Annotated in this window: 46 protein-coding genes (1 of these 46 cut by a window edge); 23 read left to right on the top strand and 23 right to left on the bottom strand. The window is 57.6% G+C overall.

The window, feature by feature from the left end:
- Positions 1–48 precede the first annotated feature (48 nt).
- Positions 49–1,020 carry an MBL fold metallo-hydrolase gene (locus tag ACFPM8_RS04805; RefSeq protein WP_378995502.1) on the top strand — a complete coding sequence of 324 codons (972 nt, stop codon included), beginning with the start codon at positions 49–51 and terminating at the stop codon, positions 1,018–1,020.
- Between the two features lie 252 nt (positions 1,021–1,272).
- Complete coding sequence (locus ACFPM8_RS04800) at positions 1,273–3,324, top strand: ATP-binding protein (RefSeq protein ID WP_378995501.1); 2,052 nt, start codon at positions 1,273–1,275, stop codon at positions 3,322–3,324.
- Between the two features lie 212 nt (positions 3,325–3,536).
- Here the strand turns inward: ACFPM8_RS04800 and gyrB are convergent, their stop codons facing one another.
- The 3 genes from gyrB to dnaA all read right to left on the bottom strand — a co-directional run bounded on the left by gyrB (position 3,537) and on the right by dnaA (position 8,984).
- A complete protein-coding gene (gyrB, locus tag ACFPM8_RS04795) occupies positions 3,537–6,020 on the bottom strand; it encodes a DNA topoisomerase (ATP-hydrolyzing) subunit B (protein WP_378995499.1) in 2,484 nt (827 codons plus the stop codon).
- A gap of 166 nt (positions 6,021–6,186) precedes the next feature.
- On the bottom strand, positions 6,187–7,293 hold the full coding sequence (dnaN, locus tag ACFPM8_RS04790) for a DNA polymerase III subunit beta (RefSeq protein WP_378995497.1): 1,107 nt from the start codon (positions 7,291–7,293) through the stop codon (positions 6,187–6,189).
- A gap of 257 nt (positions 7,294–7,550) precedes the next feature.
- Positions 7,551–8,984, bottom strand: a complete 1,434-nt coding sequence (dnaA, locus tag ACFPM8_RS04785) for a chromosomal replication initiator protein DnaA (protein ID WP_378995495.1) — start codon at positions 8,982–8,984, stop codon at positions 7,551–7,553.
- 388 nt (positions 8,985–9,372) lie between these two features.
- Between dnaA and rpmH the strand changes: the two genes are divergently transcribed.
- The 5 genes from rpmH (at position 9,373) to mnmE (ending at position 13,462) form a co-directional block, all read left to right on the top strand.
- Positions 9,373–9,507 carry a 50S ribosomal protein L34 gene (gene rpmH, locus ACFPM8_RS04780; RefSeq protein ID WP_061535510.1) on the top strand — a complete coding sequence of 45 codons (135 nt, stop codon included), beginning with the start codon at positions 9,373–9,375 and terminating at the stop codon, positions 9,505–9,507.
- A gap of 42 nt (positions 9,508–9,549) precedes the next feature.
- Positions 9,550–9,945 carry a ribonuclease P protein component gene (rnpA, locus tag ACFPM8_RS04775; RefSeq protein ID WP_378995493.1) on the top strand — a complete coding sequence of 132 codons (396 nt, stop codon included), beginning with the start codon at positions 9,550–9,552 and terminating at the stop codon, positions 9,943–9,945.
- A gap of 43 nt (positions 9,946–9,988) precedes the next feature.
- Entirely contained in the window at positions 9,989–10,288 is a 300-nt protein-coding gene (gene yidD / locus ACFPM8_RS04770) for a membrane protein insertion efficiency factor YidD (RefSeq protein WP_378995491.1), read from the top strand.
- A gap of 19 nt (positions 10,289–10,307) precedes the next feature.
- Complete coding sequence (yidC, locus tag ACFPM8_RS04765; RefSeq protein WP_378995489.1) at positions 10,308–11,975, top strand: membrane protein insertase YidC; 1,668 nt, start codon at positions 10,308–10,310, stop codon at positions 11,973–11,975.
- An 89-nt stretch (positions 11,976–12,064) separates the two neighbouring features.
- Positions 12,065–13,462, top strand: a complete 1,398-nt coding sequence (gene mnmE / locus ACFPM8_RS04760; protein WP_378995487.1) for a tRNA uridine-5-carboxymethylaminomethyl(34) synthesis GTPase MnmE — start codon at positions 12,065–12,067, stop codon at positions 13,460–13,462.
- 226 nt (positions 13,463–13,688) lie between these two features.
- Here mnmE and ACFPM8_RS04755 read toward each other — a convergent pair whose 3' ends face one another.
- From ACFPM8_RS04755 to ACFPM8_RS04720, 8 genes are all read right to left on the bottom strand, one after another.
- Positions 13,689–14,030, bottom strand: coding sequence for a hypothetical protein (locus tag ACFPM8_RS04755; RefSeq protein ID WP_378995485.1), 342 nt, complete (start codon positions 14,028–14,030; stop codon positions 13,689–13,691).
- Positions 14,031–14,504: 474 nt separating this feature from the next.
- Positions 14,505–14,930, bottom strand: coding sequence for a type IV pilin protein (locus ACFPM8_RS04750; RefSeq protein WP_378995483.1), 426 nt, complete (start codon positions 14,928–14,930; stop codon positions 14,505–14,507).
- Positions 14,931–15,078: 148 nt separating this feature from the next.
- Positions 15,079–18,453 (bottom strand): pilus assembly protein, encoded by a 3,375-nt coding sequence (locus ACFPM8_RS04745; protein WP_378995481.1) that lies wholly within the window; start codon positions 18,451–18,453, stop codon positions 15,079–15,081.
- 11 nt (positions 18,454–18,464) lie between these two features.
- Positions 18,465–19,049, bottom strand: a complete 585-nt coding sequence (locus tag ACFPM8_RS04740) for a pilus assembly PilX family protein (RefSeq protein ID WP_378995479.1) — start codon at positions 19,047–19,049, stop codon at positions 18,465–18,467.
- Entirely contained in the window at positions 19,046–19,906 is an 861-nt protein-coding gene (locus ACFPM8_RS04735; RefSeq protein ID WP_378995477.1) for a PilW family protein, read from the bottom strand. Before ACFPM8_RS04735 ends, ACFPM8_RS04740 begins: the two co-directional genes overlap by 4 nt.
- Positions 19,903–20,460 (bottom strand): type IV pilus modification protein PilV, encoded by a 558-nt coding sequence (gene pilV, locus ACFPM8_RS04730; protein WP_378995475.1) that lies wholly within the window; start codon positions 20,458–20,460, stop codon positions 19,903–19,905. The genes ACFPM8_RS04735 and pilV overlap by 4 nt, the downstream gene beginning before the upstream one ends.
- Positions 20,460–21,014 carry a GspH/FimT family pseudopilin gene (locus ACFPM8_RS04725; protein ID WP_378995473.1) on the bottom strand — a complete coding sequence of 185 codons (555 nt, stop codon included), beginning with the start codon at positions 21,012–21,014 and terminating at the stop codon, positions 20,460–20,462. The genes pilV and ACFPM8_RS04725 overlap by 1 nt, the downstream gene beginning before the upstream one ends.
- Before the next feature lie 177 nt (positions 21,015–21,191).
- Positions 21,192–21,512: a metal-sensitive transcriptional regulator gene (locus ACFPM8_RS04720; RefSeq protein ID WP_378995471.1), complete on the bottom strand. Its 321-nt coding sequence runs from the start codon at positions 21,510–21,512 to the stop codon at positions 21,192–21,194.
- 380 nt (positions 21,513–21,892) lie between these two features.
- Between ACFPM8_RS04720 and ACFPM8_RS04715 the strand changes: the two genes are divergently transcribed.
- The gene (locus ACFPM8_RS04715; RefSeq protein ID WP_378995469.1) at positions 21,893–22,954 is read left to right on the top strand and encodes a porin; all 1,062 of its coding nucleotides are present in this window, start codon (positions 21,893–21,895) and stop codon (positions 22,952–22,954) included.
- Between the two features lie 456 nt (positions 22,955–23,410).
- Here the strand turns inward: ACFPM8_RS04715 and ACFPM8_RS04710 are convergent, their stop codons facing one another.
- Positions 23,411–23,896 (bottom strand): asparaginase domain-containing protein, encoded by a 486-nt coding sequence (locus ACFPM8_RS04710; protein WP_378995467.1) that lies wholly within the window; start codon positions 23,894–23,896, stop codon positions 23,411–23,413.
- Positions 23,897–24,054: 158 nt separating this feature from the next.
- Here ACFPM8_RS04710 and ACFPM8_RS04705 point away from each other — a divergent pair, with 158 nt between their 5' ends.
- Positions 24,055–24,807: an L-asparaginase gene (locus ACFPM8_RS04705; protein ID WP_378995465.1), complete on the top strand. Its 753-nt coding sequence runs from the start codon at positions 24,055–24,057 to the stop codon at positions 24,805–24,807.
- Here ACFPM8_RS04705 and ACFPM8_RS04700 read toward each other — a convergent pair whose 3' ends face one another.
- Entirely contained in the window at positions 24,808–25,800 is a 993-nt protein-coding gene (locus tag ACFPM8_RS04700; RefSeq protein ID WP_378995462.1) for a D-2-hydroxyacid dehydrogenase family protein, read from the bottom strand. It lies immediately after the preceding gene.
- Between the two features lie 278 nt (positions 25,801–26,078).
- Entirely contained in the window at positions 26,079–26,324 is a 246-nt protein-coding gene (locus ACFPM8_RS04695; RefSeq protein ID WP_378995460.1) for a hypothetical protein, read from the bottom strand.
- On the opposite strand from ACFPM8_RS04695, the gene ACFPM8_RS04690 reads away from it, so the two are divergent.
- Entirely contained in the window at positions 26,323–28,164 is a 1,842-nt protein-coding gene (locus tag ACFPM8_RS04690; RefSeq protein WP_378995458.1) for a phosphoenolpyruvate carboxykinase (GTP), read from the top strand. The two genes, ACFPM8_RS04695 and ACFPM8_RS04690, sit on opposite strands and share 2 nt — an antisense overlap.
- Positions 28,165–28,335: 171 nt before the next feature.
- Here the strand turns inward: ACFPM8_RS04690 and ACFPM8_RS04685 are convergent, their stop codons facing one another.
- On the bottom strand, positions 28,336–28,482 hold the full coding sequence (locus ACFPM8_RS04685) for a hypothetical protein (protein ID WP_378995456.1): 147 nt from the start codon (positions 28,480–28,482) through the stop codon (positions 28,336–28,338).
- 71 nt (positions 28,483–28,553) lie between these two features.
- Positions 28,554–28,871 (bottom strand): hypothetical protein, encoded by a 318-nt coding sequence (locus ACFPM8_RS04680; RefSeq protein WP_378995453.1) that lies wholly within the window; start codon positions 28,869–28,871, stop codon positions 28,554–28,556.
- Positions 28,872–29,276: 405 nt separating this feature from the next.
- On the opposite strand from ACFPM8_RS04680, the gene ACFPM8_RS04675 reads away from it, so the two are divergent.
- Positions 29,277–30,242 carry a LysR family transcriptional regulator gene (locus ACFPM8_RS04675; RefSeq protein WP_378995451.1) on the top strand — a complete coding sequence of 322 codons (966 nt, stop codon included), beginning with the start codon at positions 29,277–29,279 and terminating at the stop codon, positions 30,240–30,242.
- Here the strand turns inward: ACFPM8_RS04675 and gntK are convergent.
- Positions 30,211–31,779: a gluconokinase gene (gene gntK, locus ACFPM8_RS04670; protein ID WP_378995449.1), complete on the bottom strand. Its 1,569-nt coding sequence runs from the start codon at positions 31,777–31,779 to the stop codon at positions 30,211–30,213. The two genes, ACFPM8_RS04675 and gntK, sit on opposite strands and share 32 nt — an antisense overlap.
- 348 nt (positions 31,780–32,127) lie before the next feature.
- Here gntK and gntR point away from each other — a divergent pair, with 348 nt between their 5' ends.
- Entirely contained in the window at positions 32,128–33,168 is a 1,041-nt protein-coding gene (gntR, locus tag ACFPM8_RS04665) for an HTH-type transcriptional regulator GntR (protein WP_378995447.1), read from the top strand.
- Positions 33,169–33,201: 33 nt separating this feature from the next.
- On the opposite strand, the gene ACFPM8_RS04660 is transcribed toward gntR, so the two are convergent.
- The 3 genes from ACFPM8_RS04660 to ACFPM8_RS04650 form a co-directional block, all read right to left on the bottom strand.
- Positions 33,202–33,570, bottom strand: coding sequence for a hypothetical protein (locus ACFPM8_RS04660; RefSeq protein ID WP_378995445.1), 369 nt, complete (start codon positions 33,568–33,570; stop codon positions 33,202–33,204).
- Between the two features lie 45 nt (positions 33,571–33,615).
- On the bottom strand, positions 33,616–34,968 hold the full coding sequence (locus ACFPM8_RS04655; protein ID WP_378995443.1) for an amidohydrolase: 1,353 nt from the start codon (positions 34,966–34,968) through the stop codon (positions 33,616–33,618).
- A 144-nt stretch (positions 34,969–35,112) separates the two neighbouring features.
- The gene (locus ACFPM8_RS04650; protein ID WP_378995441.1) at positions 35,113–35,571 is read right to left on the bottom strand and encodes an Lrp/AsnC ligand binding domain-containing protein; all 459 of its coding nucleotides are present in this window, start codon (positions 35,569–35,571) and stop codon (positions 35,113–35,115) included.
- Between the two features lie 282 nt (positions 35,572–35,853).
- On the opposite strand from ACFPM8_RS04650, the gene putA reads away from it, so the two are divergent.
- Positions 35,854–39,570, top strand: a complete 3,717-nt coding sequence (gene putA, locus ACFPM8_RS04645) for a trifunctional transcriptional regulator/proline dehydrogenase/L-glutamate gamma-semialdehyde dehydrogenase (RefSeq protein WP_378995439.1) — start codon at positions 35,854–35,856, stop codon at positions 39,568–39,570.
- Between the two features lie 78 nt (positions 39,571–39,648).
- On the opposite strand, the gene ACFPM8_RS04640 is transcribed toward putA, so the two are convergent.
- Positions 39,649–41,931, bottom strand: coding sequence for a DUF3300 domain-containing protein (locus tag ACFPM8_RS04640; protein WP_378995437.1), 2,283 nt, complete (start codon positions 41,929–41,931; stop codon positions 39,649–39,651).
- Positions 41,932–42,286: 355 nt separating this feature from the next.
- On the opposite strand from ACFPM8_RS04640, the gene ACFPM8_RS04635 reads away from it, so the two are divergent.
- Positions 42,287–44,329 (top strand): AsmA family protein, encoded by a 2,043-nt coding sequence (locus ACFPM8_RS04635; protein ID WP_378995435.1) that lies wholly within the window; start codon positions 42,287–42,289, stop codon positions 44,327–44,329.
- Positions 44,330–44,339: 10 nt separating this feature from the next.
- Here the strand turns inward: ACFPM8_RS04635 and ACFPM8_RS04630 are convergent, their stop codons facing one another.
- A complete protein-coding gene (locus ACFPM8_RS04630; protein WP_378995433.1) occupies positions 44,340–45,641 on the bottom strand; it encodes an aspartate carbamoyltransferase in 1,302 nt (433 codons plus the stop codon).
- 836 nt (positions 45,642–46,477) lie between these two features.
- Positions 46,478–47,374, bottom strand: a complete 897-nt coding sequence (locus tag ACFPM8_RS04625) for a LysR family transcriptional regulator (RefSeq protein WP_378995430.1) — start codon at positions 47,372–47,374, stop codon at positions 46,478–46,480.
- Positions 47,375–47,504: 130 nt separating this feature from the next.
- Here ACFPM8_RS04625 and ACFPM8_RS04620 point away from each other — a divergent pair, with 130 nt between their 5' ends.
- The 9 genes from ACFPM8_RS04620 to mnmG form a co-directional block, all read left to right on the top strand.
- Positions 47,505–49,028, top strand: a complete 1,524-nt coding sequence (locus ACFPM8_RS04620) for a CoA-acylating methylmalonate-semialdehyde dehydrogenase (protein ID WP_378995428.1) — start codon at positions 47,505–47,507, stop codon at positions 49,026–49,028.
- A 160-nt stretch (positions 49,029–49,188) separates the two neighbouring features.
- Positions 49,189–50,814 (top strand): GMC family oxidoreductase, encoded by a 1,626-nt coding sequence (locus ACFPM8_RS04615; protein WP_378995426.1) that lies wholly within the window; start codon positions 49,189–49,191, stop codon positions 50,812–50,814.
- 178 nt (positions 50,815–50,992) lie between these two features.
- Complete coding sequence (locus tag ACFPM8_RS04610; protein ID WP_378995424.1) at positions 50,993–51,763, top strand: ABC transporter ATP-binding protein; 771 nt, start codon at positions 50,993–50,995, stop codon at positions 51,761–51,763.
- Positions 51,763–52,524 (top strand): ABC transporter ATP-binding protein, encoded by a 762-nt coding sequence (locus ACFPM8_RS04605; protein ID WP_378995422.1) that lies wholly within the window; start codon positions 51,763–51,765, stop codon positions 52,522–52,524. Before ACFPM8_RS04610 ends, ACFPM8_RS04605 begins: the two co-directional genes overlap by 1 nt.
- Positions 52,525–52,670: 146 nt before the next feature.
- Positions 52,671–53,879: an ABC transporter substrate-binding protein gene (locus ACFPM8_RS04600; protein ID WP_378995741.1), complete on the top strand. Its 1,209-nt coding sequence runs from the start codon at positions 52,671–52,673 to the stop codon at positions 53,877–53,879.
- Between the two features lie 145 nt (positions 53,880–54,024).
- Positions 54,025–54,909: a branched-chain amino acid ABC transporter permease gene (locus ACFPM8_RS04595; protein WP_378995420.1), complete on the top strand. Its 885-nt coding sequence runs from the start codon at positions 54,025–54,027 to the stop codon at positions 54,907–54,909.
- A gap of 16 nt (positions 54,910–54,925) precedes the next feature.
- Entirely contained in the window at positions 54,926–55,906 is a 981-nt protein-coding gene (locus tag ACFPM8_RS04590; protein WP_378995417.1) for a branched-chain amino acid ABC transporter permease, read from the top strand.
- Between the two features lie 311 nt (positions 55,907–56,217).
- Positions 56,218–56,991 (top strand): sulfite exporter TauE/SafE family protein, encoded by a 774-nt coding sequence (locus ACFPM8_RS04585; protein WP_378995415.1) that lies wholly within the window; start codon positions 56,218–56,220, stop codon positions 56,989–56,991.
- 193 nt (positions 56,992–57,184) lie between these two features.
- Positions 57,185–57,671: the beginning of a tRNA uridine-5-carboxymethylaminomethyl(34) synthesis enzyme MnmG gene (gene mnmG, locus ACFPM8_RS04580; RefSeq protein WP_378995412.1), read on the top strand. 1,442 nt of this gene lie beyond the right edge of the window; the window shows 487 of its 1,929 coding nt (coding positions 1–487); it begins with the start codon at positions 57,185–57,187; its stop codon lies beyond the right edge, outside the window.

The following is a 57,671-nucleotide window of genomic DNA, read 5'->3' as shown; positions in this document are numbered from 1 at the left end:
CTTGGGCCATCGTAGCACCCATGTAACTCAACAAAAATAAGGAAAATTATGAAGTTCGATACGCTGTTCAAATCCCCCCAAGCTGCCACCGTCGTTGTTGCAGTGGCGACTGCCTTCGCGCTGTCTCCGGCGCATGCTGCTGCGCCTATGGCCAAGTTTCAGGCGCCTGGCTTCTACCGCACCATGCTGGGTGATTTTGAGGTGACCGTGCTGAGCGATGGCACCAACGAACTGCCGGTCGACAAACTGCTTAAGCAGCCGGCCGCGAAGACCAACAAAGCACTGCTCAAGTCGTTTGAAAAAAGTCCGCTGGAGACCTCATTCAACGGCTTCTTGATCAACACCGGCAGCAAATTGGTTTTGATCGACACAGGCGCTGCGGGCTTGTTCGGCCCGACTCTCGGCAAGCTAGCCAGCAACCTGAAAGCGGCCGGCTACCAGCCGGAACAGATCGATGAGGTCTACATCACGCACATGCATGTGGATCACGTGGGCGGACTGATCGCCGGCAAAGAACTGGCGTTTCCCAACGCTGTTGTACGTGCCGGCAAGGCCGATGCGGACTACTGGCTCAGCCAAGCGAATATGGACAAAGCGCCGGCTGACATGAAAGGCTTCTTCCAAGGCGCGATGAGTTCGGTAGAACCATATGTAATCGCCAATAAGTTCCAGCCGATCACGCAGGACGGCGAGCTGACTCCCGGCATCAAATCCTATGCCACCGCAGGACATACGCCAGGACACATTACTTACATGATCGAGAGCAAAGGCGAGAAGCTGGTACTGCTGGGTGACCTGGTGCACGTGGCTGCAGTACAGTTCGACGATCCATCGGTCGGCATCGCGTTCGACAGCGATGGCAAGGCCGCCGAATCCGAGCGAAAAGAAGCGTTTGCCGCGGCCGCGAAGGGTGGCTATCTGATCGGCGCTGCGCATCTGCCGTTCCCGGCTTTGGGCCACGTGAAGTCCAACGGCAAGGGTTATGCTTTTGTGCCTGTTGATTACTCCGTGCCGCGGTAAGCCCAAAGAACAAGAGGCCCGTAGGCCTCTTGTTCGTTTTCACAGGGTGTGAATATTTTTTCCTCTACCAATGTATTCTATCGGCCAAAATGGCCGCTGTAGCTTCCACATCCGTGCTCAGTTTGAATGTCCGGCTAACAGGGTGACATTCCCCGGCTAGAGAACTCCCGCCCATGTCTACGCGGGGGTCTTGTTAGAATCAAGCGTCATACGCGAATATTGACCTCCTATCACTCGGAAAGGGATAAAAACATGAGCATGAACACCTATCTAAGTGGTAGGTTGCGCAACACGTCTCTGCCGCGTAGTCACGGACTGTTGCCGTTGTTCGAGGCTGTCGTCAATTCGATCCAGGGGATAGCAGCGCTCGGCGAGAGAGCCTCCTTCGGCGAAATCACCGTCGAGATTGTGCGGTTACCACAGGCCTCGTTGGACCTGGACAATGGCAAGGCGAAGCGTGGCGTGACACCGATGGAACAAATAACCGGCTTCCGCGTGATCGACAACGGAATTGGTTTCGATGCGAAGAATTTAGAGTCATTCGAAACGCTCGATTCAGACTACAAGGCCAGCGACGGTTGCCGTGGTGTTGGACGCCTTTTGTGGCTAAAGGCGTTCGAAAAGGTCGAGATCACCAGTGATTTCTGTGATGCTAACGGCATCCTCAGGCGCCGCACCTTCACATTCACCGCAACGCAAGGTGTCGATAACCTGGCACTTACAAATTTGAAGCCAGGGCAGGCACGTAAAACGTCTGTGCATCTTGACGGCTTCAAGCAGATTTACCGCGAGCGCTCTGCAAAGAACGGGCGGACGATCGCCAATGCTCTTTTTGAGCACTGCCTTTGGTATTTCGTCCGAGACGGCGGTGCTCCGAAGATAAAGATAAGGGACGAACTCGACTCGATTGACCTCGACGAAGTGTATGAGGAGTGCATGTTCTCGTCTTCGAAGCGTCAAACCATCACCATTAAGGGTCAGGGCTTTGATCTTACTCATCTCAAGCTTAAAGCCACGTCACCGAGGCAGCCTTTTATAGCTTGGTGCGCTGCCGGCCGTGTTGTGGAAGAGGAGAGCATTGCCGGAAAGATCCCTGGGTTGCACGGGCGAGTGAAAGACAGTGCCGGTGACTTTATTTACGCTTGCTATGTGACGGCTTCCTTTCTTGATCACCATGTTCGCCCCGAGCGAATTGGATTCGACATTGAGGAGATCAGCGACGATTTGTTCTCTAACACGGAGATCAGTCTCGCAGACATTCGCAACGCGGTCCTCGATTCGTCGAAGGAGTTTCTCAGCGAATACCTACAAGAGAGTCGGAAAGCGGGGAGAGAGCGCGTCGAAAAATTTGTTTCGCTCCGCGCTCCACGTTATCGGCCAATCCTCGGTCGCATTGCCGAGGATAAGCTTACCGTCGACCCGGACATTTCAGACAAAGATTTGGACTTGCTGCTGCATAAGCAGCTCTCTGAGATAGAAGGGACATTGCTGGCGGAGGGCCATGCAATGATGAGTTTCAGCAATGAGGAGTCGGTCACCGATTATTTTGCCAGGCTGACCGCGTACCTTGAGAAAGCGGATGACATTAAAAAGTCAGATCTTGCAAATTATGTCTTTCACAGGAAAGTCATTCTCGACATTCTCGAGAAGGCCATAGAACGAGGGGCGAACGGGAAGTATTCGAAGGAAGAACTGATTCACGAACTCATCATGCCGATGAGGAAGACGTCAAACGAGATCAGGCTGGACAGTTGCAATCTTTGGCTCATCGACGAGCGGTTAGCGTTCCATGATTTCCTTGCATCCGATAAGCCGTTGTTGTCCATGCCTATCACAGGCTCGACGGAGACGAAGGAGCCCGATCTCTGCCTGTTGAACGTATTCGATGAACCCATACTTGTGTCCGATGGTAATCGGTTGCCGTTGGCCTCGATTGTGATTGTCGAGATCAAGCGCCCTATGCGCAACGATGCTGCGCCGGGCGAGGAAAAGGATCCAGTCGAGCAAGCGTTGGGCTATCTCGATCGCATTCGCACTGGCGGTGCCATGACTGCAAACGGTCGTCCTATTCCTAGATCAGACGAGATACCTGGGTTTTGTTATGCAATTTGCGATCTTACGCCGTCCGTTGAACGACGCTGTAAGATGCTGGGGTTACGAGTAACAAGCGACCGACAGGGCTACTTCGGTTACAACGAGAACTTCAAGGCTTACATCGAGGTTATCTCGTTCGACCGCCTCCTCAACTCTGCGCGAGAGCGCAACCGGGCGTTCTTCGACAAGCTGGGATTGCCGACGAATTGACGGTTGCGACTAAATGAGTTGATCTACCGTCGTCTTCTAGTCTATCGAAGGTGATTGTCATCGTCTTAGGCAATCAACATACTTAAGACCAGATGAGAAAAAAGGGTTCCAATAGGAACCCTTTTTCGCGACTATTGAGAAATTTCGTAGGTTTTGTAGAACGTTGCATTTCTGTCGCAATTTTTCACTATCTGCGACTCACAACACAAAAATCAAACATCAATATTCCCAGCCTGCAGCGCATTCAACTCAATAAATGCCCGCCGCGGTTCAACGTCGTCGCCCATCAAAGTCATGAAGATCTGATCCGCAGCAATCGCGTCTTCGATCTGCACCTTCAACAAGCGGCGCACGGTTGGGTCCATCGTGGTTTCCCATAGCTGTTCGGGGTTCATTTCTCCCAGTCCTTTATAGCGCTGCTTGCTGACGCCGCGTTCGGCTTCGTCGCGCAGCCAGGACATCGCTTGGTGGAAGTCGATGATGGCGGATTCCTTGACCTTTTCGCCTGTGCCGCGGCGTATCAGCGCGCCGGGGCCGATCAGGCCTTTGAAGGTGGCGGCGGCGTTGGTCAGGACCTGGTAGTCGGGGCTGGCGACGAAGTCGGCGTCGATCGCGCTGACTTTGATGTTGCCGTGGTAGCGGCGCTGGATGCGCAGCGAGTGCTTGTCGGATAGCTCGTCGGATTTGACGATGACTTCTACCGACTGCTCGTTGATTGATGCGGCCAGTGCTTTGGCCGATGCTTCGGCGTCGGCCAGGGTGTCGAGCTTGAGCGTGACGCCGGTCATGATCGAGGTCAGCGCGGCGCCGTCGATGGCGCGGGTCAGGCGGGTGATGATGGCGTTGGCGGTGTTGTACTGACGGACCAATTCGGCCAGGGCCGGGCCGCTGATCGGCAGCGCGCCTTCGGTCGGCACCAGCGCGGCGTCGTTCAACGCGACTTGCATCATGTAGGAGACTTCTTCGGCGTCGTCTTTCAGGTAGCGCTCGTCCTTGCCGTGCTTGACTTTGTACAGCGGCGGTTGGGCGATGTAGATGTGGCCGCGCTCGACCAGTTGCGGCATTTGACGATAGAACAGGGTCAGCAGCAGGGTGCGGATGTGGGCGCCGTCGACGTCCGCATCGGTCATGATGATGATGCGGTGATAGCGCAGTTTGTCGGCGTTGAATTCATCGGCGCCGATGCTGGTGCCTAGCGTCGCGATCAGGGTGGTGATCTGTTCCGACGACAGCATTTTTTCGAAACGGGCTTTTTCGACGTTGAGCACTTTACCGCGCAACGGCAGGATCGCCTGGAATTTGCGGTCGCGGCCCTGCTTGGCGGAGCCGCCCGCGGAGTCACCCTCGACGATGTACAGCTCGCACAGCGCCGGGTCTTTTTCCTGGCAGTCGGCCAGTTTGGAGGACAGGCCGAGGCCGTCCATCACGCCTTTGCGACGAGTCAGTTCGCGCGCCTTGCGGGCGGCGTCGCGGGCGCGGGCGGCTTCGACGATTTTGCCGCAGATGATTTTGGCGTCGTTCGGCCGTTCTTGCAGATAATCGTTGAGCGTTTTGGCGACGATTTCTTCGACCGGCAAACGGACTTCGCTGGAGACCAGCTTGTCCTTGGTTTGCGAGCTGAATTTCGGCTCGGGCACCTTGACCGACAAGACGCAGGTCAGGCCTTCGCGCATGTCGTCGCCGCTGGTTTCTACCTTGGCTTTCTTGGCGAAATCGTGTTCTTCGATGTACTTGTTGAGGACCCGCGTCATCGCTGCGCGCAGGCCGGTCAGGTGGGTGCCGCCGTCACGTTGCGGGATGTTGTTGGTGAAGCACAGCACTTGCTCGTTGTAGGCGTCGTTCCATTGCATCGAGACGTCGACCGAGACGCCGTCCTTTTCGCCGGTGGCCTGGAAAATCGTCGGGTGCAGCACGCTCTTGGCTTTGTTGATGTATTCGACGAAGCCGCGGGTGCCGCCTTCGAACGCGAAGCTTTCTTCCTTGCCGGTGCGCTGGTCGGACAGCTTGATGTGCACGCCGTTGTTGAGGAAGGACAGTTCGCGGATGCGCTTGGCCAGGATTTCGTAGTGGAATTCGACGTGGGTGAAGATTTCTTCGTCGGCCCAGAAGTGGACTTCGGTGCCGCGCTTGTCGGTGTCGCCGATGACCTTGATCGGCGATACCAGCACGCCGTCCATCATTTCGGTTTCGCGGTTTTGCGGAACGCCGCGCACGAATTCCATGAAGTGGACTTTGCCGTCGCGGCGGATGGTCAGCTTGAGCAATTTGGACAGGCCGTTGACGCAAGACACGCCGACGCCGTGCAAGCCGCCCGATACCTTGTACGAGTTCTGGTCGAACTTGCCGCCGGCATGCAGCTCGGTCATGACGATTTCGGCGGCGCTGCGTTTTGGCTCGTGCTTGTCGTCGAACTTGATGCCGGTCGGTACGCCGCGGCCGTTGTCGGTGATCGAGATCGAATTGTCGGAATGGATCGTGACATGGATTTCGGTGCAATGACCGGCCAGCGATTCGTCGATCGAGTTGTCCAGCACTTCGAATACCAGGTGATGCAAGCCGGTGCCGTCAGAGGTGTCGCCGATGTACATCCCGGGGCGCTTGCGGACCGCCTCCAAACCTTCGAGAATCTGGATCGAGGACGCTCCGTAAGCATTCGGTTGCGGCTGATTGGTGTTGTCTTGAGGGGCTGATGACATGGCTACCTTCTGAAAAACTTACTTCGGGAATACGAAAACTATTCGGGAACACTGGATACGCGTTAACACCGCAGGAGGTGGATCGACCGTATGACTTGATCAGTTGGGGAGAGAGTAATTCGCCACGCTGCGGTGGCTCTTAAACTCTGTCCCGCAATTAGCTAGATTAGATTCGCATCGGCATCACAACGTATTTGAAGTCGGCATTGTCCGGCACGGTAATCAGCGCCGACGAATTGGCATCGCCGAGAGCGATGTTGACGTTGTCGCCCTTCAGGTTGTTGAGGACGTCGAGCAAATAGGTGACGTTGAAACCGATATCGACGCTGTCGCCGCCGTAGTCGATTTCGAGTTCTTCGATCGCTTCTTCCTGGTCGGCGTTAGTCGAGCTGATCTTCAGGCTGCCTGGTGCGACTACCCAACGCACGCCCTTGAACTTGTCGCTGGTCATGATCGCGGCGCGTTGCAGAGAGCGCAGCAATTGGTCGCGGCTGATGGTGAAATCGTTTTTGTAACCCTTCGGCACCACGCGGGTGTAGTCGGGGAACTTGCCTTCGACCAGCTTGGAGATCAGTTCGATATCGGCGAACGACAGCTTGACCTGGTTGTTGGCGATGTCGAGTTGCACCGGCTCGTCGCTTTCTTCCAGCAGACGTTGCAGTTCGATGATCGTCTTGCGCGGAATGATGACTTCCTGGCGTTCGAATTCCTGCTCGGCAGCGACTTGGCAAAATGCCAGGCGGTGACCGTCTGTTGCGACCGCGATCACGTTTTTACCGTCGAGCACCAGCAGCAAGCCGTTCAGGTAATAGCGGATGTCCTGCTGCGCCATCGAGAAATGGACCATGTTGAACAAATGCTTCAGCGTCTTTTGCGGCAGGGTGACGGTGGCGTTGTAATGGTCGGCCTGGGCCACGGTCGGGAATTCTTCCGCAGCCAGTGTTTGCAGCGCAAAACGCGATTTACCGGATTGCACGGTCATGCGTTTGTTGCTGAGGGTCAGCGAGACTTCGCCGGTGTCGGGCAATGCACGCAAAATATCCAGCAGCTTGCGCGCTGCGACCGTGGTGGCGGCAACTTCATCGCCGCTGCCGACCTTGGCATTGGTGGTGATTTGCACTTCGATGTCGGTCGACAGGAAAGAAACCTTTTCGCCGTCTTTGCGAATGAGGATATTGGCCAGAATCGGCAATGTGTGCCGACGCTCGACAATACCGCTCACAATCTGCAGTGGCCGGAGAAGGGTATCTCGGTGGGTTTTGACCAATTGCATAGCTATATCCTTGTTATTTAAAAATCAAATATTGCTGCATTTCGACTACTTTGAACCAGTCTGTAAATGTAACTGAATTCGGCTACTTACGACTCACAAAGGCAGTAAATCTGCCGCTGTTTTAGGTGTTCTTGCTATTTGCCGGTTTGCTCCCGGTTAAGCAAACTGGCAAAAAAACCACACCCTGATTGTTTTTTTCCCGTTGCCTGAATTGCCGGTTATCCACAGGCTCGCAGGCAGTGTGTACTCACCGGGATTTAACCTTTCAGGGTTTGTTCCAGCACATGCAACTCGTGATTGCATTCCGGGTTCTTGGCGCGATCGGCGGCGATCTTGCGGACTGCGTGCAACACCGTCGTATGGTCGCGGCCGCCGAACAACTCGCCGATTTCCGGCAAACTCTTTTGCGTCAATTCCTTGGCCAGGTACATCGCGATCTGGCGCGGCCGGGCGATATTGGCCGGCCGCTTCTTCGAATACATATCGGCCACTTTGATATTGAAGAAATCGGCCACGGTCTTCTGGATGTTTTCGACCGAAATCTGGCGGTTCTGGACCGACAACAGATCTTTCAGTGCATCCTTGACAACATCAATCGTGATGTCTTTGCCATGAAAACGCGAGTAGGCGAGGATCTTGCGCAATGCGCCTTCGAGCTCGCGGACGTTGGAGCGCAGGTGTTTGGCGACGAAGAATGCGACGTCGTCTGAGAACGTGACGCCTTCCGAGGCCGCTTTTTTCAGCAAAATCGCCACCCGCATTTCCAGTTCCGGCGGTTCGATCGCTACCGTCAGGCCGGAATCGAAACGCGAAATCAGGCGGTCATCCATGCCGGTGATTTCTTTCGGATAGGTATCGCTGGTGATGATGATTTGTTTCTTTGCCGCAATCAGCGCTTCGAATGCGTAAAAGAATTCTTCCTGGGTGCGGCTCTTGCCGCCAAAGAACTGGATATCGTCGATCAGCAACAAATCCAGCGAATGATAGTAGCGCTTGAAATCGTCAAAACCCTTGCGCTGGTAAGCAGTCACTACGTCGCGAACGTACTGTTCTGCGTGGATGTAGCGAATCTTGGAGTTCGGATTGTCGGCCAGCAGCTGATTGCCGATGGCGTGGATCAAGTGGGTTTTACCGAGACCGACACCGCCGTACAGGAACAGCGGGTTATAAGAAACGCCGGGATTATTGGCGACCTGGATCGCCGCTGCGCGCGCCAATTGGTTGGCCTTGCCGGTGACGAAACTGTCGAAACTCAACGCGGTATTGATGCGCGACTGATCGCGCCGGGCATTTGCCGGCGGCGCTTCGGTCTGCGCTTCCGGCATGCGGTCGAGATTGCTGTTGCCATAGTTGCCATTGCCGGCGCCGTTACTGGTTGGCGGATTGTCGCCGGCGCGCTCTTCGTTGCGCGCAACCGGCATGCTGGAGCTGGACGCGACAGGTCCGCCCTTGCGCGGGTCGAGCACGAACAACACCTCGATCGCCTCTTCCCAATACTGGTGCGCGAGCGACGTGATGCGGCCGGCAAACTGCGTTTTGACCCAATCGAGCTTGAAGCGATTTGGCGCGGCAATGCGCAGCCGGCCATCTTCGAAATCGAGTGGCACAAGCGGTTTTATCCACGCGCTAAATTGTTGAGGCGTCAACTCCTGCTCCAGCTGGGCGGAGCAACTCTGCCAGAAATTTTCCATGAATCGTTCTAAGTGAAGGGGTGCGGGATGAGGTTCGTTACGCCCTTGATTGATCTCTTTGATGCCAGGTTTTGCTGGCCGGGCGTGCCACACATAAGTCGCTATTCTACCCTTGCTGACGAAAGTTATCCACAGGCGCGGGCATTTAGTGCGCCAGAAAAGACGAAAACCTTTCAATCAAAAAGCCGCTAAGTAATTGACAAACAAGCGGAAAATGCGTTCTAATCCAAGGTTCGCTGCTCGTTGAATTGCCAATTTGCGCATTGACTGCACCATACAGCTGCCCCGATTTCGTGGCAGCCAGGTCCAGACCAGACGACGAATTGGAAAAATGCAGCGCATTGAGTGTGATGATCCGATTTATATTTGCTGATTAAGCGAGACCAAAATGAAACGTACTTACCAACCTTCCGTCGTGCGTCGTAAGCGCACTCACGGCTTCCGCGCCCGTATGGCAACCCGCGGTGGCCGCGCTGTGCTCAATGCACGTCGCGCCAAAGGTCGCAAACGTCTGGCAGCTTAATTCAAGCTGCGGGACTGAGCGATCAAGCCGAGTGCTGCTTGCGTGACTGACGACCGTTCACAGAACAGCGTCGAGGATTTTTCACGCAAACGGCGCATCGTTAAAACGGATGAATTTTCATCCGTTTTTCGTTTGCGCCCCGTCTTCAGGACAGCCCATTTCGTGTTGTACACCCGTCGCAATGCGTTGCCTCATGCCCGTCTGGGCGTGGTTGCAGCAAAACGGCTGGCGCCACGGGCTGTTACGCGTAATACCGTCAAACGGGTTACGCGCGAGTTGTTTCGTCTGACACCATTGCCGCCAATCGACTGCGTTGTGCGTTTATCGAAATCGGTAAACACCAAGGCAGGCCCGGCTACCACAGCGCGCTTGAAGCGGGAGCTGCGCAACGAGATAACGCAACTGTTCTCGTCGCAACGCCGTGCAGGTGGCTCATAATTCCACCTGCATTTGGAGTCATGGGAAAGGGAAGGAAGCTGTCATGAAAATGTCTCTACTGTTCCTGTTGCGGCTTTATAAACTGGGAATCAGCCCGTTTCTGGGCCAGAATTGCCGTTTTTATCCCAGCTGTTCCGATTACGCGGCCGAAGCAATCCGCACGCATGGCGCCTTGAAGGGCAGCTTGCTGGCTGGCGTTCGGCTGTGCAAATGCCACCCATGGCATGCCGGCGGGCTTGATCCGGTTCCGCCTCATCCTATTTCTTTAACTCCTTCAGCAAACCCCTCTGCAACCAAATCCGCAACATCGGCTTCCCGATCATGCGGTTGCAGCCATTCCTGAATCATTGATAAGTACTCTTATGGATATCAAACGTACCGTCCTGTGGGTTGTCTTTTCGGTGTCGCTATTGTTCCTGTGGGATCAATGGCAACGTCATAACGGCCAGCCGTCGCTGTTCTTCCCGGGCGCAACCCAGACCGCACCGATCGCGACCGGCCCTGCCGCCAGCGCCAGCGCCACCGGCGCCAGCACCGATGTACCGCAAGCCACGCCGGCTGCAGCTGGCAGCGCCGACGCGCATGCCGTGCCGGCCGCCGCTACCGCGATCAAAGGTGAAATCGTCACCGTCACAACAGACGTCCTGAAGGCCGACATCGACACCATCGGCGGCGAACTGAAGCGCCTGGAACTGCTGAAACACAAGGACACGGTCGATCCGACCAAGAACCTGGTGTTGTTCGACTCCAGCGCCAACCGTACTTATCTGGCCGAAACCGGCCTGATCGGCGGCCCGTTCCCGAATCACAAATCGCCGTTCGTCGCCTTGCCAGGCGCCCGTGCGCTCGATAGCGGCAACCAGGTGCAACTGGTGCTGGAATCGGAGCAGGGCGGCGTCAAGCTGACCAAAACCTTTACCTTCAAGCGCGGCGATTACACCATCGACGTCAAGCACACCGTCACCAACGCCAGCGCCGCACCGATTGCGCCATCGCTGTACCTGCAACTGGTACGTGACGGCAACAAGCCGGAAGGCGAGCAACGTTTCGTCAATACCTTCACCGGTGCCTCGGTGTATACCGAAGCCAACAAGTTCCAGAAATTCGCTTTCGACAAGATCGAAAACGGCAAGGCGGAACATGCGCTGAAGGCCGACGACGGCTGGTTCGCAGTGATCCAGCATTACTTCGTCTCGGCGTTCATCCCGCAAGACAAAGCGCCGCGTGAAATTTTCACCAAGAAAATCGCCACCAACCTGTATGCAGTCGGCAACATCCTGCCGCTCGGCACGATTGCACCGGGCGCCAGCGCCACCATGGATGCGCGCCTGTATTCCGGTCCGGAAGAGTCCTCTATCCTGGAAGCCACCGCGCCCGGCCTGGAACTGGTCAAGGACTATGGCTGGCTGACCATCATCGCCAAGCCGATTTTCTGGCTGATGACGCAAATACACAAAGTCCTCGGCAACTGGGGCTGGACCATCATCGCGTTGACGGTGCTGATCAAACTGGCTTTCTTCCCGTTGTCGGCGGCCAGCTATCGCAGCATGGCCAAGATGAAAAAAGTCACGCCGAAGATGACCGAGATTCGCGAGCGCTTCAAAGCCGATCCGCAAAAAATGAATCAGGCCATGATGACGCTGTACAAAACCGAAAAAATCAACCCGCTCGGCGGCTGCCTGCCGATCGTGGTGCAGATCCCGGTCTTCATCTCGCTGTACTGGGTCTTGCTGGCCAGCGTCGAAATCCGCAACGCCCCGTGGCTCGGCTGGATCCACGATCTGGCAGCACCGGATCCGTTCTACATCCTGCCGGTCGTGATGGCGGTGTCGATGTTCATCCAGACCAAGCTCAACCCGACCCCGCCGGACCCGATGCAGGCCAAGGTGATGATGTTCATGCCACTGATTTTCTCGGTCATGTTCTTCTTCTTCCCGTCCGGACTGGTGCTGTACTGGGTCACCAACAACGTGTTGTCGATCGCCCAGCAATATGTGATCACCCGCAAGATGGATGGCGGCAAAAAATAAGTAGCAACTTGTCGTAAAAAAAGCCCGTGAATCAAAATTCACGGGCTTTTTTGTTTTCGTCGCTCAACAACAATCGTAAAATCACCCCCATGTCCTTCGATTCCTCCCCCATTGCAGCCATTGCCACCGCCCCCGGGCGCGGCGGTATCGGCGTAGTACGTATTTCCGGAAAAAATCTCGGTGCGCTGATCCAGGCCGTCTGCGGTATAGACGAAGCCAAACTGATCCCGCGCCACGCCACCTATCTGCCATTCAAGAATGCCGACGGCAGCGTGATCGACCAGGGGCTGGCGATTTATTTCAAGGCCCCGCATTCATACACCGGCGAAGATGTGCTGGAGCTGCAAGGCCACGGCGGTCCGGTGGTGCTGCAAATGCTGCTCAGCCGCTGCCTGGATGCCGGTCAGGATATCGACCTGCGCCTGGCCCAGCCCGGCGAATTTACGCAACGCGCCTTCCTCAACGACAAACTGGATCTGGCCCAGGCCGAAGCGGTCGCCGACCTGATCGAGGCGTCCACCGAAGCCGCCGCCAAATCGGCCTCGGAATCGCTGTCCGGCGCGTTTTCCAAAGTGATCCACGCACTGGTCGAGCAGGTCACCAATCTGCGCATGCTGGTCGAAGCGACGCTCGATTTCCCGGAAGAGGAAATCGACTTCCTCGAACAGTCCGACGCCCGCGGCCAGCTGGCCGCGATCCGCAGCACGCTCGACAATGTGTTCAGTCAGGCGGCACAGGGGGCCTTGCTGCGCGACGGCTTGAATATCGTCCTGGCCGGCCAGCCCAATGTCGGCAAATCCTCATTGCTGAATGCACTGGCAGGCTCCGACGTCGCCATCGTGACGCCGATCGCCGGCACCACTCGCGACAAAGTCACCGAAACCATCCAGCTCGAAGGCATCCCGCTCAACATCGTTGACACCGCCGGCATCCGCGAAGCCGAGGACGCCAGCGACGAAGTAGAGCGGATCGGCATCGAGCGCACTTGGGCCGCAGTGGCCAAAGCCGATGTCATCCTGCATATGCTGGACGCCAACCACGGCCCGTCGCTAGCGGATGAAAAGATCGTCGCCCGCTTCCCGCTCAACGCCCCGGTGATCCGGATCTGGAACAAAATCGACCAGTCCGGCCACAAGCCGGCGGTCGACGAGATGAGCGACGCCACCCATATTTACCTATCCGCCGTCAATCATCTCGGGATCGACTTGCTGCGCATGGAATTGCTGCGCATCGCCGGCTGGCAGCAAACTGGCGAGTCGCGCTACCTGGCACGCGAACGCCACCTGATCGCCCTCAAGGCCGCCCGCGATCACCTCGATATGGCAGCCCAGCACGCGGCCATCGACAACCGCGTCAACGATCAGTCGCTGGACCTGTTTGCCGAAGAACTGCGGCTGGCGCAAGACCGCCTGAGCAGCATCACCGGCGCCTTCACGCCGGATGATTTGCTGGGAGTGATTTTTTCGCGGTTTTGTATTGGCAAGTAATTCGTCGCGTTGCAGTGACTTTCAAAACCTGTTTTGCGAATGCTTTTAGGTGTTTGACGCTTGCTGCTTAGTCAGTTGGGGACAGAGTAATTCGTCGCGCTGCGGCGTCACTTAAACTCCGTTTTGCGATCGCTTGTTGGTGCTTCAAACTTCTTGTCTAGTCAGTTGGGGGACAGAGTAATTCGTCGCGCTGGGGCGACTCTTAAACTCTGTCCCGCAATTGTTTTTATTTACCGATCGCGGCGCTATTCTGATTCAGCTGCTGGTTCAGCGTTTTTTGTTCCTGCTTGGTGATGTGGCCGCCGTTCTGGGCTGCCATGGCGCGCTCTTCGGTGCGGATGCCTTTGTCGTTGCTGCGTAATTGCTTCGCTTGGGCTTTGCTGATTTCGCCTTCTTTTACTTCGTTGGTGATGCGCTTGTTCTGGTTTTTCAGACGGTTGTTGACTTGTTCGCGGCGCGGATGATTTTTCTGCCATTGGCTGTCTGCAGCGAATGCGTTGCTGGTCAGCATGCCGCCGATAGTGGCTACCGCGGCGAGGGACAGGGTAATGCGAGCTAGCGTTTTCATCATGTCATCCTTTGTTTGGCAGCAGGTCACTGTGCCTGCATGAGCCTATAACGACGCGCCGGCCGCGAGCGCTGACTGCCCTTACAAAGAGATACAAGATAACGTGCGGAAAAAACTAACTAAAAGCAAACTCAACGTCCCCAACATTCCTCCAGGCTTGCGGTGTTGCTGATCAAGCACGGGCGGATGAGCATAGCGTTATCCACTAATGGATGCGTCACATGCGTTTGACGCATCCACAACGGCGGAAGGCACTTCGCTTTTCCGCCCTACGCGAATGTCGACCGGTACGCGAGATAAATGATCGCTCGTAGGGCGGATGAGCGCAGCGTTATCCGCCATTGGATGTGCCACATGCGATTGACACATCCACAACGGCGGAAGACGCTTCGCTTTTCCGCCTTACGCGAATGTCGACCGGTGCGCGAGATAAATGGTCGCTCGTAGACAACGTATGGAAAACAATTGGCAAACTCAACGTCCCCAACATTCTTCCAGGCTTGCGGTGTTGCCGATCAAGCCGCGCGCGCCGCTGTGATCCAGCGTAAAAATTCCGCACTTGTCGCCGCTACGTTCAGGCGCCGCTTGCAATTGATAGGCCGCGATCTCGGCCGGCTGCGTCAGGCTTACCCTGTATTTCGCCGTACCGGTCCTCGGGGCTTGCCTTAAATCGTCCGGCAGCCTGGAGATGCCTGCATAGCTGTTATTGACCGTGAATCGGCGCTCCATCCAGGCGGCGGCTTCCAGCAAGACGGCGCGTGCTGCGGCGCGTTCGCTGCGGCGGACGTATGCGCTGTAGTTCGGCAAGGCGACGGTGCTGAGAATCGCCACGATCACCACCACCAGCATCAATTCGACCAGGGTGAAACCCTGTCGTCGCAAAATGATTTTGTATGTCATTTTTACTCCGGTATCGGGGCGCTCAAGGGCGCCTCTAAAACCGTAGCGAGCGGTCCAAGCTCGGGGCGAGAAGTGCAGCCGTACGGGGATACGGCGAGCATCACAGCCCCGAGATTGGGCCGCGCAGTAGGTTTTAGAGGTGCCCTTACTAGGGGTTCGGCAACTGGTGCCAAGTCCTGAATGGCGGCCGGTTCGATTTCGCAATGGCGATGCTTTGCGCGTTGCCGTCAATGCCGTTGATCACCAGCTTGCGGCGGCCGTCCGGCAAAGTGATCGAGGTCGGCGTAGCAAGCGAGGGCATGACCGTGCGCGCGGCCCGATCCGGCGACAGGCCGGGGAACACCGCGTTGGCGGCCGCGCCGCCGGTCGCATAGGCGATCCCCATCAATTGCGAAGCGCCACCGGCGCCGCACAAATCATTGCCGGTCGGCGCAAAGCTCAGTATCCACAGGATGTCGTCGATCAGCAGCGGCTTGCCGACGACCCGCTCGCCGCTATCGGGCAGATCGACTACCCAGCCGCGTTTTTCGGCCCAGTTGGGCCTGTTCCGGGTCAGCGTGCGGCCATCCGCGACCGTCGTGAATGTTTGCTGTTGCAAGGCGTCGCGATTGCCGACGACGCCGGCGCCGGGCTTGTCCCAGATGCCGTACACGCTCTGCGTCTGGGTGCCCAGCTTATCGGCGGCCTCGAAAAATTTACCGCTGCCGAACATCACCAGACGACCGCCTTGCGGGTGGTAATCCAGCACCGGTTGCTGCACGATAGGCTGTACCTTGCCGTGGCTGTCCTTGGCCACAAACAAGGGCTTGCCGTCGAACGCCGGCCGCCACTTGGCGGCATCGACATCGCTCAGGTCGAAGCCCCACAGATTGCCTTGCAAGTCGCCGGCATACGCGGCAATCACTTCGCGCTGGCCGTTGAACACAAAAGCCGGCGTCGACAGTCCGTTGGGGGCTTGCGCGCCGCCGCTTTCGGTGTGAATTTTTTTGATCTCTTTGCCGGTCTCGACATCGACCAGATACAGCACCGCTTTTTGATTCGCACTGTCGTAGCCGTTGCCGTACACCGCGGCCCACTTGCCATTGCGCAGGCGGATCACCACCGCCTCGCCCAGCACATGGCCCATGTCGGCGTCGTAAGTGGGCGTGCCCGGGATGCCGTCGCTTTTTTCCCACAGCACGCGCTCGCCGCTGATAGCGAATACAGCCTTGGCGCCGCCACCGGTCGAACCCATCAAGATGGTTTTCCAGTTTTCCGCGTATCGCAACCAAAGCAACCAGGATGCTCCCGAGTCTGGGGGCTCACCCAAATAGGCGTCGCTTTCGGTCAATTGACCGTCGACAAAATAACGGTGGACGTAAGCGGGGTCGGCCAGCGTCTTCAGGTGAGGGTAGACCGCATTCGGTATGAACGCCCACTCCTCGATTCCGGTGACAGCATTGATCGCGTGCAGCATGCCGTCGTTGGCGCCGACGTATGCCATCGGCCTGCGGCCCTTCTTGTTGGCCAGGAACTGCGCGTAAATGGTCCCGCCGCCGCCGGCCTCAGGCAACTTCCGGTAACCGAAATCGGCGTCTTTGACATACAACGGCGAGGAATTGACGATATCGCCCAGTTTGCTTCTGCGATTGCGATAGCTGCCGCGTCCTTGCGCCGCCTCCAGTGCGTCGCTGCCGCGCAGGTAGTTCAATATCTCTTCAGAGCCCAACGCGGCCTGTTGGGCCGGCGTCAACTGCTGCCACCGGAAGTCGACCGATGTACCGCTACCGTCGCCGGCGGCTTGCCAGGTCTTGATGTCGCGCCGATCCGGGCCTGGCAGTTTGTCGGCGGCATTCCATACCTCGGCGCCGAGCGCGCCATCCGGCAGCAGTCGATAGGCTTTCAGATAGCCGCCCCAACTGCCGCCGACAAAGCCCGGCTTGTAAGCCAGCGTGTCGCCCGTGATTTTTTCGCCATTGACCGCAAGCGACGAGGCGGCGCCGTCCGGAGTGCCGATTTGTTTCAAAATATCGACCAGGCCCTTTTGCAATTGGGCCGGATCGTTGGCGCTCAGATAGCGTCCGCGGCCATTGACTGCGGCATGCCACAAGTCATCGACCGTGCTTGCACGTTCAGCTTTGGGCACAGGCCAATTTTTGACGCCGCGCTTGATATCGTAAAAATCGCCTTCGGTGGCGCTGTCATAGTCGGGACGATATTTCAATTCACCGTTGACGCCGAGGCCGATGGTGAAGGTGGTCATGTGCTGATGCGTGGCGCTGTCCCGGGCATTGGTGGACGCCACATTATTGGCCAGCGCCGGACGCAAATCGGTCTTGTAGTAATACATCGCAATATCGGCCAGCGTGTCGGATGCCCCCAGCGCATCGTAAGCGCCGTAGGCGCGGGTCGAATAGCCGCTGTCGCTGCCGTCCTCATTGCCGAAGCCGACCCCGTAGTCATTCCAGTAACCGTCGGTCGACAGTATGTGATAGCTGGGGCGGCAACTGAGCAAGGTGGGATCGTTCTTGCTCAGACGGTACGGGTCGTTATTGGCGTAATCGAAGCCGTACATGATGCCTTCGTACATTTCGCCGATGCGGTTCATATGAATGCGCAGCGGCGTGCCGCCGTAGGGCACCGTGCCATACAGGTTGTCGTAGAATTTTTTCTTTTGCTCAGTATCGAACTCGCGAATGGTCAACCACTTCGGGTTGTCGTTGTAGCGCGCCACGTTAATCGTGCTGAAGCCGACCCGGAATCTGGGCGCACTTTCCGGTCTGGTGACCGGATCGATGGACAGGAAAGCCAGGCCGATCACGGTCTTGGTCATCAATATCCGGGTCCGGTAGTAGCTGAACCAATTGGCGAAGTTTTGGATTTCCTGCGCATAGGAACAGCTGGCGCCGGCGTCGCAATCGGTGCGCGTCGCCGCGCGCGGATAACTCTGGCGGTCGGGAAGAATATCGGTCCTGATGTAAGCACGCCCGTCCCATCGGTAATAGAACGCATAACGGGCGGCCTTGGTGTTATAGCTCAACCAGCGCGTGTCTCGACAATTGGCAGTGGGTCCATAGTTGCCGTACGGTTGGAAAGTCGGAAAAACAGGCGTGCCGGTGCGATAACACACGCTGGCCAGCGAGACCGGCACCACCGTATTGTTCAGATAAGGATCGACCCGCGTCCGCCCGATATCGCTATTGCCCATAGCCTGGCCGTCATACCTGGCGCCGGGGGTGTAGGTAATCTCCGGGTTGTAATAGATCCGGTTAAAGTCCGGCGAGTAAAAACGCAACTCATACTCGGAAACGTAGCCGTCGCCGCTGATCATGTCCGACCAGTTCATGCTGCCGGAATCGTCCATCGAAAACATGATGTTGGGTTTGGGCGGTTGCGCCAAGATCATCGGCGTCTGCGAAATCTCGGCCAGCACCGGGCCTGACGCCACGGCCAGCCCCACACTCAACCCCGCCCACACTACACATGCCGGCCAGCCGCCCGCTGCGATGGATAGATAACGATTGCTGCGCGCTATGCCTTGCATGGATGCCCCTGTCACGGAATGAGATAACTTTGCAACATCACGACGGTGTTGTCATTGCTGCCAAATGCGCGTGCGGTGATCCGGTATGCGGGCCGACTTTCCGGCGGCTTCAGAGTGAATTCCCCACGCTCGACCAGCGCCAGCCTTTCCATCATGCAGCGCGGATTTTTTGCCAGCTCGGGGTTGGCAAGCGGGACCTCATATGAGAAAAGTCCGTTCTCGGCAACGGGGGCGCCACCACCGGTGTAGTGAGTGGTTTCCCAGCCACGTCCCCCTCCAAACTCCCAATAGTTTTCGCCATTGGTCGGCCAACCGGGGGCAGGGCCTTCCTGCAGCACCCTGCCAGGCTCAAGTTGCGCCCATTTTTCACACACGCGCAGGGCTTGCTCCGCGGCCTGAAACGCCAGGTGCTGGCTGCGCGCATTGCCGGCCATTTTTTCTTCCGTCACTACATTGCGGATGGCGCTCACTCCCAGCAACATCATCACCACCAGGAAGATCAGCACGATAGGCAAGGCAATGCCCGACTGCGCAATGGAACGACGGCGTGACTGCGCAAGGTGGCAGGAGGTCATCAGCGAGTTTGGTCCATTCATATCGTTGACAAGCTGGGAGCGGCATGGCCGCGCACCGTGAATACCTGGCGCAATACCATCCGCAGCCTGCGGTCGCCGGCGGTGCGCACGGCGCCGCTGCAATCGACGTAGCGCTGCGCTTCACCGATGCTGTTGCTGCCGCGCAGTTGCAGGCAAACCTGGACGCTGACGACTTTGCTCCAGCCATCGGCAAGGCTCTCGATCGCCGCCCGCGAACTCAGGAATTGCTCGGGCGTGAAATCGCCGTTGGTGTCGATGCCGTAAGTCAGCCGCATGTCTTCGACATTGCCGATCAAGGGCTGGCCGTTGCAAACCAGCGACGGCACCGCATCGCCGGTTTTGGCGGCGAGATAGAAACGGTTGCTGGCAATCCGCACTTGCGGCGTGACCATAGCCGCGGGATGGTCGTTCGGCAAGGCCAGCATGGGCGCGGCCTGGCCGCTGCAATCGGTACCGATTGCAGCATCTCGGTCCAGCACATCGGCGACCCGGTAGCTGACTTCGAAGCCCGGCTTGCCGCTGACGGCGGATGCTGCGCAAGGCGCGCCGGCATCGCATCCGCGCAAAGCCTGACCGATAAAATCCGTGCGAGAGGAGGACGGAGCGTTCAGGCTCACGCTGGTCAGCTTGCCGAAACCGGCCTGCCGCAGATTGCGGCCGATCACCGTCATCGCAAAGTCGCCATCGGCCCGCAGGCGCGCATTGTCGTCGTTCAGGCGATAGCTGCTCTTGCTGCTCAGGTACAGGCTGACCACCACCCCCACCATGATCAAACCGAGCGTCGCCGAGATCATCAATTCGACCAGCGAGAAACCCTGCTGCGCGCAACGGTAGCGAGAACGGATGGTTTTGCTCATGGCATGAATACCGTGGCGAAGCAGCGCACATCCTTGTCGACTGCCGAGAGTGCGGCCGGACGGCAGTCGTTCTTGTCCGATGCGGGAATATCTCGCTCTTTGAAATACACGCGGATCACGAAGCCGTCCGCAATCGAACCCGAGATCTCGCCCCATCCGCCCGCCATGGTCCGGCTCAATTCCGCCCGCCAGTCGCGGATGTCGATGGCAGCCACCTCGGCCGGGGTGCAGGCACCAGGATCCGCGCAGGAGGGCGCGGCTGATGGTGCGGCAGGGGTCGATGGATAGCGCTCGAATGCCGGACTGTAGGCGCCGTTTCGCGCGCCCTTGACGTTGCCGCGCACGCGGTCCGCCAGATCGCTGCTGAGCTGGGTCGCCAGCGTGCGGAAATGCGCCACTTTCTGGTAACGCAATGCGGCTGCCTGCAAGCCGGCCAGCCCCAGCAACGCAAATGCAGTGATGACGATCGCGATCAGCACCTCGATCATGCCGGCGCCGGATTGCCTGCCGGCGATAGCGGCAGCAGCGACTGGCGGCGTGGAGATCGTCGCCATCAGCAATCGGCCGCATCGGCGACCACCCGGCTATTACCGGATGAAGCTAGACACACCCCGCGCCGGTGGCCGCCGCCGGCAGTAAACGCAAAAGTCGCTGCGGCTGTCGCAATCTGCCCCATGCCGTTGTAGATAATGGATGCGGTGCTTGCGATGACCCTGGTATCGCGATCCAGCGCCCGCTGACGCGCCAACACCTCGGCCGCATCCGGCGTCGCATGAGGTACCACGATCAGCCAACCGCTGGCCCAGTTGCGATCGCCGCTGTCGCAGGCATCCGGGCCGTTTCCCGCATTGACGCTGCGGCACAGTTGCACCGGCCGGCCGCGCATGATCGCCTCCGAACGGGCGCGCATGTTGGCGGCGACAAATTGCCTGACCTCGCCGCTCAAGCGGTTGGCGATGATGAAATTTTGCATCGCCGGGATGCCGACCCCGAGCAGGATCGCCAGAACCGCAATCGCCAACATCAACTCGACCAGCGTGAATCCTGCCGCTTGGCGCAGCGGCTTGTTGCAGACGGCGGGCAGCAGATAGAGAGTGGAAGAGGGCATGCAGTGCGTTCATATAATTGATGGCTGAAAAATTATATGAATGGCAAGCGCTGACAACAATAAGGCTTTGCCCTAAAAATCCTTGGTATGGGGATCGGTGGGTGATTTGCGGGGATGAACGGCAAGCTGATGCCGGACAAATGCAGGAAACCTCCGGCGCTATTTCACGTTGCCAGACTAAGCAAACTTATCCAGCAGCGCGGCCAGGTCCCTGGCGCGTTCGTTCGCCTCTTCGGGGGTGGCTGCCGCCGCGGTGTGGGTCACGATGGCATCGCTCAACAGCGTGACGAAAACACGATCCAGCGCCTTGCGCGCGGCCGCCAATTGTTGCGCGACGCCGGCACAATCGGCCGCTACCTCGGCATTGACGATCAACTTCTGGACGCCGCGAATCTGTCCTTCGACACGCGCCAGACGATGCAACAGATCTTTCTTTTGCTCAGCAGTCAGCGCCACGGCCGGCGTGGCATTTTCTGCTTCTTTGGGCGTATCAGTCACAGCAAACCTCCTTGAGTTGTTTCGCCAATAGGAAGAAATTTCCCATATTTCATCTTCGTGTGTCACGCCTTCCGGCTTCAACAACGTCAAAAACCTCTGATTAGGCTAGCCATTCAGCATCAAAAATAAGCGAATAAACAATAGCAAATAACTAACACATTAGCTATTATCGGGCTTCTAGCGTTATTAATTTGCAAACACATCCCGGTGCGATCAACGATGTGTCCAATCCGGCTTGTCACGGATAAAGGCATGGCATCGCTCGCTACGCACAGGGCCTGCCAACGCCACGGAAAGGAGCTCACTACACGCACGTTCGGGTTGCATCAAGCGCCGATATACGCGGCAAACAACTTTGCTTAATCAGGAGACAGACCAAGATGAGAAAAAGATTAATTACATCAAGCTTATTCGCCACGCTCGCGACGCTGACCGCCGTCAGTCATGCTCAAATCGGCAGCATCACCGTGTATGGCGTGCTCGACACCAGCATAGAACACAGCAGCAACGCCAATGCCGACAAACAAGGGATCATCCGGCTGCACTCGGGTGCGGTCAATGGCTCGCGCATCGGCTTTCGCGGCACGGAAGATCTGGGCGGCGGGCTGACGGCGTTCTTTCAATTGGAAAACGGTTTCCGATCGAACGACGGCAGGTTGGTGCAGGCCGAGCATTTGTTTAACCGGAGGTCGCTTGTCGGCCTGGAGGGCCGCTTTGGACGGATCGAGGTGGGGCGCACGTATACCACCGTCGATAACTTCATCGCGGCATTCGAGCCGGCCGGTTATTCCTGGCTCGGCACCGGCGCCGCGATGGACAAGCGCAAGGATGGCATGTGGTTCCACTCTCCCAACCTGGTCAAGTACGAGGTTAAATTCGGCAACGTGAAACTGGGCGCATCGCATGGCTTAGGCGAGGTCGCCGGCAGCTACGGCAGCGACGCCAAATCCGCGCTCGGGATTGGTTACGACAAGGGGCCGTTCGGGATTGCCGCCACCATTGACCGGGTCAACGGCATTAGCGTCGACAACGGCGCTTACGACAAAGCCACCAGCATCAATCTGGCCGGCGGCTATCAAATCTCGGGCCCGCTGAAACTGACTTTGGGCTATCGCCATTACAAAAAAAGACTGGCGTCCGGGGCCGCCGATTTTCGCAGTCATTTCTATTGGGGCGGTCTCGCTTATCAGGCGACGCCGACAGTCTTGCTGACCGCTTCGGTGTTTGCGCAAGACGTGAGAAACATGGCCCAAGGCGAAGCCGGCGATCCGATCATGGTTGCGCTGAATGCGAAATACGCGCTGTCCAAACGCACCATCCTGTATGTCAGCAGTGCCTACGCCCGCACCAGAAACAATAATCTGGTGAGCGTGTCGCCGTATCAGGATGGATTCAGCAGCAGCCAGACCCGGGTCGCCGGCGGGATGCAGCACTGGTTCTAAGCGCCGGTTCAAACTCTTGCTGGCAATTGACGGTTCCGGCGTTGTCAATGTTGGGCTTTGGAGCACAACGGTCCTGAGAAAACGTAGTAGGTCGGAAAAGCGCAGCGCCTTCCGACGGCGTAATTCGCATCAGCCGGTCAAGCCCTTGGCTTTTCTCGGCGGTACACCGGACGTCGGATGGGTGTAGCAGGGGTTTCGGATGGCATGCCATCTGCCTGCGGGACGATATCCGCTTGCAAGCGGATATGCGCCCTGCAAGGGCTGCGCTTTTCCGACCTACGCGCTGTTTTGCGATCGCCTGTTGGTGCTTCAAACTTCCTGCTTAGTCAGTTGGGGACAGAGTAATTCGCCACGCTTCGGTGGCTCTTAAACTCTGTCCCGCAATTGTTTTTGTTTAGTTGGGGACAGAGTAATTCGCCACGCTACGGTGCCTCTTAAACTCTGTCCCGCAATTAGTTAGATTGGCTCAAAACGCCCCGCAACGCGATTCTTTTGCACTTTATCCCACGCAAAAATCTTGCCGTTCATCGCCACGTACACGCCATGCGGCAAAGCTTGCGCGACGCCGCAGGCAAAACCGAAATTGAATAGCGCATCGGAATTGGCGACCGCGTACGGAATCATCGCGCCGGTCACCACGATCGTCTTGGCCAACGCCGCGTTACCGAGGACTTCAGCGGTTTCGCGCATGGTGTCGGTGCCGTGGATGATCACAATCGCCTCTTCCTTGGCCTGGCTGCACGAGGCCAGCACGCGGCTGCGGTCGGCGTCCTTCATATCGAGCGAATCCAGCAGCGGCAATTCTTCCAGCGCAATCTCGGCGGTGATGCGCGAGCGTTGAATGACTTGCGGCAGATGGCTGGCGGCGAAGCTGAGTTTGCCGGCGATTTCATCGTAATGTTTATCGAAAGTGCCGCCGGTGGCGATGATGCGCAGTGTCATGAAAATGTCCTTCGTTGCCAAATTGGGCGAGGTCTTTAGTTCTTTCTGCCTCGTGAGAGGACTGATTATACTGATGCAAACGGCGCCAGCGCCGGCCGTTTTTTCCTCGGTACGCAGATACAGTACAATTTTTTATTTTCCCGCAAGCAATCTCGTTCATGAAACCCATCGCCCCCGGCACCGTCATTTTTCATCGCTATCGCGGCTACGGCGTGATCACGTCGGTCAATTTGCTGACCGGCTGGGTCGCGGCGCGCTTCGGCAGCGAAATGCGGACGCTGGATTTGAATCTGTCTTCGGACGAGGTGCAACACGCGGACGGCACGCCGATCCTGTTCCGTCATGCGCCGCCGGACCGGATGCCGCATGCGCGCTTGATGGCGATGGTCAGGGAACTGCATAGTGCCGGCTATCAGCGCTTGTATCTATACAACTGGCCCAAACCGTCGGGGCTGCACTGGCGCTGGCATTTGTTTTGCGGTCATCGGGACTGGATGGATCGCCCTTGGCGCGAGGGCTGGTACGGCTCCGGTGCCGATTACAATTTCAATCCTATTCTTGGCTGGGGCGACCAGCCGGGCGCTTCAGCGGCGGAGCTGGCGAGCGCGCTGGCGCAATTCGATCCGCACGGCCTGGCGCAGGCATTGGGGCGGGATGAGGATCATAGCAACTGGTTTGCCGCGATATGCGACGTGCTGTTGCCGGATTACGCCTTCAGCCTGGGCTGGAGCGCCGGGGCGATGCCGGCCAGCTTGCCGGTGATTCCGGTGCGCAAGGGCCTGCCCGAATATGACGGGCCGCCACTGCCGTGGCCGCCCGGCTGGGCCGGCTTGTGGCATGGCGCCAGCCTTGCAGCGCCAGCCCCCAAAATGAGCAAGTTGATCCTGCCGGCGAATGCCGGCGACGTCTGACTATCGCGGCAGCAGGGCATCCGGATTCAGCACATTGTTCGGCGTGCCGTTGGCGAAGTCGAGCACGTTCTGGAACGCGGAACGGAAGTACAGCTCGTAACTATCCTTTTCAACGTAGCCGAGATGCGGCGAGGCCAACACGTTCTCCATCCGCAGCCAAGGCGAGTCTGGTGTCAGCGGCTCGCTTTCGAACACATCGAGTGCGGCAAACCCCGGCCGCCCCTGCTGCAAAGCGGACGGCAACGCATCTGCGGCAACCAGTTCGGCGCGGCTGGTGTTGACGAAGATCGCGCTGGATTTCATGCCGGCCAGATCGGCTGCGGTGACCATGCCGCGGGTCGCATCGTTCAAACGCAAATGCAGCGACAGCACATCCGCCTCGGCGAAAAATTGTTCCCTGGCTTGCGGTACGAAATGACCGTCCTGCAAGGCGGCGGCGCGGCTGGCGTCGCGGCCCCAGATCATCACCCGCATGCCGAAAGCCTTGCCGTAGCCGGCCACCATGCGGCCAATTTTTCCGTATCCCAGGATGCCCAGCGTGCGGCCTTTTAACGCCACCCCCAGATGATTATGCGCAGGCGTCGCCGACACCGATTGCCAGCGCCCTTGTTGCAGGTTGCTCACGTATTGCGGGATGCGGCGGGCGGCCGCCATGATCAGCGCCCAGGTCAGTTCCGCCGGCGCGGTCGGATCGCCCACGCCTTCGACAATCGCGATGCCGCAGGCGGTGGCGGCCTCGACGTCGATATGGCCGCTGACTTTTCCGGTTTGTGAAATCAGTTTCAGATTGGGCAGTTTTTGCAACAGCGCTTTGGGAAAGGTGCTGCGTTCGCGTATCAATACCAGCGCCTCGAACTGCGCCAGCCGGATCGCCAGCTGGCCGATGCCCCGCGCGGAATTGTGGAACACTTTAACCTCGTGGCCTTCCAGCAATTTGAAACACTCCAGCTGGCGGACGCAATCTTGATAATCATCGAGTACGGCAATTTTCATGGGTTTCCTGACTAAACAAAAAATTTGAAGCACCTAAAAAGCTATCGCAAAACAGGGTGGATGAGCGCAGCAAGTAGGGCGGAAAAGCGCAGCGTCTTCCGCCGTCTTGGATGCGTCGAGCATATGCGGCACATCCAGCGGCGGATAACGCTGCGCTCATCCGCCCTACCTACCTTATATTCAGTACAGCAACTTTCATCCGTTTCCTGGCAAACAAATAAAGAAAAACGGCTCTTACGTAATAAAGCAACGATATCCAGAAAACGAGAAATACCCTACTACAAAAGTTGGTCATTTTTACTACATGTCGGGTGTACAATCGCCGCACTTTTTCCACGGAAAACAGGCTGTTTGCTGGGCGTGACGACCAATTTCGTACTATGTAGCGTGGCGCTTTTTCGCCCCTGTAGTACGCTGGTTGCAGACCATTGAAACCCGGCCATTATTTCATTTTCGTTGCTGTCGGTCATGTTCGGATCGACACAAGACAAGATTTCTTTATTGGTATCGGAGGTAGTCTTCATGAATCAAACCCGCTTGGGCAATGCACCCGCCTACGTCAAGCAACAAAAGCTGATCAACTGGGTCGCCGAAATCGCCGCGCTGACCAAGCCGGACCGCATCTATTGGTGCGACGGTTCGCAGGCTGAATACGACCGCCTGTGCGGCGAGATGGTGGCTGCCGGCACCATGAAAAAGCTGAACCCGGCCAAGCGCCCGAACAGCTATCTGGCATGCTCCGATCCGTCGGACGTGGCGCGGGTCGAAGACCGCACTTTCATTTGCTCGGCCAAGCAGGAAGACGCCGGCCCGACCAACAACTGGACCGATCCGGCCGAAATGCGCAACACCTTGCACGGCCTGTTCGACGGCTGCATGCAGGGCCGCACCATGTACGTGGTGCCGTTCTCGATGGGGCCGCTGGGTTCGCCGATCGCGCATATCGGCGTCGAGCTGTCGGATTCGCCTTACGTCGCGGTCAACATGCGGATCATGACGCGCATGGGGCAGGCGGTGCTGGACGTGCTCGGCAGCGACGGCGAGTTCGTGCCTTGCGTGCACAGCGTCGGCGCGCCATTGCAAGCCGGCCAGAAAGATGTGGCTTGGCCGTGCAACTCCACCAAATACATCGTCCACTATCCGGAAACCCGCGAAATCTGGTCCTTCGGTTCCGGCTACGGCGGCAATGCGCTGCTCGGCAAGAAATGTTTCGCGCTGCGGATCGCGTCGACCATGGGCCGCGATCAGGGCTGGCTGGCCGAACACATGCTGATCCTCGGCGTCGAATCGCCGGCCGGCAAAAAGCACTATGTCGCTGCGGCTTTCCCATCGGCCTGCGGCAAGACCAACTTCGCGATGCTGATCCCGCCGAAGGGCTTCGAAGGCTGGAAAGTCACCACCATCGGCGACGACATCGCCTGGATCAAACCGGGCGCCGACGGCCGCCTGTACGCGATCAATCCGGAAGCCGGTTATTTCGGCGTTGCCCCCGGCACCAACGACAAGACCAATCACAATTGCATGGCGTCGCTGCGCGAGAACACGATCTTCACCAACGTCGCGCTGACCGACGACGGCGATGTCTGGTGGGAAGGCATGAGCAAGGAAGCGCCGGCCCATCTGATCGACTGGCAGGGCAAGGACTGGACTCCGGCCATCGCCAAGGAAACCGGCGCCAAGGCGGCCCACCCGAATGCCCGCTTCACGGTCGCCGCGACCCAGAATCCGGTGATCGATGCGGCTTGGGACGATCCGGCCGGGGTGCCGATTTCGGCCTTCATCTTCGGCGGCCGCCGCTCCACCACGGTGCCGCTGGTGACCGAGGCGCGCAACTGGGTCGAGGGCGTCTACATGGCGGCCACGATGGGTTCCGAAACCACCGCCGCCGCTGTCGGCCAGCAAGGCATCGTGCGCCGCGATCCGTTCGCGATGCTGCCGTTCATCGGTTACAACATGAGCGATTACTTCCAGCACTGGCTGACGATGGGTCAGAAAATCGCAGCCGGCGGCGCGCAATCGCCAAAGATTTTCTGCGTCAACTGGTTCCGCACCGACGCCGACGGCAAGTTCGTCTGGCCCGGTTTCGGCGACAACATGCGCGTGCTGAAATGGATGCTGGACCGGCTCGACGGCAGCGCCGGCGGCGTCGAGCACCTGTTCGGCGTGACCCCGCGCTTTGCCGATATTAGCTGGGATGGGCTGGACTTCAGCGAACAGCAGTTCGACCACATCACGTCGATCGACAAGGCCGCATGGAAAACGGAAACCGCGCTGCACACGGAACTGTTCGATAAGCTGAAATATCACTTGCCGAAGGAACTAGCGGAAGTCAAACAGGCGCTGGAAAAACGTTTGGCTGAATAAAGCCGGCTTGTTGGCAAAAAAAAGCGCGCCCGCATATTGCAGGCGCGCTTTTTTATTTATCCGTGCTTTTTGCTTAAGCAAAAAAAATCCCTACCGGCTTGAGGCCGGTAGGGTTAATCCTTCCTTGTCAGGGAGGAGGAGACATCTGAAGAAAACCTGGTTGGACTATTGCTAGAGACCGTGCACGCCGGCCGGGGTCAGAATACGCGCCACCAATTGACGCAACAGCGCGGGCACGGTGCGGGAGGCGCTCAGCAATTGCATGGGATTGCCGGCAGCGGAACGATCATCCTGATCGGAATAAATGTATTGATACATTACAGCTCCTTGTCAACGTTGAAATTAGGCACCTCGAAAAACTTACTGCAGAGTTTGGCAAGCCCGGCAAATTAGTCGCGCCCTGCCAGCAAACGCAATTCGGCGGCCAGCGTCGGCTGGCTGCCGGCCTGGTCGTTGGCCAGTCGGCGCATCAACTGCTGGCCCTTGAACATGCTTTGCGCATGGCGCTGTTCCAGCGATTTGCGCGGCTTCACCAGCAACAGCGCGGCCCGCAAAATCCCCATCCACAACGGCTTGAAATACATCATCAAAGTCGCAAATGCACCCATGCCCAGCACAGGTCGAGTGGCGGCGCTTGCGGTGGACAGCATGACCTGCGCATCGAACAAGACGGTTTTAGCGGGAAGGGCAAAGGCGAAGATGGACATGACGATTATTTCTCAGTGACATTGGTGCATCGCAGTATATGCACTACTTGAGCGGCAATCCAATTTTGATTTTGGATAGCAGTTATGCTGTAAGCGAATAATGTCCCATTTCAATATACGAGAATTCCACAATCAGAAAACCTCGCAAAGCCTGTAACAACAGGTAACAACATGGCTTTCGATGTTTGTTTATAGTTTCCAATTGGAAATCAATGTATAGCTCAGACATCATCAACGTTGATGTGTCTTTTATGTCGCGTCGCAGCATTTAACAAATAATCAAGACCGTAATTCGATTTTCATATATCTGTTATGGATCATATGAATATCAGCGATAATTGATGCTTGCCGCTACCGCACCTTGCTAAAAATAATTAACGATAGACTGACCCCGATAGCCCGAACATGAGTTTTTTAACGCTTGATTTAAATTTGCTGCGCGTCTTCGACGCAGTCATGACCGAACAAAACCTGACCCGCGCAGCCAATCGGCTGGCGATGACGCAACCCGCCGTTTCCAATGCGTTGAAGCGCTTGCGCGACACCTTGAACGACGAGTTGTTGATCCGCACCGCGCACGGCGTCAAGCCGACCCAGTACGCCGAAGAATTATGGCCGACCGTGCGGCGCGCGCTGACCGACCTGGAAACCGCGATCACGCCGGAGACCTTCGATGTCTCGCGCGCCCATACCACGTTCCAGATGGCGATGGCCGACGCTACCGCGGCGCTGTGGCTGCCGGGACTGGTGCGCACGATAGAACGCGAGGCGCCGCAGTTGAATATCCGGATGGTGCCGCTGACCACCCGCGATCCGCGGCAAATGCTGATGCGCGGCGATGTCGACCTGGCGGTCGGATTTTTCCCCGGCGTCGCAGCGCAACTGGCCGGCGGCCAGACCACCAGCGCCTCGCCGATCCACCACGAGCGCCTGTACACCGGCGAATACGTGTGCGTGATGCACAAGAATCATCCATTGGCGAACCAGCCGCTGACTCTCGACAGCTATTGCGCGTCGCATCACTTGCTGGTGAGTTTTTCCGGACGCGCGCATGGCCTGATCGACGAAACGCTGACGGCGATGGGGCGCGAGCGGCGGATTCTGTTGACCGTCAATCAGTTCTTCACCGCCGGCCGGGTGGTCGCCAGCTCGGATCTGCTGACCGTACTGCCGCGTCATTTGATCGGCGCCACCGGCATGACCGACGTCTTGGTCGCGCGCGAACTGCCGTTCCCGACGCCGGCGGTCCATGTGGACATGCTGTGGCACGAAAGGGATGTGCGCAATCCGGCGCACAAATGGCTGCGCGCGCACTTGAGCGCTACCGCGCATGAGAAATTTATCCTGATTGATCCGGAGACTGAGCACTAGCAGAACGCTGAAACTGCGCCAGCTCGCGGTACTGCTGCTCCAACTGCTTTGGGATGGCGGCATAGATCGGCCACAAACGGGCATACAGCGCCACATTGTCGGGATCGGGCAAGTGTTGATGAGTGGCGCCGACCATCTCGGCAACCGCCTCCAGCGACGCTATCCGGCCCAGCGCATACAAACCCAGCACGGCGGCGCCCAAGCACGAGGACTCGACGCTTTCCGGCACCACCACTTCGCGTTCGAAGATATCGGCCATCATTTGACGCCACAGGGCTGAGCGTGCAAAACCGCCAGTCGCCATCATCCGCGTGGTGGGGCCGATCAAACCTTCAACCGCCGGCAGGATGCTGTACAGGCTGAAAATCACGCCTTCCAGCGCGGCCCGTATCATATGCTCCTTGCGATGATGCATGGCCAGGCCAAAGAAAGAACCGCGCGCATCGGCGTTCCAAAGCGGAGCCCGCTCACCCGCCAGATAGGGATGGAATAACAAGCCCGCGGCGCCGGCCGGGACCTGTTCCGCGATGCTGGTCAACGCCTCGTAGGGATCGATGCCGGCCAGTTTTGCGGCGGCCGTTTCGGCCGTTGCCAGCTCGTCCCGCACCCAGCGGAAAATACTGCCGCCGTTGTTGGTCGGCCCGCCTACCACCCAGTGCTTGGCGGTCAATGCATAGCAAAATGTGCGCCCCGACGGATCGGTCAGCGGCTGGTCGATCACGGTCCGCATTGCCCCCGACGTGCCGATCGTGACCGCCACCTGACCCGGCCCGATGGCGTTGACGCCGAGGTTGGATAACACGCCGTCGTTGGCGCCGATGATGAATGGCGTGTTTGGCGCCAGCCCGAGTTGGTGCGCCATTGCGGGTTGCAGGCCGGTCGCAAAATGGGTGGTCGGGACCGGTTGCGATAGTTGCGCCGGACTGACGCCGATCAAGGCCAGCGCCTCGCTATCCCAGTCAAGCTGCTGCAGGTTGAACAGGCCGGTGGCGGAAGCGACCGAATAATCGACCTGCCATTGCCCGAACAAGCGGTGCCAGACATATTCCTTGATGCCGACAAAGCGCGCGCTGCGGGCAAACAGTTGCGGCTGATCGTGACGCAACCACATCAACTTGCACAGCGGCGACATCGGGTGGATCGGGGTGCCGGTACGCAGATAAATCGCGTGGCCATCCATCTGATCGCGAATCCGGTTGGCCCACTCGGCGGCGCGGCTGTCGGCCCAGGTGATGCTGTTGGTCAGCAGATGATCGTGTTGATCGAGCGCAATCAGGCTATGCATGGCGCTGCTGAACGACACCAGCGCGATCTGTGCGGCGTCGACCTGGCTATTGCTGACGGCCTGACGCATCGAAGTCAGGACGGCGTCGACTATCTGCAGCGGATCTTGTTCGGCCATGCCCGGCGCGGTGCAGGTCAGCGGATACTCCACCGCGTGCTGCGCCACCACCCGCCCTTTGGTCGTGAACAGCACCGCCTTGGTGCTGGTGGTGCCGATGTCGACGCCGAGCATATATTCCGGTTGCTGAGGCATAAGATTCTTTCGCTATTGGATTGATTGCCGGCCATTGAAGAGGTCACTGAGCAGGCCACTGAGCAGGCCGCCGGGCGGCTGAAATATTACATCAAATGGTAGCGCTACCATCGGCTACTGGCGGCATAAAGTAAAATTAGAGCAGCTAATCAATATCATTTCCGTAAAGAAACAATGATAATGCATCACTCATTTCATTTCAGCACATTGTGAACGCAAAAAGTCGCCAACAGAATAGGCGTGGATAGCGCCATAAAGTACGCAATTGATTGTGAAAAGAGATAAAAGCCGGATAAAGCGCAGGTAACGTCGATCAAATACAAAAATATCATTAGCGAGACCCCCACCATGACCACCGCCAGCAAAACCATCAAACCGCAACGCCATAGCCGCGCCAGCGGCAGAGTGACGATCGTGGACGTCGCACATATGGCAAAAGTCAGCCCGATGACCGTATCGCGCGCACTGAAAACACCGGCGCTGGTGCAACAGGCGGCACGCGATCGGATTGCCGTCGCCATCCAGCAACTGGGCTATGTACCGAACCAGGCCGCCAGCACGCTGGCATCGGCAAAATCGCAGGTGATCGGGGTCATCGTGCCGTCGCTCAGCAATGCCGTGTTTGTGGAAACGCTGCACGGCATCCGCGACAGTCTGGACCAACATGGCTACAAATTCCTGATCGGCGAAAGCCATTATTCGCCGGACAAGGAAAGCCAGTTGATTTCGACCTTCCTGACCCAGGCGCCGGACGGTTTTCTGCTGAGCGGGATCGAACAGCAAGAGTCGCTGCGGCACCAGCTGGCGACCAACAATATTCCGGCGGTGCGCATGTTCGATCTGAGCCCCAACCGCAATGACATGACGGTCGGCTTTTCGCAAAAGAAGGCGGGTTACAGCATGGCCCGCCATTTGATCGAACGCGGCTACCGCCGTCCCGGATTTCTCGGCGCCCAGCTCGATCCGCGCATGATGAAGCGGCGTGCGGGTTTCCGCAAAGCGCTGGCGGACGCCGGCATGGATTCCGGCATCGAAGTGCTGACAGCGGCCCCGTCCACGGTAGAGCTGGGCGCCAAATTGCTCGGCCAGCTGCTGCAGCAGACTCCCGATTGCGACGCGGTGTTTTGCTGTAACGACGATCTGGCGCTGGGCGTGCTGTTCGAGTGCCAGCGGCGCGGCATTTCGGTGCCAGGGCAATTGGCGATCGCCGGTTTCAACAACCTGCCGTGGTCGGCCCACGCCAACCCCGGCATCACCACGATAGTCACGCCGCGCTACGACATCGGTTTCACCGCAGCGCACTTATTGATTAAGCGGCTGAAACGCGAGCCGATAGAAAAAGCGAGGATAGACCTCGGTTTTGAGCTGGCAATCCGGGCCAGTACCTAAAAACCTGCTGCGGCTTTTTGTTGTAGCGACAGCTCAGCGGCGAGGCGTCAGCGCGTAGACGATGAACAGGCCAAAAATCACTGCCAGGCCAGCCCATATCTGCATCAGCCAGGCCCCTTGCGCAAACCACCAATCGACAATCATCCGCGCCCGCTCGACGCCGATAAACGGCGTGACGACACCGGCGATGATGATGGGCACGCCGAGGATGCGAAACGTCTTCGGCGTGCGTGAAATGGCGGCGACTCTGATCAATGCGATGCCGAAACCAATCCGTATGGCAGCCACGATATAGAGGGCGAAAGGGGTTTGCAGGGATCGCCCAAAATCGAGCAAAGTCGACGGCGCGGCGATGCCCAGGACACCAATGACGGCGATGACGAGCCCGAACAGGATAAGCAAGCGTCTCATCATATCTAGTCCTTTCGATCGCCGGCGCGTCCCGGCTTAGCGCGCTGTAGCGGCGTCGGCATAAAGATAATCGGTGGCCAGCGATGCCATCGTGCGGACCCCGACAATCAGCGCCGATTCATCGACGAAAAACGCCGGATTATGGTTCGGCGCCGCCTTCGTCATATCCTGGTCGCGCGGCGTGACTCCGAGGAAGACGAACAAACCCGGCACTTGCTTGGCAAAGAAAGAAAAATCCTCGGCGCCGCCGGACAAGGCGCTTTGCACCACATCGTCCTGTGCCGCCCAACGCAGGGTCGGCCCCATTTTTTCCGTCAGTGCGGCGTCGTTGATGGTCGGATCGTACTTTTCGATGATGCTGACTTCGGCCCTGGCGCCGCCGCTTTCCGCAATTTTTTCCACGGTTTGCCGCACAGTGGCATGCAGCTTCTGGCGGATGCCGTAATCATAGGAGCGGATGGTGCCGGTCATCTCGACCGACTCGGGAATGATGTTGTAGCGCGTGCCGCCATTGATGGTGCCGATGCTGACCACCGACGGGAAGGAAGAAATGTCGGTGCGGCGGCTGACCACCGTTTGCAGGCCGACCAGCGCCTGCGCGCCGACGGTAATCGGGTCGACCCCATTCCACGGCATACCGGCATGGGTCTGGCTGCCGACGATCCGGATGCGCAAATCGTCCGAACTGGCCATGGTCGGACCGGCGCGATAAGCGATCCGGCCGGCCGGAATCCCGGCAATCACATGCAGGCCGAATACCGCATCCGGCTTGGGCGATTTCATCACGCCTTCCTGCACCATCATTTTCGCGCCCCAGGTGTTTTTGCCGTCGGCCGCCAATTCGCCGGCGCCTTCTTCGGCCGGCTGGAAATAGAACACGACGGTGCCCGGCAAACGATCGCGCATGGCGCTCAAAATTTTAGCGGCGGTCAGCAAAATCGCCGTATGCGTATCGTGACCGCAGGCATGCATCACGTCGACTTCTTTCCCCAGATAACGGCCCTTGCTCTTCGACGCAAACGGCAGGCCCGAGCTTTCCTTGACCGGCAGCGCATCCATGTCGGCGCGCAAGGCGACTGTAGGGCCGGGCAGGGCGCCTTTCAACACCGCCACCACGCCGGTCCGCGCAACCCCGGTTTTGACTTCCAGGCCCAGCGCCCGCAATTGCTCGGCAACCAGTTGCGCGGTGCGCAGCTCGGCGTCGCCCAGCTCGGGATGCGCATGAATGTCGCGCCGCACCTCGATCAAGGCCGGCTCCATGGCCTTGGCCTGTTGTGCAATTTCAGCTCTGGCCGCTTCCGCCCCGCTCGGGGCAGCCAGTGCGGCGTGCGCCAGCAGGCTGCAGATCAAACCGGCTAATAGTTGTCGTGGAACGCTAGGCAATGGCATGGATGTCTTCTCCTAAAGGTTATTTAGATAATCAAAGAACAACTATTGTGGCACGCTCTTGGCGGCGCGCTTATTGCAACGATTGCGACGAAGCGGAAAGAATGATGATGTAGCGGGGAAAATTACAGGCGGCAATGCAGCGAATTAGCGAATCGGCAGTTTGGTCGTGTGTTTGACCTCTTCCATCACGGCATAGGTGTGCGTCTCGCGCACGCCTTTCAGTTGCAGCAGCGACTTGCCGAGGAATTCGCGGTACGCGTTCATGTCTTTGACCCGGGCCTTGACCAGGTAGTCAAAACCGCCCGCCACCATGTGACACTCAAGCACTTCCGGGATAATCTGGACGCTTTGGCTGAACGCCTCGAAAACTTCCGGCGTGGTGCGATCCAGTACGACTTCGATAAACACCAGCAGCGACACGTCCAGCAACTGCGGATTGAGCTGGGCGCTATAGCGCAGGATGTAGCCGGCTTCCTGCAGCTTGCGGACGCGCTCCAGGCAGGCGGCCGGCGACAAGTTGACACGCGTGGACAGGTCGACGTTGCTGATGCGACCATCATTTTGCAATTCGGCCAGGATTTTTTTACTGATCTTGTCAAGCATGTACTACTTTCGGAAAAATTTTATTCGGTTAAATTTTCTCACCAATAACAAAATTTTGATAGTAGCCGGTATTTCCAGAATTAATCCACCGCGATGCCCCCTACAATCGAACGATTCAACACCTGTTTTAAATCTTAGAACCTGTTTGTGCAGATAGCAAACCGGTTCTTGACCAGCCCCCGCAAAAAACTGCCGCGCAGCTCGATTCCAGGGCTGCGCTCGTTGTTTTGGCGAGGGCGCAAGTTGGCACAACAATTACCTTACCGAGACCGAGACATCGCCATGCCGCAGCTATCGACCACATCACAGCAATCCGCCACTGCATTCACCGCCTTCCATCAAGAAGTCATGCGCGATCCGTCGCCGCTGCGCGCCGCCATCACGACCGCTTACCGGCGCAACGAAAAACTGGCCGTGCAATGGCTGCTGGCGCAGGTGCAAAGCAGTCCGAGCGCCCAGGCTGCGAGCCAGACCCTGGCCCGCAAACTGGTGACGGCGGTGCGCGAAAAACGCACCCGCGCGTCCGGCGTGGATGCCTTGATGCACGAATTTTCGCTGTCGTCGGAAGAGGGCGTGGCGCTGATGTGCCTGGCCGAAGCGCTGCTGCGCATTCCGGATCATCAAACCGCCGATCGCCTGATCGCCGACAAGATCAGCAAGGGCGACTGGCGCAGCCACCTGGGCGAATCGCCGTCGCTGTTCGTCAACGCCGCGACCTGGGGTTTGCTGATCACCGGCAAACTGGTCAGCACCAATAGCGAGCGCGGACTCGGCTCGGCCCTGACCAAATTGATCGGCAAAGGCGGCGAGCCGCTGATCCGCAAAGGCGTCGATGTCGCGATGCGCATGCTGGGCAATCAGTTCGTCACCGGCCAGACCATTGCCGAGGCGCTCGACAACAGCCGCGACAATGAAAAACGCGGCTATCGCTACTCCTACGACATGCTGGGCGAAGCGGCGCTGACCGAAGAAGATGCGGCGGCTTATTACCGCTCTTATGAAGAGGCGATCCACGCGATCGGCCGCGCCTCGGCCGGCCGCGGCATCAAGCAGGGACCCGGCATCTCGGTCAAATTGTCGGCGCTGCACCCGCGCTACTCGCGCGCGCAACGCCAGCGCACCATGGGCGAACTGTTGCCGCGTCTGAAGCAACTGCTGGTGCTGGCCAAGCAATACAACATCGGCCTCAACATCGACGCCGAAGAAGCCGACCGCCTGGAACTGTCGCTCGACCTGATGGAAGCGCTGGCGTTCGATCCCGACCTGGCCGGCTTCGACGGCATCGGTTTTGTTGTGCAGGGCTACCAGAAGCGTTGCCCGTTCGTGATCGACTACCTGGTCGATCTGGCGCGCCGCAGCGGCCGCAAGTTCATGGTGCGGCTGGTCAAGGGCGCGTATTGGGATTCCGAAGTGAAACGGGCGCAAGTCGACGGCATGCCCGGCTTCCCGGTATATACCCGCAAGGTGTACACCGATGTCTCCTACCTGGCCTGCGCCCAGAAATTGCTGGCGGCGACCGACCTGATCTATCCGCAATTCGCGACCCACAATGCGCACACGCTGGCGACCATCTACAGCTGGGCGCAAGAGAAAAACATTACCGACTACGAGTTCCAGTGCCTGCACGGCATGGGCGAAACCCTGTACGACCAGGTGGTCGGCAAAGACAATCTGGACAAACCGTGCCGGATTTATGCACCGGTCGGTTCGCATCAAACCTTGCTCGCCTACCTGGTGCGGCGCTTGCTGGAAAACGGCGCCAACTCGTCCTTCGTCAATCAGATCGTGGATGAAGGCGTGTCGATCGACACCCTGGTGGCCGATCCGCTGCAAGCGGCGCAGCAACTCGGCGGCGAGCCGCATCCGCATATTCCATTGCCGGCGGCGCTGTTCGGCGGCGAACGCAGCAACTCGGCGGGGCTGGATTTGAGCAGCGAAGAAGTCCTGCGCGAGATCGACCTGGCGTTCCAGACGCTGGGGCAACAGCAATGGCATGTGGCGCCGTTGCTGGCGGACTCGCTGGCAACCCCGCTGGCGGGTGCGCAAGCGAAACCTGTGTTGAATCCGGCCGATCATCGCGATGTGGTCGGCAGCGTGATCGAAGCCAGCGGCGCCGATGTCGATGCCGCGCTGCACGCGGCGACCGCCTACGCGATGGATTGGCAAACCCTGCCGCCGGTCGAACGCGCAGCCAAGCTGGAACGGGCCGCGGCACTCTTTGAAGTACACCAACAGGAGCTGATCGCACTGGCGATCCGCGAAGCCGGAAAATCGCTGCCCAATGCGATTGCCGAAGTACGCGAAGCGGTCGACTTTTTGCGCTACTACTCAGCCCAGGTGCGTGATACCCAGAACGTCTTGGCGCTGGGTCCGGTGGTTTGCATCAGCCCGTGGAATTTCCCGCTGGCGATTTTTGTCGGCGAAGTCAGCGCCGCGCTGGCAGCCGGCAATGTGGTGCTGGCCAAACCGGCCGAACAAACGCCGCTGATCGCCGCCCGTGCGGTGCAGCTGTTGCATGAAGCCGGCGTGCCGCGCGCTGCGCTGCAATTCCTTCCCGGCCAGGGCGAAACGGTCGGCGCCGCGCTGACCTCGGACCCGCGCACCAAAGGCGTCATTTTTACCGGCTCGACTGAAGTCGCGCAGCTGATCAACCGTACCCTTGCCAAGCGCTCGGTGGAAGAGTCGATCGATCTGCCGTTCATCGCCGAAACCGGCGGCCAGAATGCCCTGATCGTCGATTCCAGCGCCTTGCCGGAACAGGTGGTGCAGGACGTCCTCAGTTCGGCCTTCGATAGCGCCGGCCAGCGTTGCTCGGCACTGCGCGTGCTGTGCCTGCAAAACGATATCGCCGATCGCACCCTGCATATGCTGAAGGGCGCGATGCAGGAACTGCGGATCGGCAATCCCGACCGACTGGCGACCGATATCGGCCCGGTGATCGATGCCGATGCGCAAGCGCAGTTGCTGGCCCACATCGAGAAGATGCGCGCCACGGCCAAGGATTTCTATCAATTGCCGCTGTCCGACGAGCAGAAAAACGGCACCTTCGTGGCCCCGACCCTGATCGAAATCGGCTCGCTGTCGGAATTGAAGCGCGAAGTATTCGGCCCGGTCCTGCATGTGGTGCGCTATGCCCGCAGCGCGCTGCCGCAATTGATCGATGCGATCAACGCCACCGGTTACGGCCTGACCCTGGGCGTCCATTCGCGGATCGACGAAACGATCGACTTCATTACTGACAAGGCGCACGTCGGTAATATCTACGTCAATCGCAATATCGTCGGCGCCGTGGTCGGCGTGCAACCGTTCGGCGGCGAAGGAAAATCCGGCACCGGCCCCAAAGCCGGCGGACCGCTGTACCTGAAGCGCCTGCAACGCAATGCGACGGTCGCGCTGGGTGCGCACACGATCCATGCGCCGAACACGATCACCAGCACTGAAACCCCGATCCTGCAAGCCTTGTTGAACTGGGCCAAAACCCATGGTCATCAGCGGATTGCGGCACTGGGCGAGGAATACATGCACGCCAACTGGCTCGGCACTTCGCTGGTATTGCCCGGCCCGACCGGCGAGCGCAACAGCCTGTCGTTTGCACCGCGCGGTGCGATCCTGTGCAGCGCCGACAACGTCGGCACCATGCTGAACCAGCTGGCAGCCGTCTTTGCCACCGGCAATACCCCGGTGATCGAAGCTTCGGCCTCGGCCATGCTGCCAAGCGGCTTGCCGAAAGCTGTGCGCGATGCGGTGCGCACCATCGAACGAGTCGAGGCCGGCAGCAGCACCATCACGCTGCAAATGGCCTTGGTCGACGGTGCGGGAACCTGGCGCTTGCGTCCGTTGCTGTCGGCACTCGGAGAAAAAACTGGCGCCTTGGTGCCGCTGCTGGAAACCTCCGAATATGCGCCGATTCCGTTATGGCGCTTGCTGGCGGAGCGCGCCGTGTGCGTCAACACCACAGCGGCCGGCGGTAACGCCAGCCTGATGACCTTGCAGGTGTAAGCATAAAGGTCCCCTAAAGGGACCAGTAGCAAAAAAGCTGCCTGATTTACGTCAGGCGGCTTTTTTTGTGTCCACAGCTCATTCGTGCTTGTGCTCGTCCTTCTTGTCCGGATGCGGCTGACTGCGATTAGGCTCAGCCTGATGCTGCGGCGCTGGCTGCGGACGCGGCTCCACATGCGGTGGTGGTGGAGGTGGAGGTGGGCGCGGCTCAAAACGCGGCTGCGGAGGTTCTGGTGCGCGCACCTGCGGCTGCGGACGCGGTTCCGGACGAGGCTGCTGTATCTGCGGCATCGGTTGCGGACGCGGCTCCAGATGCGGCGGTGGACGGGGTTCAAAACGCGGCTGCGGAGGTTCCGGCGGACGTACCTGCGGTTGCGGACGCGGTTCCAGACGAGGCTGCTGTATCTGCGGCATCGGTTGCGGACGCGGCTCCAGATGCGGCGGTGGCGGCGGTGGACGGGGTTCAAAACGCGGCTGCGGAGGTTCCGGCGGACGTATCTGCGGTTGCGGGCGAGACTGTATCTGCGCCTGCGGACGCGGCTCTACTCTTGGCTCGATGCGCGGCTGTTGCGGTTCTTGCGGGCGCATCTGCGGTCTATCGTTCGGCCTGTTTTGAACCATGTTCTCAGCGCGTTGCGGCTGATTCAAGGTCGGTCTCGCAGGTTCTCGCGGGAGCGCCTGATTGAGGTTAGGCCGCTCATGATTGGCGCCGCCAGAATGCGCAGGCTGGTTCGGCCGCGGCATTTCCGGGCGTGCAGTTTGATTGCCGTTCGGCGCGCCTGGAATCCTGTTTTCAGGACGCAGCGCTTGGCTGAAATCGGGCCTGGTCATATGGTTGAAATCGGGCCGGGCGCCTGCTCCCGGTGTCGGCTGCGGCACCCGTCCGGCAGGTACGGCAGGGATTTGAGTGAAGTTCGGCCGCTGCAGGGTGTTGATGCCAGGCTGACTGGCGCCGGGCGGCTTCGGTGTTGCCGGATTGAGGTTAGGCACGGCCGGAATTTTATTTCCAGGACGTAGTGCCTGACTGAAATCGGGCTTCGTCATATTGTTGAAATTCGGCCGCGTTGCTGGCCCAGGTGTCGGCACCGCCCCCGGCACGCGGCCGGCAAGCGCCGCAGCATTTTGATTAAAGCTGGGCCGACCGGCCACAGCTGCTCCAGGTTTGCCAGGAATGAGTCCAGCTGCCACCCCGGGCGCAACATTGGCGCCTGAGACCGGTGGCTGGCCAAAGTGCGGCCTGGCTAAATTTGGCGGGCTGCCTGTTGGAACGGCAGGGCGCAGACCGTTGGCGACTGCTGCAGCGCCGGCAACCCCGGCGACACCAGCCGCAGTCCCGAAGTTGTTATTGGTGGTGTTGGTAATCGTGCCGTTGTTGATGTTGTTGGTCACCCGGTTGACGATGGTGGTGGAATTCGACACATAGGTTTTGTTGTTATACACAACCGCCGGCCGATGCCATTCGCCGCGGTCGCGATCCCGGTCCCTGCCATGCCAGTCGCCGTCGCCCCAATGCACGCCCCAGGAATGCCAGCCCCAGTCGTAATGGCTGATCACCACGCCTACCACCAAGCCGACACCGAATGGAATCGCATCGTTCGCGATAATCGCACCGCTGTCGTATATCGGCGGCGGTGGCGCATAGACATAGCCCGGATAAACCGGCATAGGCTCGCCGTACACCACGCCCGGATCGTAGGCCGCCGGCACGTACACGACGTCCGGCTCGGCCGGCTCAATCATTATCGTGTCCGGCGGCGGCGGAATCACTTCCGGTCCTGAATACACCATCGGCTCGCCTGGCGGCACCGCGTAGGCTTGCGGCGGCGGCTGGTGCGTGCGATGGACTACCGCAATCTTTTGATGCGGCATATTTTTAAGATGGCCGCTGCTGGCGGCGCGCTGGCGCATGACCTGGATCGCATTCATCACGTCGGTCGGGTCGTTGACGTAAGCATCGCCCAGCGCCGCGGTCCACGCTGTGTTCTGGGCCATCTGGTTGAGCACGTTGGGGAATGAGGTCAAAGCCTTGACGCTGACGTCCCAAGGCTGCTGATTGACCGCGTCTTGCAGTTGCGCCGGCTTCAGGTTGCGGTTCTGGGCCAGCCAGTTATTGGCCACGGTTATCTGGTCGGGGTAACCGGACGCGGCCAATACCTGCCCGATCAGTTTGTCGGGGAACAACGCGATTGGTGCAACCAGCTGATACAACTGTTCTGCAGTCGGCGGCACATAGGGCGGCGGTGTTTGCGCTGCGGCCTGATTCGGACTGTTTGGTGTCTTGTCGCAGCCGGCAAGCGGCAGCAGCGCAACGCACAGCGAAGCACTCAGCATCAACGATACGGTTTTCTTATTTTTTGTCATTTTCAGTTCCACGCAACGGGCTAGACGTAAAAGTTATCCACAATTACAAGCTAGCACGCCAAATTTTCATGGCAACACTGGGTTACAAACTATTGCATGTCTCACACATTGTTGATTGTTTTGGCCATGCGCAGCGCCGGCAGCTGACGGTATTCCGCGTAACAAGGGGCATCTCGAAAAACCGTAGCGAGCGGCCCAAGGTCGGGGCGAGAAGCGCAGCCGTACGGAGGTACGGTGAGCATCGCAGCCTCGAGATTGGGCCGCGCAGTAGGTTTTTCGAGGTGCCCAAGGTATTGCTGGCGCTTGCCGTGTCCTATATTTAAGCAATGCCAAAAAGCCTGTCATCAGGAAATCCATGATTTCTTCAAAACTTCGGCCGCTAAAAATACTATTTTGGAGCGCCTTTGGCTTGCTTGCCGCGATAGCCGTTTTGATCGTCGCGCTGATCACTTTCGACTGGAACCGGGCCAAACCGTGGCTGAATCAGCACATCAGCGATGCCGTCGGCCGGCCATTCGCGATTCGCGGCGACCTGGCGCTAAGTTGGCAAAAATCGACCGCCGAGCAGGGTGGCTGGAAGCGCTGGCTGCCTTGGCCTCGCCTGAGCGCCAACGACATCGTGCTCGACAATCCCGACTGGGCCAAAACTGGTCCGCATATGGCGCAAATCGGCCGCATCACTTTTTCGCTGAGCCCGTTGCCGCTGCTGGCGCACAAGATCGTGCTGCCGACGCTGGAATTGCAAACGCCGAACATCGCCTTCGAACGCACACTGGATGGCCGGAATAACTGGACCTTCCTGTCCCAGCCGCCGTCCGTCTGGCAACTGCAACTGCAAAAACTGGTGCTGACCCAGGGCAGCGTCAGGCTGCTCGATCCGATCCGCAAAATCGACATCAATGCCGACATCGGGTCGCTGCCGGCGATCACGCCGGAAGGTTACGGCATAGGCTGGAAGGCAAGCGGCACTTTCAATAAAACAGCGGTCAGCGGCGACGGCCAGGCTGGCGCGGTACTGGCGCTGCAAAACAGCAGCACGCCGTACCCGCTGCAAGCCAGGGTCCGGATCGGCAAAACGGCGATCGAGATTCAAGGGACGCTGACCAAGCCCAGCGCGCTGACGGCTCTCGACCTGCGCCTTAGAATTGGCGGCGCCAGCATGTCCAATCTGTATCCGCTGACAGGGATCGTGTTGCCGGCCACGCCGCCGTTTTCAACCGAAGGGCATTTGCGCGGCACCATTCATCCCGATGGCGACGACTGGATTTACGACAAATTCAGCGGCCGGGTCGGGAGCAGCGATATCTCGGGCACGCTTGAGTACGTCGCCCGCAAACCGCGCCCTTTGCTGCAAGGCACGCTGCTGTCGAATCAGCTGTCGCTAAAAGATCTGGCGCCGCTGGTCGGGGCCGACTCCAACGCCAGCAAGAACAACCGCGGCGATGCAACGGCAGTGCAGCCAGCCGACAAAGTGCTGCCGGTCGAGCCTTTCAATACTGCGCGCTGGGGCAGCATAGACGCCGATGTCAAATTCACCGGCCGCAAAATCATCCGCGACAAGGCATTGCCGATCCAGGACCTGGTCACCGACCTGCACCTGAAAGACAGCATATTGTCATTGACGCCATTAAATTTCGGGGTGGCTGGCGGCAATTTGATTTCCAGCGTCAAGCTGGACGGCAAGCAGCAGACGATCAAGGCTGAAATACACATCTCGGCGCGTCATTTGAAGATCAAGCAACTATTTCCCACGATGGAACGGATGCAAGCCAGTTTCGGCGAAGTCAACGGCGATGCCTCGTTGTCCGGGGTCGGCAATTCTGTGGCGGCAATGCTGGGCAGCGCGAACGGCGAGGTAAAAACCTTGATCAATCACGGCACCATCAGCAAATACCTGCTGGAAGAGATGGGCCTGAATATTGGCAACATCATTATTGCCAAACTGTTTGGCGATCACCAGGTGACTCTGAATTGCCTGGCCAGCGATTTTGCCGTGAGCAATGGCGTCATGCAGGCCCGCACCTTTGTCATGGATACCGACGCTGCGATCGTCGTCGTCGACGGTCAGGTCGACCTGCGCAAAGAATCGCTGGCGCTGACCATCCACCCGAAAAACCGGGGATTACGGATTATCACGCTCAGATCGCCTTTAGAGGTCACAGGCAGCTTTAAACACCCCGAGGTAGGGGTGAACAAGGGTATGGTGGCGTTAAAGGCTGGCGGCGCGCTTGCGCTCGGCCTATTGGCTCCGGCGGCCGCTTTGCTGCCGCTGATGAACATCAGCCCCGATCAGCACAGCGATTGCGCCAGTTTACTGGCGGATGCCAGGCAAAAGCCGGTGGCGCCGCCGCCTGGCAAGACTTTGCGCAGCAAGGCAGGGCGTCCGGCAGCCAAATAAGCACGAGCCTCTATTCATCGACGCCGTCAAACGACGCATCATCTGGCCCGATGTGAGACGGCGAATGCCAGCTGGCGTCTTTCATCGAGTGCTGCACCTGATTTTCGACCCCCAGCAGCACGGCAAAGAGCGCCATTCTTACCGGAATCCCGTTATCGGTCTGGCGGAAAATCGCCAGGCGCGGATCGTGATTCAAATCGGTGCTCAAATCATTGGCGCCGGGCCGGCTATCGCGCGGCAACGGGTGCATCACGATCGTGCCGGCATCGCAGCTGGCGTTGATCAGGGCCTGATTGACCTGGAAATCGGGCGTATAGCCTTCAATCGCTTCATCGGCAAAACGCTCTTTCTGGATTCTTGTCGCATACACAATATCCACGCCTTGCAATCCTTGCCGCAAGGATTGGGTTTGCTCGATCACATGGCCGCCGCGGGCGATGCGGTCCAGGATGTGAGCCGGCATTTCAAGCGAAGCCGGCGAAATCAGGGTGAATTTCAGGCCACGGTACAGGGCCAGCAGCTTGATCAGGGAGTGCACCGTGCGGCCGTACTTCAAATCGCCGACCAGGGCGATGTGGGCGCCGTCGATCAGCTTCCCCAGCCGCGAAAACTCGCGCTGAATGGTGTAAAGATCAAGAATCGCCTGACTCGGATGCTCGCCCGGACCATCGCCGCCATTGATGACGGGAATATTCGTGGCGCGCGCGAATTCCTCGACCGAGCCTTGTTCCGGATGGCGAATCACCAAGGCATCGACATAACCGCTGATGACCCGGCTGGTGTCGTAAATCGATTCGCCCTTGGTCATCGAAGAGAAAGTGAAGCCGGTGGTATCGCACACCGATCCCCCCAGGCGGCAAAAAGCCGCGCCAAAGCTGATGCGGGTACGCGTGCTGGCCTCAAAAAACAAATTCCCCAGCACCGCCCCCTCCAGGATGCGCGACACCTTTTGGCGCCTGGCAATCGGCTGCATCATGTCCGTGATCCGAAACAAGTCTTCCAGCGAGTCGCGCGAAAACTGCTCAACGGATATAAGTTGCGGCTTGCCATTGAAGCCGATACGGGAGCGCAAGGGCTCATTTTTTGCGATATATACGCTCTGCGTAATGGGGTTTTGCCCCGTCTCGCGCTGCAGGATTTCACCGACAAATTTCGTGACCATTTCCGGCATTACCCGGAATTCTCCTGAAGTATCCGGCAACAACCAAGTATCCAAAGCGCGCTTCCGAATCCCGATGCGATCCGAAAAAGCCTCTCGGGTCAGGTTGAGACGCCGCATCGCATCACGCAAAAAAGCTTGTTGTTCACTCATAACGACCTCCATTTATATACGCAACGCGTACATTAATGGCTTATTTTGTTGCTGTCGAGATTTTTTTAGATGCGGCAGCCCTCAAACAACGAGCGCTCATTCAGGCAAAGCCTAAAACCACGTAAAAAACGCGTTTTGCAGCGCATTTTTCGCGAATTTGTGGATAAACCTGTGGATATCCGATGCAGCTAATGTGGGTATCCGAAGTCTTGTCCACATCCGTTTTTTTATCCAACAACTGTTCTTTTCCAGTACACCGATTACTCAAGCGTTATCCATGTTTTAAAGCATTGATTTAACAGGGATTTTTACTGTTATCCACAGAATTTCAGGTCGTTAACTACTACTACTATTTATATATATAAATCTTTAAATACAAAACCTGGAAAGACTTTTTTTGAAAACCTTTGACCCAAAACCTGAAAATTCAAAGTGGTTTGTAAAAAAAGAAACGGAAGAAAAATTTCGGAAATCAGCGGTCGATCAAATTTTGAAAAATTATCTGATAGACATCTTTTTTCAAAAACTGAAACCCTGCAAGCAAACCGTCTGTGGATAACTCTTGGGATATCTATTGCCTCCAAATGTGGATATCAAAGAAGTTTTCCACTTCGGATTTTTTATCCAACAACTGTTCTTTATAGATACAAGGTTTACTCAGGGTTTATCCTGAACGTAAACGCTTGATTGGATGAAGGATTTTTATGTTATCCACAGAAAAGAAGGTCGTTAACTATTACTACTATTTATATATATAAATCTTTAAATTAAAAGATGAAAAACCTTTCAAATCGAAAAACCGCTGTTTTAAAAGCAAGATCATTACTTTTAAAACACTAATTTCTCCAGATTTTTTGCAATAATGTAAACACTGCAGCAATCACAGGCTCATTTTTCCGTTTTTCAAGAGTAACGAATGACAATTCTGTTGATAAATTGACAGTGTCGGAGATCACCAAACCATGTGCATGAGCTTCTCGTAACGCGATCGATTCGCGTACCAACGACAAACCAACGCCTGATTTCACCAGATCCAGCATGGATGGTTCCTGATCGACTAGCGCAACTTTGTTCGGATTTACTTTATATTGTGTAAAGATTTTGGTCAGCAAACGGTTATGCACAGACTCCGGCGGCGTCCAGATCCAGGGTAATTTGGCCAAAGCCGGCCAATCTTTTCCCGAAACACGATTTTTCCAGCCGGATGGCGCGACCACACTGTAAGTAAAAGGGGTTAGCGTGATGCGATGGAAAGTTTTGCTCGGCGTGCCGAGGTAATAGCCGACGTCAAGATTGCCTGCCTTTATTTGTTGCAGCACATCGCCAGACATGCTGTGTTGCAACTGTGTATAAACATGTGGATAACTTTCTACTAAGTGTTTCAGGAACGCTCCTAGCCGGATAAATTCCGGATCGAGAATGGTGCCGATTGCCAGCGGGCCGCTGAGAATTTCTGAGTTTTCAGAGTTGTTGGAGTGCAGCCTGTCTGCGTTCTGGCGCAATTCGTTGATGCCGGCAATCGCGCGTTCCGCCAATGGCAGCAATTTTGCGCCGTCGTCGGTCAATGCCATGCCGCTCGGAATGCGTGTGAATAACTGTAAATTCAAGCTGGCTTGCAATGACTTGATTTGCAGGCTGACTGCCGGTTGCGTGACGTGCAGTATTTCTGCGGCGCGGGTCAGATTTCCCTCCCTGGCCACCGTGACAAAAGCGCGAAGCTGGATCAGATCCATTATTTTCAAACTCCTGAATAGACGATTTCATTATTAGAATTGCTTATATTGGTGTTGATGATAACTCATTGGATTGTTGCTATGTCACGCGATATTCTTTGAAAAATTCAATTTGATAGAAGGAATACTTATGACATTCGCATCCTCTACGCCCCTCATTCAGCATTACATCAACGGTCGGGTGGTGGCCTCGACCAGCGGTCGGCAGCAAGATGTATTCAATCCGGCCACCGGCGCGGTGTCCGCCAAAGTGGTGTTGGGAAATGTCGAAGAAGTGAATGCGGCGGTGGCTGCGGCGTCGGCCGCAGCGCCGGCTTGGGCCGACACTGCACCGCTGAAGCGGGCCAGAGTGATGTTCAAATTCCGGGAATTGATGGAGCAAAATCACGATGCGCTGGCCGCCGCCATTACGCGCGAACACGGCAAAGTGTTTTCCGATGCCAAAGGCGAAGTGACGCGCGGCCTGGAAATCATCGAGTTCGCCTGCGGTATCCCGCAACTGTTGAAAACGCAATTCACCGACAATATCGGCGGCGGCATCGATAACTGGAATTTGCGGCAGCCGTTAGGCGTGACGGCCGGCATTACGCCATTCAATTTTCCGGTGATGGTGCCGTTGTGGATGGCGCCGCTGGCGATTGCGACCGGCAATACTTTTGTGCTGAAACCGTCGGAACGCGACCCGTCGCCATCGTTGATGATGGCGGAATTGTTGCAGCAAGCCGGTTTGCCGGATGGCGTTTTCAATGTGGTGCAGGGCGACAAACTGGCGGTCGATGCACTGTTGCAGCACCCGGATGTGAAGGCGGTATCGTTCGTCGGTTCGACTCCGATCGCAGAAACAATTTATCAGCAAGGCGCCAAGCGCAGCGGTGCTTATCCGCTAAGAGTGCAAGCGCTGGGCGGTGCAAAAAATCATTTGGTGGTGATGCCGGACGCCGATCTGGAGCAGGCGGTCGATGCCTTGATGGGCGCGGCTTACGGTTCGGCAGGCGAACGCTGCATGGCAATCTCGGTGGCAGTCGCTGTCGGTAACGTCGCTGATAAGTTGATAAATGCGTTAATTCCACGCATAAAATCATTGAAAATAAAAAATGGCATGGAACCCGATGCCGAGATGGGACCGCTGGTCAGTGCCGCCCACAAGGACAAAATTGAGGGTTACATTGCAAGCGGAATCGAGTCCGGCGCCAAGCTGCTGGTCGATGGCCGCGGCTTGAAAGTGGCCGGACTGGAGCACGGTTTTTTCCTCGGCGGCACCTTGTTCGACCAAGTCACGCCGGACATGAAAATTTACCGGGAAGAGATTTTCGGCCCGGTGCTGTGCATCGTGCGGGTACCGGATTTTGCCGCCGCGGTGGAGCTGATCAATCGCCACGAATTCGGCAACGGCGTCTCATTGTTTACCTCGGATGGCAATACAGCGCGTGAGTTTTCACGCCGGATTGAAGTCGGCATGGTCGGGATCAATGTGCCGATTCCGGTGCCGATGGCATGGCATTCGTTCGGCGGCTGGAAACGTTCTTTGTTCGGCGACGCGCATGCGTACGGCGAAGAGGGGATACGTTTTTACACACGTTATAAATCGATCATGCAGCGCTGGCCGCAGTCGATTTCGAAAGGGGCTGAGTTCACGATGCCGGTCGCCAAATAAGATATCTCTGAAAACCTACTACAGAGTTTGGCAAACTCGCCAATCTCGGGACTGCGGGGGTGGCAAGATCGTCGCCGTACATCCGTACGGCTGTGCTTCTCCTCCCGACCTTGGGCCGCTCGCTACGGTTTTGAGAGATGCCATAAATAAAAAGGAAAATATGGAATCCGCCGGAAAATACGACTACATCATCATCGGCGCCGGGACTGCCGGTTGCGTGCTGGCCAATCGCCTGACGCAGGACCGCAATATAAAAGTGTTGTTGCTGGAAGCCGGCGCCAAGGACGATTACATCTGGATTCATATTCCGGTCGGCTATTTGTACTGCATCAACAATCCGCGCACCGACTGGCTGTATCGGACCGAACCGGATGCCGGCCTGAACGGCCGCAGCTTGATTTATCCGCGCGGCAAAGTGTTAGGTGGCAGTTCATCGATCAACGGCATGATTTACATGCGCGGCCAGGCTCGCGATTACGACCAGTGGGCGCAGCTGACCGGCGATGACGACTGGCGCTGGGATAAGGTGCTGCCGCTATTTAAAAAGAGCGAAGATCATTATCAGGGCGGCGATGCTTTTCATGGCGCCGGCGGCGAATGGCGGGTGGAGAAGCAGCGTCTGTCATGGGAAATTCTCGACGCTTTCAGGGATGCCGCGGCACAGGTCGGGATTCCCAATATCGACGATTTCAATCGCGGCGATAACGAGGGCTGCAATTATTTCGATGTGAACCAGAAACGCGGCATTCGCTGGAATGCGTCGAAGGCGTTTTTGCGTGCAGCCAGCGGCCGCGGCAACCTGGATATCATGACCGGCTGCCAGGTAACACGCTTGCTGATTGAAACCGGCGAGCACGGACTGGTGTGCAAAGGCGTCGAGTTTAGCGGCGGCGGCCAGCAGTGGAGTGCGGAAGCCGGTCGCGAAACTTTATTGAGCGCCGGCGCGGTCGGCTCGCCGCAGATTTTGCAATTGTCCGGCATCGGTCCGGCAGCGTTATTGCAGCAGCATCAGATCCCGGTTTTGCATGACTTGCGCGGGGTCGGCGAAAATTTGCAAGACCATTTGCAGATCCGGATGGCGTTCAAAGTGCGGGGCGTCAAGACGCTTAATACGATGAGCAACAGCTGGCTGGGAAAAATGAAGATCGGCATGCAATACATGCTGTCGCAAAGCGGCCCGATGTCGATGGCGCCTTCGCAGCTGGGAGCGTTCGCCAAATCCGATCCGGCCCAGGCCAGCGCCAATCTGGAGTATCACGTGCAACCGCTGTCATTGGAAAAATTCGGCGATCCGCTGCACGATTTTCCGGCATTTACTGCCAGCGTCTGCAATCTTCGGCCAACTTCGCGCGGCCATGTCCGGATTGCTTCCGCTGATCCTGCCGCCGCTCCGAAAATCACCTTGAATTACCTGACAACCGAACAAGACCGCAAAGTCGCAGCGGCATCCGTGCAGCTGACCCGCAAAATCGCCGCCGCGCCTGCCTTGCAAAAATATGCGCCGGAAGAATTCAAGCCGGGCCGCCAATATCAAACCGAAGAAGAATTGATCCGTGCCGCAGGCGAGGTCGGCACCACGATTTTTCACCCGGTCGGGACTTGCAAAATGGGCCGCAACGACGATCCGATGGCGGTGCTGGATAGCAAACTTCGCGTGCGGGGAATTGCCGGATTGCGGGTGGTGGATGCTTCCGCGATGCCGACCATTACATCCGGCAATACCAATTCTCCAACCTTGATGATTGCGGAAATGGCGGCGAAATTTATTCAGGAAAAAGGTAATTAATAGACTATTTTGAAATGAAGCTTTGGTTAGGCTTGCGGTTTTCCTATAGTATTTCTACGTATTGCTCCGCTGAAATAGCAAAGGTAGTATCCATAAAAAATACAAAGTTGATAAGGCGGATACATATCGCCAGTCACTCAGATGTTCCAAATAATAAGCAACATCAATAGGAGACCAGATGACCGACATCATCCTGGAGACAAAGAACCTGACGAAGGAATTCAGGGGATTTACTGCCGTCAACGGCGTCAACCTGCAAGTCGAGCGCGGTCATATTCATGCCTTGATCGGGCCGAACGGGGCGGGTAAAACGACCTGCTTCAATTTACTGACCAAATTCCTGGTTCCCACTTCCGGCCATATTTTCTTCAATGGCCGCGACATCACCACTGAGGCTCCGGCCCAGATCGCACGACAGGGCATTATTCGCTCGTTTCAAATCTCTGCGGTTTTCCCGCATTTAACCGTGATGGAAAACGTCCGGATCGGCTTGCAACGCAAGCTGGGGACCTCGTTCCATTTCTGGAAAAGCGGCAAGTCGCTGGCGCAATTGAACGAGCGCGCGATGGCGCTGCTGGCGGAAGTCGATCTGACTGAATTTGCTTCCACGCTGACCGTCGATTTGCCGTACGGCCGCAAGCGCGCGCTGGAAATCGCCACCACGCTGGGCATGGAGCCGGAACTGATGCTGCTCGATGAACCGACCCAGGGCATGGGGCACGAAGACGTCGACCGGGTGACCGCGCTGATTAAAAAAGTATCAGCCGGCCGCACCATCCTGATGGTGGAGCACAACATGAACGTGGTATCGGGCATTTGCGACAAGATCAGCGTGCTGCAACGCGGCGCCATGCTGGCCGAAGGGCGCTATCAGGAGGTGTCCAGCAATCCATTGGTGATGGAAGCCTATATGGGCACCACCACCGGCGCACTGGGAGGAGCACATTGATGTCCTCAGTCATTTCGTCTTCTGTTAATGCCGCCGGGGAGGCCGGCAACGCTGCGACGCCGGCGCTCAGCATCCACGATCTGCAAGCCTGGTACGGCGAATCGCATATTCTGCACAACGTCAATCTCGACGTGCATCAGGGCGAAGTGGTGACCCTGCTGGGCCGCAACGGCGCCGGCCGCACCACCACGATGCGCGCAATCATGGGGCTGACCGGCACCCGCAAGGGCTCGATCAAGATCGGCGGCCGTGAAACCATAGCCCTGCCGACTTACAAGATTGCCCATCTTGGGGTCGGTTACTGTCCGGAAGAACGCGGCATTTTTTCGTCGCTGTCGACTGAAGAAAATCTATTGCTGCCGCCATCGGTGTCGGATACCGACAAGGGCATGTCGATCGAAGAGATTTACGACATGTTCCCGAACCTGAAAGAACGCCGAGCGAGTCAGGGCACCCGCCTGTCCGGCGGCGAACAGCAGATGCTGGCGGTGGCGCGCATTTTGCGCACCGGTGCGCGGCTGCTGTTGCTGGATGAAATCTCCGAAGGCCTGGCGCCGGTCATCGTGCAGGCGCTGGCACGCATGATCACGACCTTGAAAGCCAAGGGTTATACGATTGTGATGGTGGAGCAGAACTTCCGTTTCGCCGCGCCGCTGGCGGACCGTTTTTATGTGATGGAGCACGGCCAGATCGTGGAAACCTTTGCCTCATCCGAGCTGGAGGCAAAGATGCCGGTGCTGAACACATTATTGGGCGTGTAGGGCGGAAAAGCGTAGCGCCTTCCGCCTTTGCGCCGACAGGACCGCGCTCAATCAATCCGCGACTGAAATCAATTTAAGAGTTTGCCCAAGAGATCTAAGAAGTGTTGTGAAGTCGATTTAAATAAAAAATGGAGAAGACAATGAACATCAAATCAAAAGCTCTGACACTTGCGCTTGGCGGCACGCTGGCAATCGGTTTGGCCGCTCCGGTTGCGGCGCAAATTTCCGGCGATGTGGTCAAGATCGGCTTCATCACCGACATGTCGAGCGTCTATTCCGACATCGACGGTCCTGGCGGGGCGGAGGCGATCAAGATGGCGATCGCCGATATGGGCGGCGCGATCAACGGCAAGAAAATCGAATTGCTGGTGGCGGACCATCAAAACAAAGCCGACATCGCCTCCAGCAAGGCACGCGAATGGTTCGACCAGCAGGGGCTGGACGTCCTGATCGGCGGCACCAACTCCGGCGCCGCGCTGGCCATGGCCAAGATCGCTTCCGAAAAGAAGAAACCGTTTTTCGAAATCGGCGCCGGCAGCGCGCGCCTGACCAATGAAGAATGCACCCCGTACACGGTACATTACGCGTACGACACCTACGCGCTGGCCAAGGGCACCGGCTCGGCGGTGGTGAAGCAGGGCGGCAAGAGCTGGTATTTCGTGACGGCCGATTATGCGTTCGGCGCGTCGTTGGAAAAAGACACGACGGCGGTGGTCAAGGCTTCCGGCGGCACAGTGCTGGGGGCGGTCAAACATCCATTGAATGCGTCCGATTTTTCTTCGTTCATGTTGCAGGCGCAATCATCGAAGGCGCAAATCATCGGTCTGGCGAATGCCGGCGGCGACTTGATCAACTCGGTCAAGGCCGCCAACGAATTCGGCGTGACCAAGAATGCCAAACTGGCCGGCTTGCTGGTGTTCATCAATGACATCCATTCGCTGACATTGAAGCAGACCCAGGGCATGTACCTGACCGACAGCTGGTACTGGGATCAAAACGACGAGTCGCGCAAATGGGCCAAGCGTTATTTCGAAAAAATGAAAAAAGAACCGTCCAGCCTGCAGGCCGGCGATTATTCCGCCGCGCTGCAATACCTGACCGCGGTCAAAGCGATCGGCACCGATGACGGCGACAAGGTGATCGCGCAGTTGCACAAAGCCAAATTCAACGACATGTTCGCCAAGAATGGCTATCTGCGCGCCGATGGCCGGGTGGTGCACGACATGTATTTGTTCCAGGTCAAGACGCCGGCCGAATCCAAATACCCCTGGGATTATCTGAAGATGGTGCAAACCATTCCCGGCGAGCAGGCATTTACCCCGAAGGCGGAATCCAAGTGCGCGCTTTGGAAATAATCGGAAGCTTGAAACAGTAATCGAGTCAGGCCGATAAGCAGGCCAAGCGTGGCGCAGACGGCGTGCCGATCAGAGTAAGGATCGACACGCCGTTGCGCTGTTTGATGGATTCTCACTCGTTCGAGTGATTCTTTATGACATTGCCATGGAAATTTTCGGCATTTCTTTGCAAGCCTTGATGAGCCAGTTGCTGCTGGGACTGGTCAACGGTTCGTTTTACGCGATGCTGTCGCTGGGCCTGGCCGTGATTTTCGGCTTGCTCAACGTGATCAACTTCGCGCACGGTGCGCTGTACATGATGGGCGCGTTCCTGGCGTGGCTCGGCCTGACGTATTTCAACCTGAATTATTGGGTGATGCTGATCGCCGCGCCGCTGCTGGTCGGCCTGTTCGGGATCGTGATCGAGAAGACCATGCTGCGCTGGTTGTACAAGCTGGATCATCTGTACGGCTTGCTGCTGACCTTCGGCATCACCTTGATGGTGGAAGGCATCTTCCGCTCGTTCTACGGGGTCTCCGGTCAGCCGTATTCGACCCCTGAGCTGTTGAGCGGCGCCACCGATCTGGGCTTCATGGTGCTGCCGAATTACCGCGCCTGGGTGGTGTTTGCCTCGCTGATCGTGTGTTTCGCGACCTGGTTCGTGATCGAAAAGACCAAGCTGGGCGCTTATCTGCGGGCCGGCACCGAGAATCCCAAACTGGTCGAAGCATTCGGCATCAATGTGCCGCTGATGGTGACCTTGACTTATGGTTTCGGCGTCGCTTTGGCGGCCTTTGCGGGGGTGCTGGCGGCGCCGGTGGTCCAGGTCTCGCCACTGATGGGCTCCAACCTGATTATCGTCGTGTTCGCGGTGGTGGTGATCGGCGGCATGGGGTCGATCATGGGCTCCATCATTACCGGTCTGGGGCTGGGCGTGATCGAGGGTTTGACCCGGGTATTTTATCCAGAGGCATCGGCGACGGTGGTGTTCATCGTGATGGCGATCGTATTGATGATTCGGCCTGCCGGGTTGTTCGGCAAAGAGAAATGATTGAGGGTGACCCAGCATGAATAAGAAAATTGGCTACGGATTGATCCTGCTTGCCGTGTTGGCGGCGCCGTTCGGCATCTATCCGGTGTTCCTGATGAAGTTGATCTGCTTTGCATTGTTTGCCTGTGCATTCAATTTGCTGATCGGTTTTACCGGTTTGTTGTCATTCGGACATGCTGCATTTTTTGGTGGAGCTGCCTATGTTGCCGGTTACGCGCTGAAAAGTCTTGGCCTGCCGCCTGAACTGGGATTGATTTTAGGGACGCTAAGCGGTGCGCTGATCGGGCTGGTGATGGGCAGCCTGGCGATCCGGAGGCAAGGGATTTACTTCACGATGATCACGCTGGCCTTGGCGCAGATGTTGTATTTCGTCTGTTTGCAAGCGCCGTTCACCGGCGGCGAAGACGGTTTGCAGGGCGTTTCGCGCGGGCGCTTATTGGGCATGTTCGACCTCAATAGCGACCTCACCCTGTATTACGTGGTGCTGGCGATTGCGGTGGCCGGGTTTGCCTTGATCGTACGGACGGTCAACTCGCCTTTCGGACAAGTGCTGAAAGCCATCAAGGAAAACGAGCCGCGCGCGATCTCGCTCGGCTACGACGTCAGTCGTTACAAACTGCTGGCCTTCGTGCTGTCGGCGGCGCTGGCAGGACTGGCGGGTTCGACCAAGACGCTGGTGCTGGGCTTCGCGACCTTGACCGATGTGCACTGGACCATGTCAGGGCTGGTCGTGTTGATGACGCTGGTCGGTGGCTTGGGCACGCTGACCGGGCCGATTGTCGGTGCGGTGATCATCGTTCTGCTGGAAAACAAGCTGGGCGATATCGGTTCCTGGCTGGCTTCGGTAACGCATATCGAATGGTTCAGCGGCTTGGGTGAGTCGGTGACCATCGTTACCGGGTTTATTTTTATCGTCTGCGTGCTGGCGTTCCGGCGTGGCATTGTCGGCGAGATTGGCGCTTTGCTTAAGCGCTCCCTTTCACCAGCGAAGAATTGATGTCGTTGTAAACTTCGCCTCGCTTTTTGAACCCGCACATGGCTTGTCTTGTGCGGGTTTTTTATTTGTGGCTGGTGACGCGAAAATCCACCATGTTGCCTAAAGAGAAACTCAACATGAGTTACTCGCGAAATGGGTCCCACGCCACTCCTTGCTTGCTCGTAAGTTGACGGAGGACGGTAAAATTGTGCTCCCTGTTAACTCTCGCTATCAGTTTGCTAGCACTCTTGATTCCGCTCCAATGAAATTACAAACCTGTATGACCTCCAGTGCCAAGCTTGATGGTTTTTTGCTGAAAGGTAGCGTATCCAATGCCTGAACTGCTACCTGATTTTTTCATCCTGGCTGCTGCGGCTTTTATCGCAGGGCTGATTGATGCGGTTGTCGGCGGAGGAGGGCTGGTACAGATTCCGGCGCTATTCTCGATGCTGCCCAATGCGGTGCCGGCAACAGTATTCGGCACCAATAAATTGGCCGGGGTATTTGGCACCACTGCCGCGGCCGTCAATTTTTCGCGAAGAGTGAAGCTGGCATGGAGTACTGCGCTGCCGGCTGCCGGCGCCGCATTTGTATTTGCGTTTCTGGGTGCTTACACGGTGACCCATGTGCCGACCGAAGCGATTCGCAAGACCTTGCCTTTTATCCTGTTGGCTGTGGCGATCTATACCTTGAAGAAGAAGAACTTTGGGAGTGTTCATGCGCCTATGCATACTGGCTCGACAGAGATGCTGATTGCAATTTTAATTGGCGGCGGCATCGGCTTTTACGACGGACTTTTCGGACCTGGTACGGGTAGCTTCCTGATCTTCCTGTTTATTCGATTTTTTGGCTTCGATTTCCTGTCCGCATCCGCGGTGTCCAAGGTTGTGAACGTTGCGACCAATTTTGCGGCCTTGCTTTGGTTTGGATATAGCGGGCATATCATCTGGCAACTTGGATTGTTGATGGCTATCTGTAATGTCGCGGGGTCTGTGCTGGGCACGAAACTGGCAATCAAACACGGCAGCGGTTTTGTGCGTAAATTGTTTTTGCTGGTTGTATCGGTATTGATATTGAAGACCGGTTACGATGCGTTCCTAAAATAATTTGAGGATTACTCGATGCCAATACGGCGATTGTTTCACGTGAAACAATCGCCGTTGTTGTTTTTAAACGCCATCGTCTTATGTTTCACGTGAAACAATCCGCGCAGGATGTTCAATCAAAGGGGAAAACGGGCAGCATGCTTTATAATCACGCGTCTGTTCACCGTTTACCATCGTCTCCACGAGGCGCACTATGCTTTTTCCTACAAACTTTGATGTAATCGTTGTTGGCGGTGGCCATGCCGGTACCGAGGCTGCCCTCGCATCTGCCCGCATGGGCCAAAAAACTCTATTGTTGACACACAATATTGAGACTCTGGGGCAGATGTCCTGCAATCCGTCCATCGGCGGGATAGGCAAGGGCCATCTGGTCAAAGAAGTCGATGCGATGGGCGGCGCAATGGCGATTGCCACCGATGAGGCCGGTATCCAGTTCCGGATTCTGAATTCATCAAAGGGGCCAGCGGTGCGTGCCACGCGTGCACAGGCGGATCGCATCCTGTACAAGCAAGCGATCCGCTCGCGCTTGGAAAATCAACCCAATTTGTGGCTGTTCCAACAGGCCGTCGATGACCTGCTGGTGGAAGGCGATCGTGTAGTAGGGGCGGTGACTCAGGTTGGCATCCAGTTTCGCAGCCGCGCAGTGGTCTTGACCGCGGGTACTTTCCTCGATGGCAAAA

The sequence above is a fragment of the Paraherbaspirillum soli genome (assembly GCF_042654985.1).
Classification (GTDB): domain Bacteria; phylum Pseudomonadota; class Gammaproteobacteria; order Burkholderiales; family Burkholderiaceae_D; genus Paraherbaspirillum; species Paraherbaspirillum soli.
The sequence above is the reverse complement of the archived record's forward strand: the minus strand, read 5'-3'. Positions and strand labels throughout refer to the sequence as shown.

Excerpts from the sequence above, each read along its gene's own strand:
- ACFPM8_RS04735 (WP_378995477.1), bottom strand. The coding sequence starts at position 19,906 with ATGAGCAAAACCATCCGTTCTCGCTACCGTTGCGCGCAGCAGGGTTTC.
- ACFPM8_RS04620 (WP_378995428.1), top strand. The coding sequence starts at position 47,505 with ATGACATTCGCATCCTCTACGCCCCTCATTCAGCATTACATCAACGGT.
- mnmE (WP_378995487.1), top strand. The coding sequence starts at position 12,065 with ATGTCCTTCGATTCCTCCCCCATTGCAGCCATTGCCACCGCCCCCGGG.
- ACFPM8_RS04680 (WP_378995453.1), bottom strand. The coding sequence starts at position 28,871 with ATGTCCATCTTCGCCTTTGCCCTTCCCGCTAAAACCGTCTTGTTCGAT.
- ACFPM8_RS04605 (WP_378995422.1), top strand. The coding sequence starts at position 51,763 with ATGTCCTCAGTCATTTCGTCTTCTGTTAATGCCGCCGGGGAGGCCGGC.
- ACFPM8_RS04655 (WP_378995443.1), bottom strand. The coding sequence starts at position 34,968 with ATGCCATTGCCTAGCGTTCCACGACAACTATTAGCCGGTTTGATCTGC.
- ACFPM8_RS04610 (WP_378995424.1), top strand. The coding sequence starts at position 50,993 with ATGACCGACATCATCCTGGAGACAAAGAACCTGACGAAGGAATTCAGG.
- ACFPM8_RS04695 (WP_378995460.1), bottom strand. The coding sequence starts at position 26,324 with ATGAAGACTACCTCCGATACCAATAAAGAAATCTTGTCTTGTGTCGAT.
- ACFPM8_RS04745 (WP_378995481.1), bottom strand. The coding sequence starts at position 18,453 with ATGCAAGGCATAGCGCGCAGCAATCGTTATCTATCCATCGCAGCGGGC.
- ACFPM8_RS04755 (WP_378995485.1), bottom strand. The coding sequence starts at position 14,030 with ATGAAAACGCTAGCTCGCATTACCCTGTCCCTCGCCGCGGTAGCCACT.
- ACFPM8_RS04805 (WP_378995502.1), top strand. The coding sequence starts at position 49 with ATGAAGTTCGATACGCTGTTCAAATCCCCCCAAGCTGCCACCGTCGTT.
- ACFPM8_RS04705 (WP_378995465.1), top strand. The coding sequence starts at position 24,055 with ATGAAACCCATCGCCCCCGGCACCGTCATTTTTCATCGCTATCGCGGC.
- ACFPM8_RS04740 (WP_378995479.1), bottom strand. The coding sequence starts at position 19,049 with ATGAATGGACCAAACTCGCTGATGACCTCCTGCCACCTTGCGCAGTCA.
- ACFPM8_RS04800 (WP_378995501.1), top strand. The coding sequence starts at position 1,273 with ATGAGCATGAACACCTATCTAAGTGGTAGGTTGCGCAACACGTCTCTG.
- dnaN (WP_378995497.1), bottom strand. The coding sequence starts at position 7,293 with ATGCAATTGGTCAAAACCCACCGAGATACCCTTCTCCGGCCACTGCAG.
- yidD (WP_378995491.1), top strand. The coding sequence starts at position 9,989 with ATGAAAATGTCTCTACTGTTCCTGTTGCGGCTTTATAAACTGGGAATC.
- ACFPM8_RS04615 (WP_378995426.1), top strand. The coding sequence starts at position 49,189 with ATGGAATCCGCCGGAAAATACGACTACATCATCATCGGCGCCGGGACT.
- ACFPM8_RS04690 (WP_378995458.1), top strand. The coding sequence starts at position 26,323 with ATGAATCAAACCCGCTTGGGCAATGCACCCGCCTACGTCAAGCAACAA.
- ACFPM8_RS04685 (WP_378995456.1), bottom strand. The coding sequence starts at position 28,482 with ATGTATCAATACATTTATTCCGATCAGGATGATCGTTCCGCTGCCGGC.
- ACFPM8_RS04725 (WP_378995473.1), bottom strand. The coding sequence starts at position 21,014 with ATGCCCTCTTCCACTCTCTATCTGCTGCCCGCCGTCTGCAACAAGCCG.
- yidC (WP_378995489.1), top strand. The coding sequence starts at position 10,308 with ATGGATATCAAACGTACCGTCCTGTGGGTTGTCTTTTCGGTGTCGCTA.
- dnaA (WP_378995495.1), bottom strand. The coding sequence starts at position 8,984 with ATGGAAAATTTCTGGCAGAGTTGCTCCGCCCAGCTGGAGCAGGAGTTG.
- gntK (WP_378995449.1), bottom strand. The coding sequence starts at position 31,779 with ATGCCTCAGCAACCGGAATATATGCTCGGCGTCGACATCGGCACCACC.
- ACFPM8_RS04640 (WP_378995437.1), bottom strand. The coding sequence starts at position 41,931 with ATGACAAAAAATAAGAAAACCGTATCGTTGATGCTGAGTGCTTCGCTG.
- rpmH (WP_061535510.1), top strand. The coding sequence starts at position 9,373 with ATGAAACGTACTTACCAACCTTCCGTCGTGCGTCGTAAGCGCACTCAC.
- gyrB (WP_378995499.1), bottom strand. The coding sequence starts at position 6,020 with ATGTCATCAGCCCCTCAAGACAACACCAATCAGCCGCAACCGAATGCT.
- ACFPM8_RS04675 (WP_378995451.1), top strand. The coding sequence starts at position 29,277 with ATGAGTTTTTTAACGCTTGATTTAAATTTGCTGCGCGTCTTCGACGCA.
- ACFPM8_RS04650 (WP_378995441.1), bottom strand. The coding sequence starts at position 35,571 with ATGCTTGACAAGATCAGTAAAAAAATCCTGGCCGAATTGCAAAATGAT.
- ACFPM8_RS04700 (WP_378995462.1), bottom strand. The coding sequence starts at position 25,800 with ATGAAAATTGCCGTACTCGATGATTATCAAGATTGCGTCCGCCAGCTG.
- pilV (WP_378995475.1), bottom strand. The coding sequence starts at position 20,460 with ATGGCGACGATCTCCACGCCGCCAGTCGCTGCTGCCGCTATCGCCGGC.
- gntR (WP_378995447.1), top strand. The coding sequence starts at position 32,128 with ATGACCACCGCCAGCAAAACCATCAAACCGCAACGCCATAGCCGCGCC.
- putA (WP_378995439.1), top strand. The coding sequence starts at position 35,854 with ATGCCGCAGCTATCGACCACATCACAGCAATCCGCCACTGCATTCACC.
- ACFPM8_RS04715 (WP_378995469.1), top strand. The coding sequence starts at position 21,893 with ATGAGAAAAAGATTAATTACATCAAGCTTATTCGCCACGCTCGCGACG.
- ACFPM8_RS04625 (WP_378995430.1), bottom strand. The coding sequence starts at position 47,374 with ATGGATCTGATCCAGCTTCGCGCTTTTGTCACGGTGGCCAGGGAGGGA.
- ACFPM8_RS04630 (WP_378995433.1), bottom strand. The coding sequence starts at position 45,641 with ATGAGTGAACAACAAGCTTTTTTGCGTGATGCGATGCGGCGTCTCAAC.
- ACFPM8_RS04710 (WP_378995467.1), bottom strand. The coding sequence starts at position 23,896 with ATGACACTGCGCATCATCGCCACCGGCGGCACTTTCGATAAACATTAC.
- ACFPM8_RS04595 (WP_378995420.1), top strand. The coding sequence starts at position 54,025 with ATGGAAATTTTCGGCATTTCTTTGCAAGCCTTGATGAGCCAGTTGCTG.
- ACFPM8_RS04585 (WP_378995415.1), top strand. The coding sequence starts at position 56,218 with ATGCCTGAACTGCTACCTGATTTTTTCATCCTGGCTGCTGCGGCTTTT.
- ACFPM8_RS04750 (WP_378995483.1), bottom strand. The coding sequence starts at position 14,930 with ATGACATACAAAATCATTTTGCGACGACAGGGTTTCACCCTGGTCGAA.
- ACFPM8_RS04635 (WP_378995435.1), top strand. The coding sequence starts at position 42,287 with ATGATTTCTTCAAAACTTCGGCCGCTAAAAATACTATTTTGGAGCGCC.
- ACFPM8_RS04590 (WP_378995417.1), top strand. The coding sequence starts at position 54,926 with ATGAATAAGAAAATTGGCTACGGATTGATCCTGCTTGCCGTGTTGGCG.